This window comes from Streptomyces sp. NPDC037301 (genome assembly GCF_055602785.1).
In genome coordinates, this window is record NZ_JBVJWD010000031.1 from 1 (window position 1) to 56,798 (window position 56,798).

Annotated in this window: 48 protein-coding genes and 3 pseudogenes (1 of these 51 running past the window's edge); 28 read left to right on the forward strand and 23 right to left on the reverse strand. The window is 69.9% G+C overall.

Features of this window, described 5'->3' with window-relative positions; translation table 11 throughout:
- Window positions 1-254 precede the first annotated feature (254 nt).
- Window positions 255-2,030 carry a glyoxylate carboligase gene (gene gcl / locus ACZ7IB_RS34185; protein ID WP_470917926.1) on the reverse strand — a complete coding sequence of 592 codons (1,776 nt, stop codon included), beginning with the start codon at window positions 2,028-2,030 and terminating at the stop codon, window positions 255-257.
- Between the two features lie 330 nt (window positions 2,031-2,360).
- Here gcl and ACZ7IB_RS34190 point away from each other — a divergent pair, with 330 nt between their 5' ends.
- The 3 genes from ACZ7IB_RS34190 to ACZ7IB_RS34200 all read left to right on the forward strand — a co-directional run bounded on the left by ACZ7IB_RS34190 (window position 2,361) and on the right by ACZ7IB_RS34200 (window position 3,964).
- Window positions 2,361-3,089, forward strand: coding sequence for a hypothetical protein (locus ACZ7IB_RS34190; RefSeq protein WP_470918041.1), 729 nt, complete (start codon window positions 2,361-2,363; stop codon window positions 3,087-3,089).
- A gap of 22 nt (window positions 3,090-3,111) precedes the next feature.
- Window positions 3,112-3,666, forward strand: a complete 555-nt coding sequence (locus ACZ7IB_RS34195) for a GNAT family N-acetyltransferase (RefSeq protein ID WP_470917928.1) — start codon at window positions 3,112-3,114, stop codon at window positions 3,664-3,666.
- 76 nt (window positions 3,667-3,742) lie between these two features.
- Window positions 3,743-3,964, forward strand: coding sequence for a hypothetical protein (locus ACZ7IB_RS34200; RefSeq protein WP_266356623.1), 222 nt, complete (start codon window positions 3,743-3,745; stop codon window positions 3,962-3,964).
- Window positions 3,965-3,986: 22 nt separating this feature from the next.
- Here the strand turns inward: ACZ7IB_RS34200 and ACZ7IB_RS34205 are convergent, their stop codons facing one another.
- The gene (locus ACZ7IB_RS34205; protein WP_470917930.1) at window positions 3,987-5,594 is read right to left on the reverse strand and encodes an AMP-binding protein; all 1,608 of its coding nucleotides are present in this window, start codon (window positions 5,592-5,594) and stop codon (window positions 3,987-3,989) included.
- Entirely contained in the window at window positions 5,591-7,267 is a 1,677-nt protein-coding gene (locus ACZ7IB_RS34210) for an AMP-binding protein (RefSeq protein WP_470917932.1), read from the reverse strand. Before ACZ7IB_RS34210 ends, ACZ7IB_RS34205 begins: the two co-directional genes overlap by 4 nt.
- A 294-nt stretch (window positions 7,268-7,561) precedes the next feature.
- Here ACZ7IB_RS34210 and ACZ7IB_RS34215 point away from each other — a divergent pair, with 294 nt between their 5' ends.
- Complete coding sequence (locus tag ACZ7IB_RS34215; protein ID WP_470917934.1) at window positions 7,562-8,404, forward strand: response regulator transcription factor; 843 nt, start codon at window positions 7,562-7,564, stop codon at window positions 8,402-8,404.
- A 15-nt stretch (window positions 8,405-8,419) separates the two neighbouring features.
- Here ACZ7IB_RS34215 and ACZ7IB_RS34220 read toward each other — a convergent pair whose 3' ends face one another.
- Window positions 8,420-9,580, reverse strand: a complete 1,161-nt coding sequence (locus ACZ7IB_RS34220) for a winged helix DNA-binding domain-containing protein (protein WP_470917936.1) — start codon at window positions 9,578-9,580, stop codon at window positions 8,420-8,422.
- 131 nt (window positions 9,581-9,711) lie between these two features.
- On the opposite strand from ACZ7IB_RS34220, the gene ACZ7IB_RS34225 reads away from it, so the two are divergent.
- Both ACZ7IB_RS34225 and ACZ7IB_RS34230 read left to right on the forward strand, forming a co-directional pair.
- Window positions 9,712-10,587, forward strand: a complete 876-nt coding sequence (locus ACZ7IB_RS34225) for a DMT family transporter (RefSeq protein ID WP_470917937.1) — start codon at window positions 9,712-9,714, stop codon at window positions 10,585-10,587.
- A 147-nt stretch (window positions 10,588-10,734) separates the two neighbouring features.
- The gene (locus ACZ7IB_RS34230; RefSeq protein WP_470917938.1) at window positions 10,735-11,160 is read left to right on the forward strand and encodes a cold-shock protein; all 426 of its coding nucleotides are present in this window, start codon (window positions 10,735-10,737) and stop codon (window positions 11,158-11,160) included.
- 82 nt (window positions 11,161-11,242) lie between these two features.
- Here ACZ7IB_RS34230 and ACZ7IB_RS34235 read toward each other — a convergent pair whose 3' ends face one another.
- A complete protein-coding gene (locus ACZ7IB_RS34235; RefSeq protein ID WP_470917940.1) occupies window positions 11,243-11,473 on the reverse strand; it encodes a DUF6296 family protein in 231 nt (76 codons plus the stop codon).
- Between the two features lie 245 nt (window positions 11,474-11,718).
- On the opposite strand from ACZ7IB_RS34235, the gene ACZ7IB_RS34240 reads away from it, so the two are divergent.
- Window positions 11,719-12,171 carry a DUF5709 domain-containing protein gene (locus ACZ7IB_RS34240; RefSeq protein ID WP_383976333.1) on the forward strand — a complete coding sequence of 151 codons (453 nt, stop codon included), beginning with the start codon at window positions 11,719-11,721 and terminating at the stop codon, window positions 12,169-12,171.
- 226 nt (window positions 12,172-12,397) lie between these two features.
- Entirely contained in the window at window positions 12,398-12,766 is a 369-nt protein-coding gene (locus tag ACZ7IB_RS34245) for a nuclear transport factor 2 family protein (RefSeq protein ID WP_470917942.1), read from the forward strand.
- A gap of 21 nt (window positions 12,767-12,787) precedes the next feature.
- On the opposite strand, the gene ACZ7IB_RS34250 is transcribed toward ACZ7IB_RS34245, so the two are convergent.
- Entirely contained in the window at window positions 12,788-12,964 is a 177-nt protein-coding gene (locus ACZ7IB_RS34250) for a hypothetical protein (RefSeq protein WP_470917944.1), read from the reverse strand.
- A gap of 103 nt (window positions 12,965-13,067) precedes the next feature.
- A complete protein-coding gene (locus ACZ7IB_RS34255; RefSeq protein WP_470918043.1) occupies window positions 13,068-13,877 on the reverse strand; it encodes an ArsR/SmtB family transcription factor in 810 nt (269 codons plus the stop codon).
- 237 nt (window positions 13,878-14,114) lie between these two features.
- Between ACZ7IB_RS34255 and ACZ7IB_RS34260 the strand changes: the two are divergent.
- Window positions 14,115-16,482: pseudogene (locus ACZ7IB_RS34260) on the forward strand (endonuclease/exonuclease/phosphatase family protein).
- A 46-nt stretch (window positions 16,483-16,528) separates the two neighbouring features.
- On the opposite strand, the pseudogene ACZ7IB_RS34265 reads toward ACZ7IB_RS34260, so the two are convergent.
- Window positions 16,529-16,687, reverse strand: a pseudogene (locus ACZ7IB_RS34265) (alpha/beta fold hydrolase); the annotation flags it as partial.
- 16 nt (window positions 16,688-16,703) lie between these two features.
- Here ACZ7IB_RS34265 and ACZ7IB_RS34270 point away from each other — a divergent pair.
- The 9 genes from ACZ7IB_RS34270 (at window position 16,704) to ACZ7IB_RS34310 (ending at window position 27,735) form a co-directional block, all read left to right on the forward strand.
- Entirely contained in the window at window positions 16,704-16,856 is a 153-nt protein-coding gene (locus ACZ7IB_RS34270) for a hypothetical protein (RefSeq protein ID WP_470917946.1), read from the forward strand.
- 216 nt (window positions 16,857-17,072) lie between these two features.
- A complete protein-coding gene (locus tag ACZ7IB_RS34275; protein WP_470917948.1) occupies window positions 17,073-18,626 on the forward strand; it encodes a peptidoglycan-binding protein in 1,554 nt (517 codons plus the stop codon).
- A 538-nt stretch (window positions 18,627-19,164) separates the two neighbouring features.
- Window positions 19,165-20,619 carry an MFS transporter gene (locus tag ACZ7IB_RS34280; RefSeq protein WP_470917949.1) on the forward strand — a complete coding sequence of 485 codons (1,455 nt, stop codon included), beginning with the start codon at window positions 19,165-19,167 and terminating at the stop codon, window positions 20,617-20,619.
- 90 nt (window positions 20,620-20,709) lie between these two features.
- On the forward strand, window positions 20,710-22,287 hold the full coding sequence (locus tag ACZ7IB_RS34285) for an FGGY family carbohydrate kinase (protein WP_470917951.1): 1,578 nt from the start codon (window positions 20,710-20,712) through the stop codon (window positions 22,285-22,287).
- A gap of 75 nt (window positions 22,288-22,362) precedes the next feature.
- Window positions 22,363-24,036, forward strand: a complete 1,674-nt coding sequence (locus tag ACZ7IB_RS34290; protein WP_470917953.1) for a glycerol-3-phosphate dehydrogenase/oxidase — start codon at window positions 22,363-22,365, stop codon at window positions 24,034-24,036.
- Window positions 24,033-25,586: an FAD-binding oxidoreductase gene (locus ACZ7IB_RS34295; RefSeq protein WP_470917955.1), complete on the forward strand. Its 1,554-nt coding sequence runs from the start codon at window positions 24,033-24,035 to the stop codon at window positions 25,584-25,586. The genes ACZ7IB_RS34290 and ACZ7IB_RS34295 overlap by 4 nt, the downstream gene beginning before the upstream one ends.
- Window positions 25,587-25,629: 43 nt before the next feature.
- Entirely contained in the window at window positions 25,630-26,289 is a 660-nt protein-coding gene (locus ACZ7IB_RS34300; RefSeq protein ID WP_470917956.1) for a glycerol-3-phosphate responsive antiterminator, read from the forward strand.
- A 7-nt stretch (window positions 26,290-26,296) separates the two neighbouring features.
- Window positions 26,297-26,599, forward strand: a complete 303-nt coding sequence (locus ACZ7IB_RS34305) for a putative quinol monooxygenase (protein WP_470917958.1) — start codon at window positions 26,297-26,299, stop codon at window positions 26,597-26,599.
- Entirely contained in the window at window positions 26,596-27,735 is a 1,140-nt protein-coding gene (locus ACZ7IB_RS34310; protein ID WP_470917960.1) for a zinc-binding dehydrogenase, read from the forward strand. Before ACZ7IB_RS34305 ends, ACZ7IB_RS34310 begins: the two co-directional genes overlap by 4 nt.
- A gap of 89 nt (window positions 27,736-27,824) precedes the next feature.
- On the opposite strand, the gene ACZ7IB_RS34315 is transcribed toward ACZ7IB_RS34310, so the two are convergent.
- On the reverse strand, window positions 27,825-28,250 hold the full coding sequence (locus ACZ7IB_RS34315; RefSeq protein ID WP_470917961.1) for a nuclear transport factor 2 family protein: 426 nt from the start codon (window positions 28,248-28,250) through the stop codon (window positions 27,825-27,827).
- A gap of 145 nt (window positions 28,251-28,395) precedes the next feature.
- Entirely contained in the window at window positions 28,396-29,073 is a 678-nt protein-coding gene (locus ACZ7IB_RS34320) for a class I SAM-dependent methyltransferase (RefSeq protein ID WP_470917963.1), read from the reverse strand.
- Between the two features lie 196 nt (window positions 29,074-29,269).
- Between ACZ7IB_RS34320 and ACZ7IB_RS34325 the strand changes: the two genes are divergently transcribed.
- Window positions 29,270-30,163 carry a hypothetical protein gene (locus ACZ7IB_RS34325; RefSeq protein ID WP_470917964.1) on the forward strand — a complete coding sequence of 298 codons (894 nt, stop codon included), beginning with the start codon at window positions 29,270-29,272 and terminating at the stop codon, window positions 30,161-30,163.
- On the opposite strand, the pseudogene ACZ7IB_RS34330 reads toward ACZ7IB_RS34325, so the two are convergent.
- Window positions 30,082-30,507, reverse strand: a pseudogene (locus ACZ7IB_RS34330) (GNAT family N-acetyltransferase); the annotation flags it as partial. The gene ACZ7IB_RS34325 and the pseudogene ACZ7IB_RS34330 overlap by 82 nt on opposite strands.
- Window positions 30,508-30,785: 278 nt before the next feature.
- Window positions 30,786-31,874, reverse strand: coding sequence for a serine hydrolase domain-containing protein (locus tag ACZ7IB_RS34335; RefSeq protein WP_470917966.1), 1,089 nt, complete (start codon window positions 31,872-31,874; stop codon window positions 30,786-30,788).
- A gap of 204 nt (window positions 31,875-32,078) precedes the next feature.
- On the opposite strand from ACZ7IB_RS34335, the gene ACZ7IB_RS34340 reads away from it, so the two are divergent.
- Window positions 32,079-32,225 (forward strand): hypothetical protein, encoded by a 147-nt coding sequence (locus tag ACZ7IB_RS34340; RefSeq protein WP_470917968.1) that lies wholly within the window; start codon window positions 32,079-32,081, stop codon window positions 32,223-32,225.
- A 25-nt stretch (window positions 32,226-32,250) separates the two neighbouring features.
- Here the strand turns inward: ACZ7IB_RS34340 and ACZ7IB_RS34345 are convergent, their stop codons facing one another.
- Window positions 32,251-32,766, reverse strand: a complete 516-nt coding sequence (locus tag ACZ7IB_RS34345; protein ID WP_470917969.1) for a DinB family protein — start codon at window positions 32,764-32,766, stop codon at window positions 32,251-32,253.
- 232 nt (window positions 32,767-32,998) lie between these two features.
- On the opposite strand from ACZ7IB_RS34345, the gene ACZ7IB_RS34350 reads away from it, so the two are divergent.
- Window positions 32,999-34,231 (forward strand): MFS transporter, encoded by a 1,233-nt coding sequence (locus tag ACZ7IB_RS34350; RefSeq protein ID WP_470917970.1) that lies wholly within the window; start codon window positions 32,999-33,001, stop codon window positions 34,229-34,231.
- Here ACZ7IB_RS34350 and ACZ7IB_RS34355 read toward each other — a convergent pair.
- The 7 genes from ACZ7IB_RS34355 to ACZ7IB_RS34385 form a co-directional block, all read right to left on the reverse strand.
- Window positions 34,218-34,946 (reverse strand): DUF4097 family beta strand repeat-containing protein, encoded by a 729-nt coding sequence (locus ACZ7IB_RS34355; protein WP_470917971.1) that lies wholly within the window; start codon window positions 34,944-34,946, stop codon window positions 34,218-34,220. The two genes, ACZ7IB_RS34350 and ACZ7IB_RS34355, sit on opposite strands and share 14 nt — an antisense overlap.
- Before the next feature lie 251 nt (window positions 34,947-35,197).
- The gene (locus ACZ7IB_RS34360) at window positions 35,198-38,953 is read right to left on the reverse strand and encodes a S8 family serine peptidase (protein ID WP_470917972.1); all 3,756 of its coding nucleotides are present in this window, start codon (window positions 38,951-38,953) and stop codon (window positions 35,198-35,200) included.
- 105 nt (window positions 38,954-39,058) lie between these two features.
- A complete protein-coding gene (locus ACZ7IB_RS34365; RefSeq protein ID WP_470917973.1) occupies window positions 39,059-40,210 on the reverse strand; it encodes an XdhC family protein in 1,152 nt (383 codons plus the stop codon).
- Window positions 40,211-40,267: 57 nt separating this feature from the next.
- The gene (locus ACZ7IB_RS34370; protein ID WP_470917974.1) at window positions 40,268-41,719 is read right to left on the reverse strand and encodes an NCS2 family permease; all 1,452 of its coding nucleotides are present in this window, start codon (window positions 41,717-41,719) and stop codon (window positions 40,268-40,270) included.
- Window positions 41,720-42,077: 358 nt separating this feature from the next.
- Window positions 42,078-44,462, reverse strand: a complete 2,385-nt coding sequence (locus ACZ7IB_RS34375) for a xanthine dehydrogenase family protein molybdopterin-binding subunit (RefSeq protein ID WP_470917975.1) — start codon at window positions 44,460-44,462, stop codon at window positions 42,078-42,080.
- A 2-nt stretch (window positions 44,463-44,464) separates the two neighbouring features.
- The gene (locus ACZ7IB_RS34380; RefSeq protein ID WP_470917976.1) at window positions 44,465-45,058 is read right to left on the reverse strand and encodes a (2Fe-2S)-binding protein; all 594 of its coding nucleotides are present in this window, start codon (window positions 45,056-45,058) and stop codon (window positions 44,465-44,467) included.
- Window positions 45,059-45,060: 2 nt separating this feature from the next.
- Window positions 45,061-45,951, reverse strand: a complete 891-nt coding sequence (locus tag ACZ7IB_RS34385) for an FAD binding domain-containing protein (RefSeq protein ID WP_470917977.1) — start codon at window positions 45,949-45,951, stop codon at window positions 45,061-45,063.
- Window positions 45,952-46,210: 259 nt separating this feature from the next.
- Between ACZ7IB_RS34385 and ACZ7IB_RS34390 the strand changes: the two genes are divergently transcribed.
- Entirely contained in the window at window positions 46,211-47,971 is a 1,761-nt protein-coding gene (locus ACZ7IB_RS34390; protein WP_470917978.1) for a PucR family transcriptional regulator, read from the forward strand.
- A 163-nt stretch (window positions 47,972-48,134) separates the two neighbouring features.
- Complete coding sequence (locus ACZ7IB_RS34395; protein ID WP_470917979.1) at window positions 48,135-48,920, forward strand: hypothetical protein; 786 nt, start codon at window positions 48,135-48,137, stop codon at window positions 48,918-48,920.
- Window positions 48,921-48,942: 22 nt separating this feature from the next.
- On the opposite strand, the gene ACZ7IB_RS34400 is transcribed toward ACZ7IB_RS34395, so the two are convergent.
- Entirely contained in the window at window positions 48,943-49,695 is a 753-nt protein-coding gene (locus tag ACZ7IB_RS34400; protein ID WP_470917981.1) for a GntR family transcriptional regulator, read from the reverse strand.
- A 145-nt stretch (window positions 49,696-49,840) separates the two neighbouring features.
- Here ACZ7IB_RS34400 and ACZ7IB_RS34405 point away from each other — a divergent pair, with 145 nt between their 5' ends.
- Window positions 49,841-50,689 carry a (2Fe-2S)-binding protein gene (locus ACZ7IB_RS34405; protein WP_470917982.1) on the forward strand — a complete coding sequence of 283 codons (849 nt, stop codon included), beginning with the start codon at window positions 49,841-49,843 and terminating at the stop codon, window positions 50,687-50,689.
- 191 nt (window positions 50,690-50,880) lie between these two features.
- Window positions 50,881-51,957 carry a DUF2637 domain-containing protein gene (locus tag ACZ7IB_RS34410; RefSeq protein WP_470917983.1) on the forward strand — a complete coding sequence of 359 codons (1,077 nt, stop codon included), beginning with the start codon at window positions 50,881-50,883 and terminating at the stop codon, window positions 51,955-51,957.
- Window positions 51,958-51,999: 42 nt separating this feature from the next.
- Here the strand turns inward: ACZ7IB_RS34410 and ACZ7IB_RS34415 are convergent, their stop codons facing one another.
- Entirely contained in the window at window positions 52,000-52,362 is a 363-nt protein-coding gene (locus ACZ7IB_RS34415; RefSeq protein WP_470918045.1) for an ATP-binding protein, read from the reverse strand.
- A gap of 341 nt (window positions 52,363-52,703) precedes the next feature.
- Here ACZ7IB_RS34415 and ACZ7IB_RS34420 point away from each other — a divergent pair, with 341 nt between their 5' ends.
- Complete coding sequence (locus ACZ7IB_RS34420) at window positions 52,704-53,096, forward strand: guanyl-specific ribonuclease (RefSeq protein WP_470917985.1); 393 nt, start codon at window positions 52,704-52,706, stop codon at window positions 53,094-53,096.
- Between the two features lie 93 nt (window positions 53,097-53,189).
- Window positions 53,190-53,579 (forward strand): barstar family protein, encoded by a 390-nt coding sequence (locus ACZ7IB_RS34425; RefSeq protein ID WP_470917987.1) that lies wholly within the window; start codon window positions 53,190-53,192, stop codon window positions 53,577-53,579.
- 98 nt (window positions 53,580-53,677) lie between these two features.
- Here the strand turns inward: ACZ7IB_RS34425 and ACZ7IB_RS34430 are convergent, their stop codons facing one another.
- Complete coding sequence (locus ACZ7IB_RS34430; protein WP_470917989.1) at window positions 53,678-56,062, reverse strand: M9 family metallopeptidase; 2,385 nt, start codon at window positions 56,060-56,062, stop codon at window positions 53,678-53,680.
- Between the two features lie 336 nt (window positions 56,063-56,398).
- Here ACZ7IB_RS34430 and ACZ7IB_RS34435 point away from each other — a divergent pair, with 336 nt between their 5' ends.
- Window positions 56,399-56,798, forward strand: partial view of an aminopeptidase P family protein gene (locus tag ACZ7IB_RS34435; protein ID WP_470917990.1) — the 5' portion only. The gene runs 1,073 nt beyond the window's last position; 400 of the gene's 1,473 nt are visible here — the first part of the coding sequence; its start codon is at window positions 56,399-56,401; the stop codon falls past the right edge of the window.

Genomic DNA, 56,798 nt, shown 5'->3' on the forward strand with positions numbered 1-56,798 from the left:
AGTGATCGCGGGCCTCTACCCGGCGATCCGCGCCTCCCGCCTCCACCCGACCGTGGCACTGAACGCGACATGAGGCAGCGGCGTACGGGGTGCCCGGTCCGTGCTCCGCGCCCTTCTCGGCATTCCAGGTCGCGCCCAGGATGCCGGACCCGCCGCAAGGGTTCCGTCCTCGAACGCCGGACAGGCCGGAGAACGCCCGTGGCCCCCGCCCCCGAACTCTCGGGGGCGGGGGCCACGGGCGGGCCGGCAGACCGTCAGGACGTTGTGAGCGGGCGGATCGCGGTCGGTGCGTGGGACGGGTCCGTCGCGATGTCCTCGAACTCGTTGACGGACGCGATATCCGTACCGCTCATCGCAATGTTCGTCACGCGCTCCAGGAGCGCCTCGACCACCACCGGGACCCGGAACTCCGCAGCCAACTTCTTCGCCTCCTCGAAGGCCGGCAGCAGCTGTTCCGGCTCGGTGACGCGGATCGCCTTGCAGCCCAGGCCCTCGACGACCTTGACGTGATCGACGCCGTAGACGCCGATCTCCGGCGAGTTGAGGTTCTCGAACTCCAGGTTGACCTGGAAGTCGATGTCGAAGTTGCGCTGCGCCTGGCGGATCAGTCCCAGGTAGGAGTTGTTCACCAGGACATGAACGTATGGGATGCGGTGCTGCGCACCGACCGCCAGCTCCTCCAGCATGAACTGGAAGTCGTAGTCGCCGGAGAGCGCGACGACGGAGCCGTCCGGGTCGGCCGTGGCGACGCCCAGCGCGGCCGGGATGGTCCAGCCGAGCGGGCCCGCCTGGCCGCAGTTGATCCAGTGGCGTGGCCGGTAGACGTGCAGCATCTGCGCACCGGCGATCTGGGAGAGGCCGATCGTGGTGACGTACCGGGTCTCGGGGCCGAAGGCCCGGTTCATCTCCTCGTACACCCGCTGCGGCTTCAGCGGCACGTTGTCGAAGTGTGTACGGCGCTGCAGCTCGGCCCGGCGTTCCTGGGTGGACGCGGCCCACTCCGAGCGGTCCTTGAGCTTTCCGGCCGCCTTCAGCTCGCGCGCCACCTCGACGAACAGTTCCAGCGCGGCCTTGGCGTCGGAGGCGATGCCGAGGTCGGGGGCGAAGATCTTGCCGAGCTGGGTGGGCTCGATGTCCACGTGGACGAAGGTGCGGCCCCGGGTGTAGACGTCCAGCTTGCCGGTGTGGCGATTGGCCCAGCGGTTGCCGATGCCGAGGACGAAGTCGGACTCCAGGAAGTTCGCGTTGCCGTAGCGGTGCGAGGTCTGCAGACCGACCATGCCCGCGTTCAGCGCGTGGTCGTCGGCGATGATGCCCCAGCCCATCAGGGTCGGGACGACCGGGACGCCTGTCAACTCGGCGAATTCCACCAGGAGTTCGGACGCGTCGGCGTTGATGACGCCGCCGCCCGCGACGAGCAGCGGGCGCTCGGAGGCGTTCAGCATCTCCAGGGCTCGCTCGATCTGCTTGCGGGTCGCGGCGGGCTTGTGCACCGGCAGCGGCTCGTACAGGTCCGGGTCGAACTCGATCTCGGTGAGCTGGACATCGATGGGCAGATCGATGAGGACCGGACCGGGGCGGCCGGTGCGCATCAGGTGGAAGGCCTGCTGGAAGACACCCGGGACCTGGGCGGCCTCGAGGACGGTCGTCGCGGCCTTGGTGACGGGCGCCGCGATCGAGGCGATGTCGACCGCCTGGAAGTCCTCCTTGTGGAGCACGGCCGTCGGGGCCTGCCCGGTGATGCAGAGGATCGGGATGGAGTCGGCGATGGCGGAGTAGAGGCCGGTGATCATGTCGGTGCCGGCCGGCCCCGACGTACCGATGCAGACGCCGATGTTGCCCGGGCGCGCCCGGGTGTAGCCCTCCGCCATGTGGGAGGCGCCCTCGACATGGCGGGCGAGCGTGTGATGAACCCCGCCGGAGGCCTTGAGGGCCGCGTAGAAGGGGTTGATCGCCGCGCCCGGCACACCGAACGCGTTGCTGACGCCTTCGCGCTTGAGGATCTCAACTGCCGCTCGGGCAGCGGTCATTCGAGGCATTGAGTGCTCCTGCTCGGACCTGGTGGAGTCGGGCTCTGTCGCGCCACCTGAGAGCACCAATTCCGCATTAATTCCGCATTGCGGAAATTTGATTCTGTTATACGGAAGTCAATCTAAAGCGCGGCCGGGCGACCGTCAAGAGAGCGGGCGTGGGGCGACCGATGCGCGCACCGGTCCACGAAATGCGCCAAGTCACTCCCCAGGACCTCGCTCTTGGTGGACGATGGGATACGGAGCGGAGTCGGCCCGCATCGGTCGGCGCCGGCGCGCTTCGGTGCGCCGAGGTGACCCGTCGCAAGGGCGCGCAAGAGGGAGTTCATGGTGGAGTCGGTGCCGGTACGCTGCCCGGCCTGCCGCCGCGACCACACGTACAGCCCGCCGGTCTATCCCTGCCCGTGCGGTGCGCCGACCGCCCCGCCCGTGCTGCGCGGCGCCCCGGTCGCACCGATCACGCACCGCACCTGGAACGACGACTGGGTGACGGTGCACTGTCGCATCTGCGGGCGCCACGACCAGTGGCCGCAGCCGGAGCTGTGCTGCCCGTGCGGGACGGTGCTGCGGATACCGGTCCGGCCGGTGACGGAAACCGATGGCACCCCCGGTCCCGCCGACGGGACCCGGCCCGACCGGCCGTCCCACATTCCGCTGCCGCGTACGGCGCCGCCGCCCCGGCCGGCGTTCCAGCCCCTGCCGATCCGTACCGCACACGATGCGGTCGCGAGCGCCGCCCTGTATCTGAAGTGGCTGGGCTACCAGGATGTCGTACAGTCGGCGGAGCGCTCCCCCGCGCGGATCGATCTGCGGGCCACCGGGCTGATCGCACAGGTCGACGCGGTCTCCCGGCCGACCGTCCTGCGCGACGTCGAGTGCCTCTGGCTGAACGCGCTGAGCGCATCGGTCACGAGCGTGTTCTTCTCGCTCGCGGGGTACGCGCAGGACGCCGAAGCGCGCGCGGACGGCCTCGGCATCCCGCTGTTCGTCATGGACCGCACGGGAACACCGCAGCCGGTCAACGGCCCCGCGGACGAGCTGATCAGCACCGGCGCCTGAGCCCGGGCGCCATACTGGCCGTATGCGTATCCGTACCGCCCGCCGCTCCGACCTTCCGCTGCTTCAGGACATCGAGCGCGCCGCCGGCGAACCGTTCCGCGCGCTCGGTATGTCCGCCATCGCGGACGACGATCCCCCGCCGCTCGGACTGCTGGACGACTACCGCCGGGCCGGCCGCGCCTGGGTGGCCGCCGACCCCGCCGACCGCCCGGTCGGCTACTTGATCGCCGACCCGGTCGACGGCGCGGCCCACATCGAACAGGTCTCCGTCCATCCGTCCGCCGCACGACGCGGTCTGGGCAGCACGCTCATCGACCACCTCACCGGGTGGGCGCACGAGCGGCAGCTCGGCGCACTGACGCTGACGACCTTCTCCCACGTCCCGTGGAACGCGCCGTACTACGCCCGCCTCGGCTTCCGCACGCTGAGCGAGGCCGAACTCACCGACGGGCTGAGGAAGATCAGGGCGGAGGAGGCGGAACACGGCCTGGACCGCTGGCCGAGGGTCTGCATGCGGCGCGAGATCCCGCGCGCCGGGCACGACCCGCGCCTCAGCGGAACCAACCGACAACAGTGAGTGCAATCGGTCACGTTCGGGCCGAGGGCCACAAATGTTCGGCCGGTTGTCAGTGTTGGGCCTTAAGGTAGGGAACATGGCTTTAACTCCACGGCACACACCACTTGTCGACCCGTTGCGCACGACCCGACCGACGTCCCCGTCCGCCGCCGAGGCGAACGAGGCGATACGGGCCCTGGTCGACGCGCGCGCCGGACAGGACTGGTCCTCCGTGGAGTCCGCCGCCTACGAAGTGCTGCTGATCGAATGGGCGGCCGCGACCCGGGGCGTTGCCGGCGACATCATCGAGGCCGCCTGACAACGCCCGGGGCGATCCGGTCCTACTGCCCGTAGCCCTCCCGCAGTTCGATCTTCCGGACCTTCCCGCTGACCGTCATCGGGAAGGTCTCCAGGATCTGCAGCCGCCGCGGGATCTTGTAGTGCGCCAGCTGTCCACGGCAGTAGCCCGTCACCTCTTCCAGGGTCGGCGGGCTCGCCGGGTTTCTCGGGATGACGCAGGCGAGGACCTCTTCGCCGTAGGTGTCGTCCGGTATGCCCACCACCTGCACATCCGCGATCTTCGGGTGGCCGTAGAGGAACTCCTCGATCTCCCGCGGATATACGTTCTCCCCACCGCGGATGATCATGTCCTTGATCCGGCCGACGATCTGTACGTAGCCGTCCTCCCGCATCACCGCGAGGTCCCCGGTGTGCATCCAGCGGCCCGCGTCGATCGCCTCCGCGGTGCGCTCGGGCTGTTCCCAGTAGCCGAGCATCACGCTGTAGCCGCGGGTGCGGAGTTCGCCCGCCGCACCGCGCTCCAGGGTCACGCCGGTCACCGGGTCGACGACCTTGACCTCGATGTGCGGCATGACGCGGCCGACGGTGCCGGTGCGGCGCTCCAGGTCGTCGTCGCGGCGGGTCTGGGTGGAGACCGGAGAGGTCTCCGTCATGCCGTAGCAGATGGACACCTCGTCCATGTGCATCTCGGCGACGACCCGCTTCATCACCTCGACCGGGCAGGGCGATCCGGCCATGATGCCGGTACGCAGCGAGGAGAGGTCGTACGAGGCGAAGTCGGGGAGGTTCAGCTCCGCGATGAACATGGTGGGGACGCCGTAGAGCGAGGTGCAGCGCTCCTGTTGAACGGCGGCGAGCACGGCGGCCGCCTCGAAGGCGGGGGCCGGGATCACGATGCAGGCACCGTGCGAGGTGATGCCGAGGTTGCCCATGACCATGCCGAAGCAGTGCGAGAAGGGGACGGGCAGACAGACCCGGTCCTGTTCGGTGTAGGCGACCAGCTCCCCCACGAAGTAGCCGTTGTTGAGGATGTTGTGGTGGGAGAGGGTGGCGCCCTTGGGGAAGCCGGTGGTGCCGGAGGTGTACTGGATGTTGATCGGATCGTCGCAGGACAACTCGGCTTCCCGGGCCTCGAGTTGCCCGGCGGCCACAGATCCGCACAAAGCCAGCAGCCTGTCCCAGGACGGGTCACCGATGTAGTGCACGGCGCGCAGGTCGGGGCAGCCCGCGCGGACCTGGTCGACCAGGGCGCGGAAGTCGCTGGTGCGGTGCGAGAGCGAGGAGACCAGCAGCGAGATCCCGGCCTGCTTCAGCACGTACTCCAGCTCGTGCGCCCGGTAGGCCGGGTTGATGTTGACCATGACGGCGCCGATGCGGGCTGTGGCGTACTGCACGAGCACCCACTCGGGGCAGTTGATCGCCCAGATCCCGACCCGGTCCCCCTTGGCCACCCCCGACGCCATCAGCGCACGCGCCAGCTCGTCGACCGCCACGCCGAATTCGGCGTACGTCCAGCGTCGCCCCGATACGACGTCGACGAGCGCCTCGCGCTCACCGAACGCCTCGATGGCGCGGTCGAGATTGCTTCCGATGGTGTCGCCGAGCAGCGCCGTGGTGCCGGTGCCGTGCGCGTAGGACAGCTCGCTCATCGCAGATCCCCCTCGTCGTACTCGGTGCCGGTGCCCTGGGCCGTGCGCTCGCGCAGCTCGATGCGACGGATCTTGCCGGAGACGGTCTTGGGCAGCTCGGCGAACTCCAGCCGCCGGACCCGCTTGTACGGGGCAAGGACCGCCCGGGAGTGCTCGAACAGCACCTTCGCCGTGTCCGGACCGGGCTCCCAGCCCTCCGCGAGCACGATGTACGCCTTCGGCACCGCGAGCCGTACCGGATCGGGGGCCGGGACGACGGCGGCCTCGGCGACCGCCTCGTGCTCCAGCAGGGCGCTCTCCAGCTCGAACGGCGAGATCTTGTAGTCGGATGCCTTGAAGACGTCGTCGGCGCGGCCTACATAGGTGATGTAGCCGTCCTCGTCGCGGGAGCCGATGTCACCGGTGCGGTAGTAACCGCCCGCCATGGCCTCGGCGGTCCGGTCCGGGTCGCCGTGGTAGCCGGTCATCAGACCCACCGGACGGTCCGACAGATCGAGGGAGATCTCGCCCTCGGCCGCGCCGGGCTCACCGGTGACCGGGTCGAGGAGCTCGACCTTGAATCCGGGGCTGGGCCGGCCCATCGACCCGGCCTTCAGCAACTGGCCGGGGGTGTTGGCGACCTGGACGGCGGTCTCTGTCTGGCCGAAGCCGTCCCGGATGGTGACGCCCCAGGTGCGCCGCACCGTCTCGATGACCTCCGGGTTGAGTGGCTCACCGGCCGCGACGACCTCTCGCGGCGGGGTCTTCAGCTGGGAGAGGTCGGCCTGGATCAGCATCCGCCAGACGGTGGGCGGGGCGCAGAAGCTGGTGACGCCCGAGCGGTCCATCTCGGCCATCAGCCGGCCCGCGTCGAAGCGGGTGTAGTTGAAGATGAAGACGGTCGCCTCGGCGCTCCAGGGCGCGAAGAGATTCGACCAGGCGTGCTTGGCCCAGCCGGGCGAGGAGATGTTGAGGTGGACGTCCCCGGGCTTGAGGCCGATCCAGTACATCGTCGACAAGTGGCCCACGGGGTAGGAGACATGGGTGTGCTCGACCAGCTTGGGGCTGGCGGTCGTGCCGGAGGTGAAGTAGAGCATCAGCGGCTCGTCGGCGTCGGTCTCCCGGTCCGCCCCGAAGGTCTCCGGCCGATCGTCGGCGCCGGTGTACGACCGCCAGCCGGGCACGTCGGCGCCGACCGAGATCCGGGTGTAGTCGCCGGGCACCTCGTCGAACTTGGCGGTGTCGGTGTCCCGTACCAGGACGTGCCGGACCCGGCCGCGCTCCACCCGGTCGCGCAGATCGACCGGGCCGAGGAGCGGGGTGGCGGGGATGACCACGGCGCGCAGCTTCATCGCGGCCAGCGCCGTCTCCCACAGCTCGACCTGGTTGCCGAGCATCACGAGGATGCGGTCCCCGGCGCGTACCCCTTGGGCGCGAAGCCAGTTCGCGGCCTGGTTGGAGCGGGCGGACATCCGGGCGAAGGACACCTCGGTGCGGCCGCCGTCCTCCTCCACGATGTGCAGGGCGGTGCGGTCGTTGTTCTCGGCGATGGCATCGAACCAGTCGAGCGCCCAGTTGAAATGGTCGGTCCGGGGCCAGCGGAAGCCCTCGTAGGCCGCGTGATAGTCCTCGCGGTGCTGCAGCAGAAAGTCCCGGGCGGCCCGGAACGTCTCCGTTGCGCTGATTGCCGACATGTGCCCTCCTCATTGCGGACCGGACCGGTCACTTGGACCGACCGGCAAATGGGGGGCGGCGTCACGGGGCCGGGCACGCATATCTGCGGCGTTGTCGTCACTCACCATGGCTCCGCCATGCATCGATCCTCCGCCTTGCAGCTGCACGCGCCCAGCCCCGCTCCTTCTCCCACACCCCATTTGCCGGTCGGTCTTAACATCATGTAAACAGTGACCCAGGTCTCACCACCCCCGAACGGGGGTGCAGCAGGCGGAGGCTGCCGAGCCTCCGGAGCCGGGCAGAGGGGCGTCAACGTGCCGGAATCCGTCGATGCGGTCGAGATGCAGGCAGCGCTGCTGCGGCTGCGCCGGACCAGTGGGCTGCCCGTGGCCTTCGGCGGGCTGCTCTCGGATGCCCGGCACGCCCGGATCGCCGAGCTGAACGGGGCGCAGACCGCCGCCCTGCGCGGTCTGGTCATCTCGGCGGGCAGCGGGCTCGGCGGCAAGTCGATCGCCCTGGCCCGGCCGTGCGCGGTGACCGACTACCGCTCCTCGCGCCACATCAGCCACGAGTACGACGTGGCGGTGGCGGCGGAGGGCCTGCGCTCGGTGGTCGCGGTGCCCGTCGTCGTACGGCGCAAGGTGCGCGGTGTGCTGTACGGGGCGCTGCGCGAGCCGGTCTCGCTCGGGGACCGTACGTTCGACGCGGCGGTCGCCGCTGCCCGCGATGTGGAACAGGCCCTGGTCGTACGGGACGAGGTGCAGCAGCTCCTGGCCGTGACCCGGGAACAGCTCACGGACCCGAGGGCCGCGCCGGAGGCGTGGGAGGACGTCCGCGAGGCCCATCGTGAACTGCGCGCCCTGGTGCCGAAGGTCGTAAACCCGGCGCTGCGCGACGAGTTGCTCTCGGTGTGCAGACGGCTCGCCTCTGCGGCCGGTGCCCGCGCGCCGCAGCCCTGCGGGGTGCACCTGGCGCCGCGCGAGGTGGACGTGCTGGCCTGTGTGGCAGCGGGGACGACGAACGCCGTGGCGGCGCAGCGGCTGGGGCTGCGGTCGGAGACGGTGAAGGGGTATCTGCGTTCGGCGATGCGCAAGCTGGGTGCGCACACACGTCTGGAGGCGGTGGTGGCGGCGCGGCGGGCGGGGCTGCTGCCGTAGCGCGACGGCGGGAGCTCACCGTTCGAAGTCGACGAACGTCGTGAACCGGATGTCATATCCGTTCGCGTCGGTGCCCGCTGTCGCCATGGTGCGGAGCATCCGCACGGCCTCTTCCGTGACGGCGTCTCGATCGGCCCCGCTCAGCCTGCCGAGCGGTTGCACGGTGAGGGTCGTCGCCCCGTATCCGGCGGCGTTACCGGTACCGCCGCCGAGCCGCCAGATCGCCGCGAGGAATCCGTCGACCAGCACCGTGCCGTACGCCTGATTGCCGTTCCCGTTGCGCCCCCGGTACTGCGGCGGGATGACGCGCGTACGGTCCGCATGGCCGAGCAGCACATTGTCGAACTCGGGCAGGAAACGCGGCGGGGCGGGGGTGTCCTCGTCGGGGCGTGGAGCGTCCGGCAGGTCGAAGAGTTCGACGCCGTTCTCGTCCCGGAAGGTGATGAGCTGCGGCCGCAGCCGTTCGAAGACCTCTCGCAGGCGGGTCAGTCCGGCCCACGTCTGCATGTCCTGCACGGAGGCGGGCCCGAAGGCCCCGAGATAGCGCAGCACGGTGGCGTCCGGTGCGGGGACCGGCTCCGACGGGCTGCCGAGCCAGTGTTCGGCGGTGGTCAGCGCGACCCGGCCGCTCTTTCCCCACACCCCCCGCGGGGTGACCTGGACCAGCGGCAGCAGACAGCGGGCGGCCACACCCAGTGCCTGCGGGTCGGCGTGGGGCCACTCGGTGAGCAGCGCCTCGCGGATCTCCTTGGGGGTGCGGGGCCGCTCCTCGACGAGTTGCCTGCCGACCGCCCCGAGCCGGTTCAGGTCCACCCCGGCGAGCCCCTTGCTGAACGTCCTGAGCTCCCGGTCGCGCGCCGCCTGGACGAGCGGGCGCAGGGTGAGCGCGTCGGCGGCCGTGTGCAGGTGGATGGTGGAGCGCATGGTGACGATACGGACCACCTCGCGGGACTCCATCAGCCCGGCGAGCTCGGCCGGGTCGAACCCGTCGAGGCGCGCGAAGAGCTGGTGGTACGGCGGCTTGGTGTTCTGCGCCTGGAGGCCTACCAGATGCCCGACGGCCTCCTTCGCGGACATCGCGGTCCGGCGCAGCAACAACTGACGCTCCAGCGTGGCGCGGCCCAGCGTGCGCGGGGAGAGCACGGCGGGTGCTGTGGGGTTCTTCGTCGCGGCCATGGACGGCACGCTACGCGGGCTTGCGGACATCTTCGGTCCTCATCGGGTGATGTGCTCAGATCCGCACGCCCGCCATGCCGCCGCCCCCGCAGGACCCCGGATCGTGGGCCCGCCACCCGCATCATGGGTTGGTGATCAGTGTCCTGTTCGCCATCCTGACCGCGATCAGCAACGGCGCAGCCTCCGTTCTCCAGCGCCGCGCAGCCCGCACCGTGCCCGACAGCGAGGCGATGCGGCTGGCGCTGATCGGACATCTGCTGCGCCGGAGGGTGTGGCTCGCCGGGATCGGCCTGGTGATCGTCGCGGCCGTCTGCCAGGCCGTGGCGCTGGCCACCGGGCCGATCGCCCTGGTCCAGCCGATCTTTGTGATCGAGCTGCCGGCCACACTGCTGATGGCCGGGTTCGTTCTGCGGGTCCGTATCCCCCGGCAGATCTGGTACGCGGTGGCGGCCGTGACGCTGGGGCTGGCCCTCGGCATGGCCTCCGCGGCCCCGGGGGGCGGCAGCACGTCCGTGCGGGGAGCTACCTGGATCACGGCGCTGATCGTGACCGGAATCTTCGAGGCCGCACTGATCGGCACGGCCCTGAGCACGCGAGGCAACCCCCGGGGCGCACTGCTCGGCCTCGCCGCCGCATGCGGGTATGCCCTGACGGCCGCACTCATGAAGGACGCCATGGCACGGCTCGAAGGGGGCGGTGGAGCGGTGGCGCTCTTGACGTCCTGGCAGCTGTACGCCACCGCCGCGGCCGGAGTGGGCGCGCTGTTCCTCCTCCAGAACGCCCTCCAGGCGGGCATGCTGGTCGCCGTCCAGCCGCCGCTGACCCTCGGTGACGCGCTGATCAGCGTCCTGTACGGGGTGACATTGTTCGGCGAGGAACTGCGCACCGGGTGGTGGGTGCTGCCCGAACTGGTCGCGCTCACCCTGATCACGGTGGGCTGCATCGAGCTGGCCCGCTCCCCGCTGGCGTCCGGAACCGCGCCCCCGCCCGCACGCAAGCTCAGGTGAGCCTGCCGCCGCCCCGCCAAAGGCCCTCGCCCCGGTCCGGGCGATTCCCCGCCACAGGGTCGCGCCGCCCGGCCGTGCAGGGCTATTCTCCGGTCGAGCCATGTGTGGCAAACGGGCAAGGGGCCCGGTTCTTTCTTGGGGGTTGGTGTGGTTTCTGGTCGCGTGGTGCGGTTCGACGGCGCACGGGGATATGGCTTCATCTCACCCGATCACGGCGGTGAGGATGTGTTTCTCCATGTGAACGACATGTTGATCCCCGAGTCCTATGTGCACACGGGTACGGCGGTCGAGTTCGAGATCGAGGACGGTGACCGCGGGCTGAAGGCCTCGTCCGTCCGGCTCGCCGAGGGTCCCGACGGGAAGCCGCTGACTCCTCCGAGGCCCGCCTCGGTCAGCGTTTCCGGGTCGGCGGACGACGACACCTTGTGTGATGTGCTCAGTGCGGCCGAGTACACCAAGGAGGTGACCGACGTACTGCTCGAGTCGGCACCGTCACTGACCGGGGCTCAGATCCTGCAGGTCCGGGGCGGGTTGCTGCAGTTCGCCAAGAACCACGGCTGGACCGAGGGCTGACGGGGCGGCGCCGGCGCCGGCCCGCCTTCCTGTAGTGCCGGGGCCCGTCCGGTCATGATCCGCCGGACGGGCCCCAGCCCTTTCAGGCGCTCGGTTCCCGCACGACCAGCGGGGTGCCGAGCACCTGGTGTCCACCGCTGGCCAGCATGCGCACCTCTCCCCGGTCGCTGATCTCCGCGCGTATGATTCCGGTCTCGTCCTCGTAGATCGGGTATCCACCCGCCCCCGACTGCGCCGTCCGCCGGACGATCACCGTGTCGTCCTCCACGGCGGACGCCTGAAATACCAACTGGTAGCTCTCCGGGTAATCCATGGCGCTTCTCCCGATACGGAATGGGGCGGGGCATGCTCCGCCTGCACCTTCCATCGTCCCTCGGACCGGCCTGCCGCGCCCGGGCAGCGGCTCACGGCTGCGGGCTCACGCCCGGGCCACTTATCCTGAACCCATACGGGCGGTTCGACGGCACTCGGGCGCTTACCGAATACATGCCCCCCTTTCTCCCGAGTCGCGTGCGCGGCAGGCACAACCGGGACCCCGAAACCGGGAAGGGACACACCATGAAGGATGCCGACATGGGAGACGATGTCTACCAGCCCCAACAGCCTGAGGCCTCCGACCCCGCCGAGCAGCTCGACATCGAGGACACCCTGGACAACCGGGGGCTGACCGACCTTCTCGATGAGGGCTACTCCCCGCCCGAGCGACCGTGGGCGGTGGAGGATCTGGGCACCACGGCCGCCGAACAGCACAGTGGCGAGCCGCTGGAGGGACGCCTGGCACGGGAGCTGCCCGATGTCACCGAAGCCGACGGCGACGACCTGGGAGACCTGTCCGACGGTGACGGCGAACTCTGGGACGCGGAGGTCGGTACGGTACGGGCCGGCCGACTGACCCGGCAGCTGGACATCAACGAGCCGGACACCTTGGCGGCCGAGGACGTCGGGATCGACGGAGCGGCAGCATCGGCCGAGGAAGCCGCCATGCATGTCGTCCCGGACAGCCTGGGGTGAGGAGGCGCTTCTTCCCTCTTGCACCGACGCAAGGAATGCATCGGCGGAAATACATTGACGCCAGGAATTCCTCACTTCCGCTTTACTGCGATGTGACAGCTCACCGGCGACGCTCCGACCATGACCTCGGAGGTAATCGACGCCTTCCACGCCATCGGACATCGTGTTCCTCACGAGCACACGGGAGCCCGGCCCCAGGGGCCGGGACGCGAGAGAGGACAGCACGATGACCGCATACGAGGACGCCGTTCAGCGCTACTTCGTCGCCTGGAACGCGGCCACCCCCGAGGACCTGGAGAAGGCCGTGGCGGCCGCCTTCACCGAGAGCGCCACCTATACCGACCCGGTGGCCGACGTGCGTGGCCACGAAGAGCTCACGGCCACGATCAACGGGGCCCATCAGCAGTTCCCCGGTTTCGAGTTCCGGCCGATCGGCACCCCGGACGGACACCACGACATCGTGCGCTTCAGCTGGGAACTGGTCTCCACCGCCGACGGCTCGGCGCCTGTCGCCGGGTCGGACGTGCTCGCACTCGCCGACGACGGACGCATCACTTCGGTCAGCGGCTTCCTCGACCGGGTTCCCGGAGCCTGAGAGCCTGCCGGGAGACAGCCGTCACGTGCGCTCCGCCAGTCCGATGCCGAGATGGCCGTCGCCGCGGTCGACTTTCCCGGACAGCCGGTTGGCGGGGCGCGGGGCCGCGGAACGTTCCGCCGTACCGGCGAAAGGTGCGGTGACCGCGGCCGCCGACGAGCCGGCCGATCGATTGACGCACAGTATCGATTGACGCACAGTCAGGTGCTCGCGCCTGCGCCTGCCGCGTGTTGCCCGCGCATTGCGCTGCCGCGGCGGGCGTCCGGCGCCGCCCCGGAGCCGGCGCCGGACCGCCTCGTCGTCATGCCGGCTCGTCGAGGAACTTCCCGCCCTCCAGAAGGGTCTTGAGCGACGAGAGGATCACGACCCAGCCGCCGCTGACGCCCTCCAGCATCTTGCTGTCCGGGCTGTCGAACCCGTCGTGGGTGATCGTCAGCTTGATGCCCATCTCGGGCTCCTCGGCCGGCTCGATGTCGAAGGTGACCTCGGACCGCTCCTGGACGGCCCTGTCCCACTCCTCGTCCGAGGCGAAGTCGAACATCTGGCGGTGCATGGGCTGCAGGGTGTGCCAGGTGTACGAGAGCCGCTTGCCGGGCTCCGCCTCCAGGACCCGTTGGCCGACCTCCTCGAACTCGCCGTCCGGGTCCATCTTCCAGCGGACCGGCGCGCCGACCTCCCAGGTCGACTCGGGACCGTAACCGCCCATGTAGATCTTGATGAACTCGGGGTCGGTCAGCGCCTGGTAGAGCTTCTCGGCTGTGGTCTGGATGTAGATGACGTAGACGAACTCAGGCTGGTCCATGGCCGTTCCTTCCAGGGTCTGTTCGAGTTGGGACAGCGCGGTCGGGCGGTGGCGTTCGTACCGGCCGATCCAGCGGTCGGCGAGCTCCTGGATCGGCACCGGGTTGAGGTAGTGCAGCTTCTCCCGGCCGTGGCGTACGGCGGTGATCAGCAGCGCCGATTCCAGCACCGCCAGGTGCTTGCTCACCGCCTGCCGGGTCATGTCCAGGCCCTCGCCCAGCTCGCGCAGGGTCTGGCCGCCCCGCGCGTTGAGCCGGTCGAGGAGCTCCCGGCGGCTCGGATCGGCGAGTGCCTTGAATATCGGGTCCATCGCCGCCGTCACGGTCACCATCGCCTGTTCGTGTTCTCAGCCCCTTCGCAGCGTAGGCAACCTTTTGGCTGCATGTCGAGCCGGGGCCGGCCCGACGACACCCCCACACCTCCACACTCCTCGCCCCATCGCTTCCGGGCCGCCGGAACGATTTCTGGAATTAACTTCTGATGTCTTGTCAGGGCTGGTTCTACGCGCATAGCTTTTGCCCTCACCACACTTCGGGAGCAGCCCACCGTGCACATATCCAGACCCCGTTCCGTCCTGCTGGCCGGCGCCGTCGCCGTGACGCTGTTTCTCCGAGGTGTACGGCGGCGGGGGCAACTCGGGCGCGACACTCGCCCGCGACTTCATCGAACTGGCCAATGCCGGTTCCGCCTCGTACGACCTGTCCGGTTTCAGCGTGCAGTATCTGCCGGCCTCTCCTTCCGCCGGTTCGCTGTGGCAGGTCTCCGCACTGAGCGGGTCCGTCGCACCCGGCGGCCGCTACCTCGTCGCCGAGGCCGCGGGCACCGGCGGCACCGTCGCCCTGCCGACGCCGGACACCACCGGCACGGTCGCGATGGCGGCCGGCGGCGGAACCGTCGCGCTGGTCTCCGGCACGACTCCGCTGACCTGCAAGACGGCCGCCGACTGCGCGGCCGACACGCGGATCGTGGATCTCGTCGGCTACGGCTCCGCAGTCGTACGGGAGGGCAGCGGCCCGGCGACGGGGGCATCGAACACCTCCTCGGTGGCGCGCGGTGCGTCCCTCGTCGACACCGACGACAACGCCGCCGACCTCGCCGCGGGCACCCCGACGCCGGTCAACTCGGCCGGTGAGACGTCCGGCGGCTCCGGTCCGGAAGACCCCGGCGGCCCGACCGAACCCGGCACCGTCCGGATCCACGACATCCAGGGCACCACCCGTGTGTCGCCGCTGGAGGGCCGGCCGGTGACCGGTGTCCCCGGCATCGTCACCGGCGTACGGACCACCGGTTCACGCGGCTTCTGGATCCAGGACATCGCGCCGGACACGGACGCCCGTACCGGTGAGGGTGTGTTCGTCCACACCGGCTCCACCGCGCCGGATGTCGCCGTGGGCGACTCGGTGCTGGTCAGCGGCAAGGTGGACGAGTACTACCCGTCGTCGACCACCCAGTCGATCACCGAAATCACCGCCCCGAAGACGACGGTCCTGTCCTCGGGCAACGCGCTGCCGGCCCCGGTCGTGCTCGACGCGGCCTCGGTGCCGGACGCTTACGTCCCCTCGGCGGACGGCGGTTCGATCGACTCGCTGGCCCTCGACCCGTCCGCGTACGCCCTCGACCTCTACGAGTCGCTCGAAGGCACTCGCGTCGAGATCTCCGACACCCGGGTCACAGGTGCGACGACCGCGTACGACGAGGTCTGGGTGAGCGTCAAGCCGGACGAGAACCGGACCCGGCGGGGCGGCACGCTGTACTCCTCCTACGACGACCAGAACACCGGCCGTATCAAGGTGATGTCGCTCGACCCGGCCCGGCCCGTCCCTGTCGCCGACGTGGGCGATGTGCTGTCCGGGGCCACCACCGGTGTCATGGACTACGCGTCGTTCGGCGGCTACAACCTCCAGGCCACCGGGCTCGGCACGCTCACCGACAACCACCTGAGGCGCGAAGCCACCCGGAAGCAGAAGGGCAAAGAGCTCGCCGTCGCCACGTACAACGTGGAGAACCTGGACGCCCTCGACGAGCAGGCCAAGTTCGACACCCTCGCCGGGGGCGTCGCGGTCAGCCTCTCCTCCCCGGACATCGTGTCGCTGGAGGAGATCCAGGACGACAACGGTGCGGTGAACGACGGCACGGTCGGCTCCGAGGCGACGCTGAAGCGGTTCACCGACGCGATCGTCGCCGCGGGCGGTCCGCAGTACGCATGGCGGTACGTCGCCCCCGAGAACGGCAAGGACGGCGGCGAACCCGGCGGCAACATCCGCAACGTCTTCCTCTTCAATCCCAAGAGGGTCGACTTCGTGGACCGCGCGGGCGGCGACGCGACCACCGCCGTGACCGCGGTGAAGACGAAGAAGGGGGTGACGCTCTCGGTGTCGCCCGGCCGGATCGCCCCGACCAGTGACGCGTGGGCCGACAGCCGCAAGCCTCTCGTCGGCGAGTTCCGCTTCCACGGGAAGCCGGTCTTCGTCATCGGCAACCATTTCACGTCCAAGGGCGGCGACCAGCCCCTGCACGGCCGGTACCAGGAGCCGCGGCGCAGCTCGGAGACCAAACGGGTGAAGCAGGCGGCAGAGGTGAACACCTTCGTCAAGTCGCTGCTGGCCGCGGACGATTCGGCCCGGATCATCACGCTCGGCGACCTCAACGACTTCGCCTTCTCCCCGACAATGGACGCGCTGACCAGCGGCGAGGTACTCAAGCCACTGATCACCACGCTGCCTGCGAGCGAGCAGTACAGCTATGTGTACGAGGGCAACTCGCAGACGCTGGACCACATCCTGACCAGCCCCGGCGTCCGCCGCTTCGACTACGACGTGGTGCACATCAACGCGGAGTTCGCCGACCAGGCGAGCGACCACGACCCGCAGATCGTGCGGGTGGACGTCAACGCCCCGGGCCACGGCGGGCACTGACCTCGGGAGCCTGCGCGAACGCGAGAGCCGCGGGTGGGGCCGACCGGTCGCCGGGCGGCCCCAGGTGGTCGTCCATCTGGGGCCGGTCGTACATCCCCTGGAGCGCGCCGCCGAGGACGATGACCGGCTTGGTGTGCGGCGAGGGCTGAAGCAGGACTCGGCAGCCGTGACGCAGCCCGTGCACCGACAGGGCCCGGAGGGACACCGGCGCGGGCGGCGCAGTGCTCGGTTCGCCGCTGAACGCCCTGGTCCGGCCGGCCAGCACACTCGGCCCGCTCGGCGTGACGCTTCAGGCCGGCGAGGTCGTCCTGCCGGGCTCGCTGACCGCCGCACCGCCCGTCGTCCCCGGCGACACGGGTGCGGCGCGCGTCTGATGTCCGCCTCTCGGCCCTGCCAGGTGACGGCCGAACAGGTCACCTGGAAGGGTTCCGACCTGCACCTCAACTGCGTTGGAGTGAAAGGGAGTTCGACACGCGGTCAAGTGAATGTCATGCCCTGTACACGCCGATACCTTGAGCGGGCTTCGGCCCCTCGGCCCACCCCACTCGGGCCCGGGGGCCGTTCTTCTCCCCCACAGAGCAGGAGCAGGTATGCCCAGACGAGCCGCCGCCCACACAAAGCGCCGCGCATCCGTCCTAGCGGCCCTCATCGCCACGGCTCTGGCCGCGAACGGAAGCCCGGCATTCGCCGCTCCGGCCGACGGCCACTCCATGAACCAGGCATTCGCACGGGCGGCCGCGAAGTTCGACGTACCACGTGATCTGCTCGCAGCCGTCGGGTACGGCGAGACGCATCTCGACGGCCACTTGGGGCACCCCAGCCAGGCGAACGGGTACGGCGTGATGCACCTGGTGAGCAACCCCACGAACCGGACGCTGGAGCGCGCGGCCGCCCTCACCGGCGAACCCCTCGCCGACCTCCGCACCGACACCGAGGCCAACATCCTCGGCGGCGCGGCGGTGCTGCGCAGTTACGCGGACAAGCTCGGCCTCGACGACCGGGAGCGCGACGACGTCAACGCCTGGTACCCGGCAGTCGCCCGGTACAGCGGCTCGACGGGACCCGCCGCCACCCTCTACGCCGAAGCCGTGTACACCTTCCTGGCCCACGGGCTCTATGCCACCGTCCCCGGCGGTGAGCACATCTCGGTGACGGCCCGTCCGGTCTCACCGCAGAAGGGCTCGCTCGACACCACCGACGTACGCACGCAGAGCACCGACTACCCGTCCGCATTGTGGGTTCCGGCCAATGCGAACAACTTCACCGTGGGCCGGACGGCCAAGATCGACAAGGTGATCATCCATGTCACGCAGGGCTCGTACGCGGGCTCGATCAGCTGGTTCCAGAACCCGACGGCCGAGGTGAGCGCCCACTATGTGGTGCGTTCCTCCGACGGCCAGATCACCCAGATGGTGCGCGACAGCGACACCGCGTACCACGCACGGGGCCAGAACGCCTCGGCGCTCGGCATCGAGCACGAGGGGTTCATCGACGACCCCTCCTGGTTCACGGACACGATGTACCGCTCCTCGGCGGCCCTGACCCGCCACCTGTGCGACCGGTACGGCATCCCGAAGGACCGGGCGCACATCATCGGGCACAGCGAGGCACCGGGCAACGACCACACGGACCCGGGCCCGTACTGGGACTGGAATCGCTATATGCAGTTGGTGGGCGGGGGCACCGGCGGCGGCAACAGCGGTGACGGGCTGAGCTTCACCGCGTACGCGACCCAGCGGAGCGGCTCGACGGGCCCCCAGGTCAAAGCGGTTCAGCAGCTGCTGAGCGAGCAGGGCTACATGGTGGGCGCGGTGGACGGCAGCTTCGGCCCGGGCACAAAGAACGCGGTGATGGCATATCAGGCGAACCACGGACTGACGGCCGACGGCGTCGTGGCAGACAGGACCTGGACCGCGCTGCTGTCGGCCGGTCCGGCGACGCCCCTCAAGCAGGGCGCCTCGGGCGACGGAGTGAAGCGGCTCCAGCGCTCGCTGACCGCGGCGCTCGGCTCGAATGTCGGCATCGACGGGAGCTTCGGCCAGGCGACGGCGACGGCGGTGCGCAGCTACCAGGCCAGCCGGAGCCTGACGGCCGACGGCGTCGTAGGGGCGAACACCTGGGCGGCGCTGCAGGCGGGGCACTGACGAAAACCTCACGGGCGCGGGGCGGGGTGGTGCGGATCACGCACCACCCCGCCTTTCGCATGCCGCTCGCGCTTCCCTGTCTCGTGCCATGCATCGCCCTCCCGCCCTCACAAGCGCGGGTGCGCTGTCGACGAGGAAGTGCCGGCTGCACGGGTTGTCGTAGACGCGGGTGACACCGCCGCGGATCCGGCCCCTGCGACGGGCTCGGCTCAGGAGGCCGGTTCAGCCGAGCGGGCGGCCGCTGCGGCCCGACCGGGCACGGGTGGTGCTTCGGGGCTGTCGCAGGCCGCCGGAACACCACCCCTCCAGCACCGTCAAGACCCGTGTCACGTTTGAGTAACCTGCCGGAAACCCTTGACGTTTCTGCTGACTCGTTCTTAACCTCACTGCGTAGTTCGTACTTCTTGCAGTTCACGTGCTGCGGCGCTTTCCGCAGTGTTTTGACAGGCACAGACATAGACCACCTGTCGGTGGTTTCGTCATGCCTGTTTTTTTGTGCTCCCCGTGCCGCCGATGGGTCTTCCTCGAAGGCGGATTCATGGCACAACGTCCGAGCGTCAAAGGCGTCGCCGACGTCGTTGCGCTCATCGATGGGCTGGGAAAGATCACCGGCCGGGCGCAAGTCATCTGGTTTCTCGTGTTCGGCGGGCTGTTTCTCGACGCCTACTCGAATGCCGCGCTGAGCGCCGGTCTGGGACCGATGACGTCCCAGATGGAGCTGACCAGCACCCAGGTCTCGATCCTCACGGCCACCGCTCCGGCCCTGGCGATCATCTTCAACCCGGTCGGCGGCTGGCTCGCCACCCGGATCGGCCGCGTCCCCCCGCTGCTCATCGCCAAGGTGTTCGCCATCGCGGGCGCCCTGCTCGCCGCCTTCGCCGGTGACTTCACCGTCGTCTGGCTCGGCCGGGTCCTGGTGGGGGTCGCGTACGGCATCGACTTCGCTGTCGCCATGGCGCTGCTCGCCGAGTACACCCCCGCGAAACTGGGCGGCCGGCTGAACCTGTGGCAGGCGGTCTGGTACGTCGCCACCACCAGCAACCTCGCGCTCGCCCTGCTCTTCTTCAACCTGGACGTCGGCGCGGACATCTGGCGCTGGTCGGTCGGCTCGGCCGCGGTCGTCGCCGCCGCGCTGCTCGTGGGCCAGTGGCTGATGCTCAAGGAGAGCCCCACCTGGCTGGCGAGCAAGGGCCGTCTGGACGAGGCGGTCGTCAATCTGGACAGGATCTACAAGATCAAGGCCGTCGCCGGCAATCCCGACGAGGCGACCCGCGCCGCCACGGAGGCTCCCGCCATCGGGTTCCGCCAGGCCGGACTGCTCTTCAAGGGCGAGTACCTGCCGCGCACGGTCCTCTCCTCAGTAATATCGCTCGGGCAGTCGATGCAGTACTTCGCGGTCGGCTGGTACCTCCCGCTGATCAGCCTGACGATCTTCGGTGAGAGCTTCGAGAAGGCCACCATCGGCTCGATGGTCTTCAACGCCTTCGGAATCGCGGGCGGGCTCCTGTCCGCGTACTTCGGCCGCCGGCTCGGACTGCGGCTCAGCTCCGCCGCCGGATTCGCCGGAGTCTTCGTCGCCCTGCTCGCGATGGGGCTGACCTTCGAGAAGGTGCCCACCGCCGTGGCCTTCCTGCTGCCGGTCCTGTTCATCCTCTGCCACTCCTCGGGCCCCGGCGCCAACGGCAAGTCCATCGCCGCGCTCTCGTACAGCAGCGATGTCCGTGCCCTCGGCACCGGTGTCACCGGGATGGTCGGCAGCTTCGGCAGTGTCGTCGGGCTGTATGTCTTCCCGCAGATCAAGGACTCGCTCGGGCTCGCCGACACGTTCCTGGTGCTCTCCGTCGTACCGCTGCTCGGCCTGATCACCTGCCTGGCGATCAAGTGGGACCCGACGAAGGCCGCTTCGCCCGACGAGGTCGCCGGACAGGACCGAGCCGCGGCCGGCGCCCGAGCCGGCTCGACGCAATCCGCGGAGTCCGTGACCGCGCGCTGACCGGCCGCCGGACCTGCCGCATCACACGATGGTCCTCTCCCCTCCGTATCCCTCCGCACAGGTCGCGATGCTCGCAATGAAAGGGCTGCAATGACGCAGACGTTCCCCGACGCCGCCCCACGGCGCGGTGTGCTGTCCATCGACGAGGGCACCACGGGCACCAGGGCCGGAGTCGTCCTCGACTCGGGCGCCGCCCACGAGGTGTTCTACCGGTCGATCAAGGTCAGCCATCCGGACGACCTCTCGGTCGAGCAGGACCCGATGGAGATCTGGACGGCCACCGTCGAGGTGGCGCGCCGGGCCGTCGGCCGGGCCCGCGAGGAGGGCATCGGAATCACCGCGGTCGCGCTCTCCACCCAGCGGGCCACCGCGATGCTGTGGGACCGGGTCAGCGGGCGGCCGTTGCTGCCCGCGGTGGTGTGGCAGGACCGGCGGTACGCGACCGGGCTCACCGCGTACGAAGCCGAGTGGGACGCCGCCCTGCTGGCCCGTCAGGGCCGGCCGGTCGGCGCCCGCGCCCCGTTCCTCTGGGCCGCCCGGCAGATCGCCGCACACCCGGAGGTGGCCGCCGCCCACCGCGAGGGCCGGCTGCTCTTCGGAACCGTCGACACATGGCTGATCTGGCGCCTCACCGGCGGCGCCGTGCACGCCACCACACCGACCAACGCCGCATCCACCGGCGGCTATCTGCTGGAGCGGCATGCCTGGGACGAGGAGTGGATCAGCCACCTCGGCTTCCCCCTCGACCTGCTGCCGGAACTCCGCTCCGACGACGCCGGATTCGGTACGACCGACCCTGCCGCCCTCGGAATCTCCGTCCCGCTGGCCGCCTCCATGGGCGACCAGCACGCCGCACTCGTCGCGCTCGGCGGTCTCGCCGCCGGGCAGGGCATGTGCGTGTACGGAACCGGCGCCTTCGTTGACGCGGCGACCGGCACCACGCCCGCCCTGCCCCGGCCGGACATCTCCGGGGTGCTCGCCCAGCCGGGCCGGCGGCAGGGCGACATCAGCCACTACAGCCTGGAGGCCTACACCTCCACGGCGGGTTCGGCGCTGCGCTGGCTCTGCGACGACCTGGGCCTGTTCGCATCGCCGAAGGAGCTCGGTGAGGAGGCGGGCCGGGTCCCCACCCGGCCGGGCCGCACCCCGCGTTTCGTCCCGGCACTCGCCGGGGTCCGTACGCCGGTCTGGCACCCGGAGGCCACCGCATCCCTCACCGGGCTCACCCTCGCCACCACCCGCGCCGATCTCGCGCGCGCCGTGCTGGACGGGATCGCGCACTCGGTGTGCGACCTGATCGACGGGGTCGCCGACACCATGGGCACACCGTTCACCCGGCTCCGGGTCGGCGGCGGCGTCTCCGGCAGCGACCCGCTCATGCAGATCCAGGCCGACCTGACCGGCCTGCCGCTGGAGCGGGTCTCCGACTCCGCGACCGCCAGCCTGCGCGGCACCGCCTATCTGGCCGGTGTCGCCCAGGGCCTGTGGTCCTCGCTGGAAGAGGTCGTCGAGGCGCAGCCGCACGGCCGGACCTTCGAGCCCGCGATCACCGGGGCCGAGCGCACCGCACAGCGGTCCGCCTGGCGCGACGTGCTGATCGCCCACCTCGGCGACCCCGCGCTGCTCCCTCTGAAGGATCCCGCACCCAAGCCTCACACCCCCCATTGACGGCCCCTCACCGTCGCACTGGCGCCCCGTACCCGACCACGTGGCCGCCGCACCGAAACACCAGGAGTTGATGTTGTGATCACCATGCCCGCCCGGAAACCGCGGCGCAGCGCCGCGGCGACCCGCCGAACGCCGCTGCTGCTCGACCGGGCAGCCCTCAAGCGCCGGCTGGCCGACGACACGTACGACGTGCTTGTCATCGGCGGCGGCATCACCGGGGCGTACGCCGTGCTCGACGCGGCCTCGCGCGGGCTGCGCGCGGCGCTGATCGAGAAGGACGACTTCGCATCCGGCACGTCGTCGAAGTCCTCGAAGATGGTGCACGGCGGCCTGCGCTACATCGAGCAGGGCAACGTCAACCTGGTCCGCCACTCGCTCCTGGAGCGTCACCGCTTCCGCAAGAACGCCCCTCATCTGGTGCACCGGCTGCCGTTCCTCTTCCCGATCCTGGAGAAGGAGGGCATCTTCGACGCCCGCCTCGCCAAGGGCTTCGAGGGTCTGCTGTGGACGTACGACCTGGTCGGCGGCTGGCGGATCGGCAAGCTCCATCAGCGGCTCACCGTCCCCGAGGTCCTCGCGCAGGCGCCGACGCTGCGCGCCGAGAACCTCAAGGGCGGGCTGATGTACTTCGACGCCCGTACCGATGACGCCCGGCTCGTCCTCACCATCATCCGCACCGCCGCCGCGCTCGGCGCGACGGTCCTCAACGGTGCCAGGGCCGAGGGTCTGCTGATGCAGATGGGCAGGGTGGCCGGTGCCCGGGTCTCGGCGGACGGCGACACCATCGACATCCGCTCGCGGGCCGTCGTCAACGCCACCGGGGTGTGGACCGACGAGCTCGACGCGAAGGCGGACGACGGTCACAAGCCGCAGGTGCGGCCCGCCAAGGGCGTCCACATCGTGGTGCCGTGGGACAAGGTGCGGATCAACTGCACGGTCACCGTGCCGATCCCCGGCCGGGCCCGCCGCGCGACCTGCACCCGCTGGGGCAACAGTGTCGTGCTGGGCACGACGGACGAGGACTACCGGGGCTCCCCGGACGATGTGCACTGCACCCGTGAGGAGATGGACTTCCTGCTGGAGGGCGCCAACACCGCTTTCGAGGGGAAGCTCACCCCGGACGACGTGGTCGGTTCCATCGGCGGTCTTCGTCCGCTGGTCGGCGGCAAGGAGGGCGCGACGCTCGACATGCGCCGCGACCACCACATCACCGTCGGCCGCACCGGCATGGTGACGGTGACCGGCGGCAAGCTCACCACCAGCCGGCACATGGGCGAGCTCGTCATCGACAAGGTGATGACGGTCCTCGGCCGCAAGGGGAAGAGCCGCACCACCGATCTCCCGCTGCTCGGCGGCGCCGGTTACGACGCCGAGGCCGTCGCCGCATCCGGTGGCATCGCCGCGCACCTCGGCGAACGCTTCGGCACCGAGGCCCGGTTCGTCGGCGACCTGATCCAGGACGACCCTGCACTGGCCGAGCCGATCGTCGCGGGACTCCCGTACACCAAGGCGGAGGTCGTGTACGCGGCCCGTGCCGAACTGGCCCGCTCGGTCGACGACGTGCTCTCCCGCCGGATGCGCGCCCGTCTGTTCGCCCGGGACGCCTCCGCCGACGCAGCCGAGGCCGTCGGCGCGATCCTCGGCCAGGAACTGAACCTCTCCCAGGCCGAGGCCGACCGCTCGGTCGCCGAGTACCTCGCAGCCGTCCGTCACGAAAAGTCCGTACTCCTCGAAGGGGCAGCAGCATGATCAGCCGTCAGACCATCACCCACCCGTTCAACCGGGGCAACTACACGATCGGCGCCCCCAGCTTCGCCAAGTGGGCGCAGAACACCCCGATCGGGGACGGCGAAGCCGCCCTCCAGACCGACCCGGTCGAGGTCCCCGAGGCCGTGGTCGAGGCGCTGCGCGAGGCCGCGCACGCGGTGCACACCTCCCGCGACGAGGTCGTCACCCGGACCCGTGACTGGTGGGCCGGCTCGATGATCGGCGAGACCGAGGGCCGTCCGGCGACGCCGAACGCCGTGATCGTCGAGGCGGCCGACGCCGGCCAGGTCGCGGCCGTGCTGCGGATCTGCCACGAGGCCGGCGTCCCGGTCACCCCGTCCGCGGGCCGCTCCAACGTGACGGGCGCGGCGCTCCCCGTCTTCGGCGGCGTCGTCCTGGATGTCTGCGGGCTGAACCGGATCACCGGCTTCGACGCCGAGTCGAACATCGTGGACGTCCAGGCCGGCATGTTCGGCGACCTCTTCGAGAAGCAGCTCCAGGAGGAGTACGGCGTCACCACCGGCCACTGGCCGTCCGCGTTCGCCGTCTCCACGGTCGGCGGCTGGATCGCCTGCCGCGGCGCCGGTCAGCTCTCCACCCGTTACGGCAAGATCGAGGACATGGTCGTCGGCGTGGACGTCGTGCACGCCGACGGTACGCGTGCCACGTACGGCGACTACGCCCGTGCCGCGGTCGGCCCGGACCTGCGCCAGCTGTTCGTCGGCTCCGAAGGCACCCTCGGTGTCATCGTCTCGGCGCGTCTGCGGGTCCATCCGCTGCCGGAGTACGCCAATGCCGTCGCGTTCGGCTTCAAGACCTTCGCACAGGGCCTGGACGCCTGCCGCAGGATCATGCAGCGCGGTGCGACCCCGGCCGTCCTGCGGCTGTACGACACCCTTGAGTCGGGCACCCACTTCGGCCACCCGGAGACCAACCTCCTGCTCATCGCCGACGAGGGCGACCCGGCCATCGTCGACGCCTCGATCGAGGTGGCGAGGGAGGTCTGCGGGGCGTACGGCCCCGAGCTGGACAGCAAGGCGGTCTTCGAGCGCTGGCTGGACGAACGGATGCTGGTCGGCAAGTCCGCCGACGGCTTCAAGCCGGGTCCGGGCTTCGTCGCCGACACCCTGGAGATGGCCGCGTCCTGGACCGACCTCCCGGTCATCTACGACGAGGTGGTCGCCGCGATCCAGTCGGTGCCCGGCACCCTGGCCGCCTCGGCCCACCAGTCCCACGCGTACACCGACGGCGCCTGCGTCTACTTCTCGCTGCGCGGCGATGTGGCGCCCGAGTCGCGCCGCGACTGGTACCGCTCGGTGTGGGACGCGGCCAACGCCGTACTCATCGAGCACGCGGCGGCGCTCAGCCACCACCACGGCTGCGGTCTGCTGCGCGGCCCTTACCTGGAGGAGTCCCTCGGGGCGGGCTTCGCGACGTTCGTCGCGGTGAAGAAGGCCCTGGACCCGGCCGGCATTCTCAACCCTGGCAAACTGGGCCTTCCCAGCCGATTCGGTACGTCCCCGCTGAACTGACGTCAGCAGCCACGAACCCTTCTTCTCCAGGCAGGCCCTTGCCATGACCCCCTCCCCGTCCCGGTCCGGTGCCGCACTCGACCCCCGGCTCGCCTCGGCCTTCGCCGAGGTGCCGGTCGTCGCGTCGGTCGTCGGCACCCAGCCGCTGCGGCAGTTCCTGACCGCACCGGCGAAGGTGTGCATCCTCGCGTCGCTCGCGGTGGGGCAGCTGCCCCAGGTCGTGCCGGCACTGGGCCGGGCGGGGAAGACCGTGTTCGTGAACGTGGACAGCAGCCCCGGTCTGGCTCAGGACCGGGGCGCGCTGGAGTTCATCAAGAACATGGGCGCGCACGGCGTGGTCAGCACCCGGCTCTCCCTCATAGAGAAGGGCCGCCCGCTCGGCCTGCTGACGATGATGAAGGTGTTCGTCACCGACCGGTCCAACCTTCGCCGCTCCACGGACGCCATCTCGCGCGGGGCACCGGACCTGGTCGAGATCATGCCCGCCCCGATCGTCGCCCGGATGAGCGCGCAGGCACAGCGCGCGATGTCCCCGTCGGTCGCCGCCGGCTTCGTGGAAACCGCCGCGGACGTGGCGCTCGCGCTGGCCCTCGGGTCGGCCGCGGCCGCCACGTCCGACCCCCGCCTCTGGCACCTGCGCCGGGACCAGTTGCCACCGGTCCCGCCCGCCGCCCTGAAGAGGCCTGCCGCACCCCAGGAGTAATCCCCCCATGACATATGTGGTCGTAGCCCGCTACCGCACCGAGGCCGGCGAGGAGAACACCGTCCTCCCCCTGCTCGACACGATGGCCGCCGCCTCCCGCAAGGAGCCGGGCAATCTCGCCTACCGGGTCCACCAGGGCATCGAGGACCCGCAGGAGATCGTGCTGTACGAGGAGTACGCCTCCGAGGCCGACTTCACCGCGCACTGCGCAGCCCCGCACTTCCAGGAGATCGTGCTCGGCAAGGTCGTCCCGCTGCTGGAGAGCCGCGACGTGCTGCGCTGCGCTCCGCGTGCACAGGTGCAGTCGTGAAAACCCGTGCCGTGGTCCTGCGCGGGATATCGACGGCCCGCCCCTACTCCGGGACCCGCCCGGTCGAGGTGGAGGAGCTGGAGCTGGGCGCCCCGCGCGAGGGCGAGGTGCTGGTCCGTATCGCGGCCGCATCGCTCTGCCACTCGGACCTCTCGGTGGTCAACGGCGACCGGGTCCGCCCGCTGCCGATGGCCCTGGGCCACGAGGCGGTGGGCGTCGTCCAGGAGACCGGACCGGGCGTCGACCGTGTCTCCCCCGGCGACCATGTGGCCCTCGTCTTCGTGCCCAGTTGCGGTTTCTGCGGCGACTGCGCGGCGGGCCGCCCGGCCCTGTGCGCGCAGGCAGCGGCGGCGAACGGCTCGGGCGCGCTGCTGCACGGCCCGTCGCTGCTGACCGACGCCTCCGGCAACCCGGTCCACCACCAGTTGGGTGTCTCCGCGTTCTCCGAACACGCGGTGCTGGCCCAGGAGTCGGTGGTGACGATCCCCAAGGACATCCCGTTCACCGTCGCGTCGATGTTCGGCTGCGCGGTCCTGACGGGCGCCGGTGCCGTCATCAACACGGCGGCCCTGCGCCCCGGTCAGTCGACGGTCGTCTACGGCCTGGGCGGCGTGGGCCTCTCCGCGGTCCTGGGCGCCCGCGCGGCGGGGGCGTATCCGATCATCGCGGTCGACCCGGTCCAGGAGAAACGCGAGCTGGCTGTCCGGCTGGGTGCGACGCATGCGTACGCCCCCGGCGACGCGATCGAGGCGGTCCGCGAACTCACCTCCGGCGGAGCCGAGCTGGCAGTGGAGGCGGTGGGCAGCCCCAAGGTCATGGCCGAGTGCCTGACGGTCGTGGCCCGGGGCGGCAGGGTCGTCTCGGTGGGCCTTCCCGCCCCTGACCGGGTGCTGGAGGTGCCGGCCCTGGCGTTCGCGGGCGAGGGCAAGTCCCTGCTGGGCTCGTACATGGGCGACGCGGTCCCGCGCCGTGACATTCCCAGGTTTCTGGACCTGTGGCGGGCGGGCCTGATGCCGGTGGAGCAGATGCACACGGGCACGCTTGAGCTGGCCGGCATCAACGCGGCGATGGAGGAGCTGGCTTCGGGCCGGGCGATCCGCCAGGTCATCGACACGTCGGGGATGCTGAACGCCTGACGCGTCGCCCGGAATCCGCCGGCGGCGCCCCTGCGGGCTGCAGGGGCGCCGTCAGTAGCCGCCTGCGGTGTCCGGGGACATGTGACATGTCATTCGGGCCGCTCGTTCGCGTCATTCGCACCGGTAGGCGCGCGCCGCACGGCGACCTTGCGACGGTTGATGCGCCACCCCTTCTCACCACGCACGATCACGTCCTCGTACGTCACACTTCCGCTCGTACCGTCCGCCTTGATTCCGATCCCCTTGGACCGGGCGCGCACCTGATCGTCACCGACCTCGGTGAGGACGACGTTGGTGACGTGGTGACTGACGGTGCCGCGTTGCCCCATCGCCCTGGCCGCGTCCCGGAAGGCCTCCAGCCCGTGCATCGATCCGTGGCCCAGGTCGGAGGCGTCGTAGACGACGTCGGCGGTGAACAGCTCGTCCAGTCGGTCGAGTTCACCGTCATCGACCAGGTGCCATTGCAGGGCGATCAGTTCATTGATGGCCAGGCGATCCTCGGCTCCGAGTGTCATTCGCCGGTCCTTTCGTGAGATCTCGCGATGGTTCGGCAGTTATACGGGGAGAGCTCCCCGTATGGCCCGGCAATGCAGCGGTCCTGCCACCGTGGGCTCGGGGAGTTCATCCCGGTGGAGCAGTGGAGCAGTCCTCTCTCATTTCTCATCGCAGTCCTCTCTCGCCGGAGCCGTCGCACCAGACGAGTGTGTAGCGCCAGAACAGTCGACGCCTGAGCCGCACGCCTGGCAACACCTGACGCGCCTCGCGAACGATGTCGGAGAAGGTCATCTCCGCCGGCTGGGTCCTGGCAGTCATCGAGTCGGGGCGGAGCGCCCTGCGCCCCTTGTTCTTGATCAAGGCCATGGCAACATTCAGCGGAATGGAGGCGAGACTCAGCAGATGATCTCCGAGGGTCGCCTCGCAGGAGAGGCCGACCACTACCAGGGTCCCGCCGGGCGCCAAATGCTTGCGGAAGTGGGTGAGAGCGTCGGTGAACGGCAGATGGTGGACGGTGGCGACGCAGGTGATGACGTCGTACGGGCCGGGCGGTATCCCCGCGGGCGCGTCCGCGACGGTGAAGGTCACCGGAGCGGCCGGGACGGTCAGTTCACCGGCCCGGGCCACGATGTCCGGGTCCGAGTCGATTCCGTGCACCGTCTTCGCCCGTGTCGCCAGGAGCCGGGCGAGTTCTCCGCTGCCGGAGCCGACGTCCAGGGCGCTGTCGCATCTGCTGGGGAGCTGACGCAGAATCCACCGGTGGTAGTGGGCGTTGTGGTCCCAGGGATGGGCGGCGTGGAAGCGTTCGAGTGCGTGGAAGACTCGGTGCAGCAGCTTCGTCATGCCTTGATTCCATCAGACCGGTTGGTGTCCGGGGCCCACTCAGGGAGACTTGGTGTGAGAGTCGGTACAGCCCGAGCAGCCGCGGTGCAGTGGGTCAAAGAGCACGCCCGGCCCCGATTCCGGCTTCCGCGGCGCCTACTTCAGCGGCTCGACGGTCGGTCTGCCGGACGACGCCGAGCTGTCCCCCTTCTCCGACGTGGACATCGTCGTCGTCACCACCGAGCCTGACCCGCCCGCCAAGCCGGGCAAGCTCCGCTTCCGCGATGCACTGCTGGAAGTCACGTATCTGTCGTGGGCCGACCCCTCCTCGGCGGACGGTGTGCTCTCCTCCTACCACCTGGCAGGGAGCTTCCGCTGCGACACGGTCATCGACGACCCGACGGGTCACCTGCACGGGCTGCGGGCTGACGTGTCGCGCCGGTTCGCCGAGCGGTCCTGGGTGCGCCGCAGATGCCTGGACGCGGAGCGCCGGATCGAGACCCCCGTCGCCGCGTTCGACGCCTCGGCGCCGTTCCACGAACAGGTGACGGCCTGGCTGTTCCCGACCGGGGTGACCACCCATGTCCTGCTGGTCGCCGCCCTGCGCAACCCCACCGTGCGACTGCGGCACCCGGCGGCGCGCCAAGTCCTCACCGACTACGGACAGGCGCACCTGTACCCGGAGCTGCTGGAACTCCTGGGGTGCGCGCGGCTGTCCGCCGAAAGGACCGGGCATCATCTGGACGAGCCGGCCCGCACCTTCGACGTCGCCGCGCAGGTCGCCCGCACCCCGTTCTTCTTCAGCAGTGACATCACCGCCGAGGCACGGCCGATCGCCATCGACAAAAGCCGGCACCTCATCGAGCGGGGCGACCACCGCGAAGCCGTCTTCTGGATCACCGCGACGTTCGCCCGATGTCACACCGTCCTGGCCGCGGACGCCCCCGACCTGCACCTCGCACGCCTCCCGGCGTTCCGGGAGGCCGTGGGCCTGTGCAGCGACCGTCGCCGCATGACCTCGCGCGGTGGTCAGGCCGCGATGTCGGCCGGTTCCGGGTCGGCGGCCAGACGGGCGTGCAGGTGCTCGTCGTGGTACGCCCCGTCGCCGTAGCGGTGGGAGTCGCGCAGTGTGCCCTCGGGAAGGTAGCCGCAGCGGTCAGCCACCCGGCAGGAGGCCTCGTTGCCGGTGGCATGGGCGATCTCGATCCGGCGGGCATCGGCCGTCCCGAAGGCCCAGCTGGTCACCGCTCCGACAGCTCTGGTGGCCACGCCCCGCCCACGGGCGGCCGGGAGTGTCCAGTAGTCGATCATCGCGAGGCCGTCCGCACGGTCGACCCAGCGAAGGCCGACGGCGCCCAGCAGTGCGCCGTCGGCCGCACCCAGTACGGCGAAGGTGGCGGCGGCACCGCGGTCCCAGCCTCCCTCGCGCTTCTCCAGCCACGCCATGGCCTCGGTGCGATCAGCTGCCGGAAAGGGCGAGCCAGTCGTCGACGGTGACGACGTCCGCCCACTGCGGGAACAGCTTCTCGGTGAGGAACCGGTGAACCTCGGGGTCGTCGCTTCAACCTCCCCCGTCGGCCCGGCGCCGCTGACCGAGGAAATGCAGCTACCGCTGAGACTGGCCTTGGCTGACGAGGTTGTGCAGCGACGAGACAACCCAGGTCAGAGCGTCGGCATATGCAGCGAGCCGCGAGACCCTGCATCAGCTCAGCGCCGTCGCGGGACGCGGCTGTTCAGTTGCCGACGAGGGCGTCGTGGATGGCCCACCCCATGTCGCCGGCGCACCAGCTGATGTTGCCGAGGACGGCGACGTCCAGGCCCTGCTGCGGGTAGTGATAGAGGCGGGCACTGACCCCGTCCTCCTCGCCCGTGTGGCCCCAGCGGACGATGGTTCCTTCGTCGTCGAGGATGTGGGTAAGGCCGAAGCCGTACATCCACCGGTAGCCGCGGACCTTCTCCTCACGCTCGTCGACCTGCGGGGTCAGCGCCAGGCGTGTGGTCTCCTCGTTCAGCAGCCGCCCGTGGCGCAGTGCGTGGGCGAAGGCCGTCAGATCGGCGGCGCTACAGGTAGCCCCTCCGTCGGCGGCGGCCCCAGGGGTGGTCGCGTAGTGATTGGTCCGGTACGGGGTGGGGCTGCCGGCGGTGGTGAGGTATCCCTCGGCGATGTCCGGCCCCAGGTCGTCCAGGGCCGGGAATCCTGCCGCGCTCATGCCGGCACGGGCGAATACGTCGTCGGCGATGACCTCCTCGAAGGAGCGGCCGGTCACCGATTCGATGAGCAGGCCGAGCAGGATGTAGCCGGCGCCGTTGTACAGATGACGCTCCCCGGGAGGGAAGTGGGGCTGCTTGCCGGCGAACAGTGACAGGTAGTCCTTGTTGCTCCGCAGCAGGTAGAGCGGGTGGGAGGAGGTCAGTGCGGCCCATTCGGCCTCCCAGTCGGCGCTGCCCTCCTCGAACCAGTCGCCGATGCCCGCCGTCATCGTCAGGGCGTGATGGACCGTGACACGCGGATCGAGCTGGGGCATGTGCTCTTTCACGAAGCCCACCAGCGCGTCGTCGAGGCGGACCTGCTTCCGCTCGACGAGCTGCAGGACGGCCACCGCTGTGAACATCTTGGACACCGACGCCACCCGGAATCGCGTGTCGCACGTGTTCGGTATGGACCACCGCCGTGACGCCATCCCGAACGCGCGGGTGAATACCGGCTCCCCGTGACGCGTGACACGGACCGTGCCGGAGAACCCCCTCCCCTGCGCCACTGCGGAGATGGCCTCCTCCAGGCAAGCCGGATCGAGTCCGTCAGCCCTCGTCACGATCGTCACCGCATACCCCTCACAGAAGAAAGCTCACCCGTCATCGGTGATGATGATCGTCACCAATCCGCCTGCGAACAACCGATTTACCCTGACCACACGAGCCGCGGCGAGAGCGTCGCCCAACTGTCGTTGGCCGCCGGTACGTTGACCGCGACGTACATTCCGTCACCTCGCGGATCGCGTGTCGTCGGTATCCCCTCCGGCCCCGCGGTGGAGCAAGCCAACGCCGTCGCCGACCTCGGCGTCACCTCCACCGGTGACCTTCTCCACCGTGCCAAGGAGGTCATCGGCTTCCTCCCGCGGCTCCGGCAGACCGCCGAGGAAATCCTGGCAGCCAATGCCAACATCATCGGATGAGGCGGATGAGGCGACGGGAGCCGGGTCAGTAGTAGCCCGTCTCGCCGTCCAGGATCTCCCTGATGGCGTCAAGATGGCCCGCGTGCCGGGCAGTCTCCTCGATCATGTGGAACATGATCCAGCGCACGCTCGCGGCCGAGGCGTCGAAGTCCGGGTGTCGGCCCACGTCGTCGAGCGACTTCGCCGCAACAATCTCGTTCGACACCGCGATCTGCCGGTCGTAGTCGTCGAGGAGCTCTGCGAGCGGGGCACCTTCGACCATCATGTCGGCATCCTCGGGCCCGTCGAACATGGGCCCCACGGCCGGGCGGCCCAGCAGAACGACCTCGTACCAGAGGTGCTCGGCCCATCGAAGGTGTGACATGACACCCGCCACCGTCATATGGGGCGAGGACGGCAGGACGGACCGATGGGCGTCCGCCTCGGAAAGCCCGTCGCACTTCCAGCGGGCGACCGCCCGCTGCATGTCGAGCCAGCCGACGAGCTGAGTCCGCTCGTCCGCGTCGTAGGGAGGGCGATTACGGGAAGGGGAGGGCGACATGGGCGCCGAGGCTACTCGATGCGCTGTCACACCTCACAGCAATTTTCGGCCGATGCGGCCCTGAAGCGACCCTCCACAACACGCTTCTCACCCTGATAAGTTGGCCGGCATGTTCCTCTCTCGTGCGTAGGACCCCGTACTGACCGCGCCCCGTCCCACCGGGTGCGGCACTTCGGTGTCCCCGCATGCCCGCAGCGCCGCATGCCGCGCTGCCCTCACGAGGAACGTCCTCATGCTCTCGCCTTCACCCGCGCCCTCGCGCGCCCCTTCGTATGCCACCGTCCTGCGTACTCCTCACGCCTCCCGCACCTTCGGTGCCGCTCTGTTGGGGCGGCTTTCGTACGGGATGGTCTCCCTCTCCCTGATGCTGGCGGTGAAGGACGCCACCGGCTCGTACTCCGCCGCGGGCACCGTCATGGCACTGTTCGGGGCAACCAGTGTCTTCCTCTCCCCCGCCCGTGCCGCGCTGATCGACCGGTACGGGCCGCGGCGGGCACTGCCACCGATGGCCGGCGTCTACGCCGCACTGCTCGCCGCCCTGGCCTACGTCACCTGGCGGCCGGGGGCTTCCTCGCTCCTGCTGGGGGTGCTTGCCGTGACGGCAGGCGCCTGCACCCCGCCGCTGGGACCGGTGATGCGGACCCTGTGGGGCAGTCTCGTTCCCGACCGCGAGCTGTTGCAGCGCGCGTACAGCCTGGACGGTGTCGCCGAGGAACTGCTGTTCGTCACCGGGCCGTTGCTCGTAGGTCTGGTCATGAGGTTCACCGTCCCCGCGGCAGGTGTCGCGATCAGTGCCGGGCTCGTGCTGGTGGGCGCGCCGGCACTGGTGTCCTCACCCGCGGTGCGCCGTATCGGCGCGCCACCGCCGGCGGAGAAGGCCGCTGCGTCACAGGACACGCCCCGCAGGCAGCGGTTGCTCGGCATCGTCGGATTGCGGCATGCCGCGATCGTGGCAGCCGTCGTGGGGCTGTGTCTGGGGGCGCTGGATCTGCTGGTGGTGGCGTTCGCCGAGCAGCACCACCGGGGCGCGGCGGTGGCGTGGGTGCTGGCCGCCCTCTCCGCCGGAAGCGCGGTCGGTGGGCTCGCCTACGGTGCCGTCTCATGGCGTGCGGCGAACCGGGTGCGGCTGCCGGTGCCGGCCGCCGGTCTCGGTGTGGCGATGGTCGCGGCCGGGATGTCGCCCAATGTGTACGTGCTGGTCGCGGTGGTCACGGCCGCCGGGGTCTTCGTCGCCCCGGCCTTGACCACCGCGTATCTCGTCGCGGACGAGTCCGTGGGCGCGGACAGCCGCACACAGGCGGGTGCGTGGGTCAACACCGCGGTCAATGCCGGGTCCTCGGCGGGCACCGCGGCAGTGGGTCTGCTGGTGGACCGTCTGCCGCCGGCCGTCTGCTTCGCGGTCGCGGCGGTCCCTGCGCTGCTGTGTGCGGCTGCGGTGGCGCGCGGCGCGATCAGCCGTTCCTGACCGTGATGGAACCGTTGGCGGTGGCCAGATCGATCTTGTGGTCGCCCGCCGGGTCATTGGCGATGCCGATGTCCTTGCGACCGTGGTGGGTGCTGGCGGCGACCACGTACCGGCCCGTCGGCGCAGTGACGACGATGGCCCCGTTGGATGTCCTGGCCCGGACATCCTGCGGGTTCACCGGGGTCAGTTCGATCCGGCCGTTGGAAGTCCTGGCCCGGACGGGACCAGCCAGTCCACGCCCCTCGATCCGACCGTTGGAGGTGTACACATCGGCCGGGCCGGTCACTCCGTCCAGCTCGATCCGTCCGGAGTGTGTGGTCACGTTCACCGGCCCCACTCGGGCCAGGACCACGGATCCGGACGAGGTCCGGCCGGAGACCGGGAGGCCCTCGGGCACCTCGACGGTGTAGGACACCGAGCATCGGCTGCCGCAGCCGCTCAGCACCAGGACGCCGTTCTCGACCCGGTGCGACGCGCCTTCGGGCTTGTCCCCCCGGTAGCGGACCGAGCGGTGCAGGGACACGTCCGCGGTTTTCGCCACGCCCCGCAGATTCACCCGGCCGGAGCCGAGATCCAGTCGGACGGAGGTGATCTTCTGCGGCACATGGGCGTCGTCCTCGAAGGTGTTCCAGTCGATGAGACCGCATGCGCCGAGCCCGATCAGACCGCTTCCCGCCATCGTTGCCGCCATGAAGGCCCTGAGCCGGTGACGCATGAATCTCCCCCTGGATCCCGATCAGCCTGGTCTCCGGCCCGCTCGGGGCCGGTGCTCAGCGCAGGCTATCCAGGCGTGTCCGGGGGCGACCATGGGGCAGACCCCCGGCTCAGGCGGGGGAAACCCCGCCGTTCCACGACATGGTGATGGACCGTCACTTTCATTTCCAGGAGCCGCGCCAGTCGACAGAAGAGGCGTCCGTACACCCCACTCAAGGGTGTACGGACGCCTCAAGTGCGAGCCTCGGAAGGTCACTTCAGGCCGAACGCCCGGATGATCTCCTGATCGATTCCGAGCCCGTCCTCGGCCTCGGAGTGCGCCTTGATCGAGACGAAGCCGCCGGCCTTCTCGGGGGTCTTGAACCGGGCGGTCCAGTTGCCCTCGGAGGTCTTGCGCAGCTCCACCGCGTCCCAGGTCTCGCCGTCGTCGTAGCTGACCGACAGCGACGCCTTCTTCGCCTTCACCGCACCGTCCAGCCACTCCTGCGTACCGGAGCCGATACCGATCTCGGTCCACTGACCGGCCTTGACGTCACCGGCGAGGTCGGCGTGGACCTTGTAGTCCAGCTGCAGCAGCGGAAGGTCGGCCTGGTACGGGCCGTTCTCGTCCATGGCTCCCGAGACGAAGTTCCACTCGGTGTGCGTGCGGGTGGAGGTCTTCCACAGGTCGCCGTCACGATTGGAGTCGAGCACGAAGCGGTAGGGCAGCTTCTCCGGCGACAGGCCTCCGAAGTAGCCGGCCCGGCCCGCGACCTTCTTGATCAGGGTGTCGCCCTGGTAGATCGCGGTAGTGGTGGTGTCGTACTCGTCCTCAGGCATGGAGCCCGAGTGGCCCGCGCCCGAGTCGGTCCACGCGGTCAGGTTGAACTGCATGTCGTTGCGGACGGTACGGAACGGACCCCAGTAGCCGGTGCCCAGACGCGGGCGGGCGATCGGTGCGAACCACTCGGCGGCGTAGGTGCGGCCCGCCTTGTAGTCCAGGTCGCCGCTGCGCATCTCGTGCGCGAATCCCGTCTCGGCGGAGTTGAAGACCGAGTGGTTCTCGTACCAGAAGGAGGCACCCGGAAGCGGGTTGACCCACTCCTCGCGGGTGCCGGGGAACTTCTCGTACTCCTCGAAGCCGAGACCCGGGCCGTAGTCCGGGATGTCGTAGCGGAAGCCACCGCCGAGCACGTCCTTGTGACCGTAGAAGGTGTTCTCCACCTTCGCCAGCTGACGGGTCGACGGAGCGAACGCCAGCGAGCGGTCCGGGATGACACTGTCGTGGCGGTCCACCAGGTCGTACATGTAGCGGGCGTAATTGCGCTGATCGATCGTCAGCTTCGCGCCACGCTGGACGGACTTGATCAGGTTCTCGCCCGCCAGGCGCTGGACCGAGGCGACCGGGATGGTGCCCTTGGTCCCGTAGGCGGTGTAGCTCTCCATCAGGACGCCGTCGCCGTCGTTGACGACGAACAGTGCCCCGGCGCCCGCGGCCACCGCGTTGGCGAGCCGGTCGGCGGGAGCGACCGCATCACTGCTGCGGATGACGACGGCCTTGCCCTTGACGTTCAGACCCTCGTAGTCGGCCACGGCGCCGTTGCCCGCGAAGACGCCGGCCAGCTTCTTCTCGCCGTCCTCGGCGATGGCCGCACCACCCTGCGGGAAGACCGGCACATCACGGCCCTCGGCAGACACATCCAGCCGCTTCTCGCCCTGCCGCCAGCGGGTCAGGAAGGAGAAGCTGCCCTGCGTGACCTTCTTGGTGGGGCCGGCCCACAGCTGATCGTAGGTCAACGGGATCTGGTACGCGTCGCGCTGGACTGTGCCGTCCGGTGCAGTACGTGCCATGTCATATCGCAGCTGTCGGTTCTCGGTCTCCTTCGGCGTGCGCACACTGACCTTGCGGGCCTTGGACGCGTCGAGGGTGACCGTGGTCGCCTTGTCGAGAATCGTCTCGGGAGCCGCGAGGAAGGCCACGGCCTTCGAGTCGGCGCGGTCACCGGCGATGTCGACGGAACTCCAGGCGGTGTAGTTGCCCGGCGGCAGCCGCAGTGTGGTCTCGCCCGACACCTGGACGATGCCCAGGTTCGGGTCGCCGAGCGCGCCGAGGACGACCAGGCCGTCCATCGCCTTGCCGTCGCGGTCACGGAGCCTGAGCGTCAGGTCGTACAGCTCCTGCTCCTTGTTCAGGGCGAAGCCGGTGTGCGCGACGACGGTGCCCTCCGCGTCCTTGGCGATGACCTGACCGGAGAACTGGGTGTCGTTCGCGACCTTCGACGGGTCCAGCGAGAGAACAGCCTCGGCGGTGGAACCGGCCGGGACGGTCAGCTGCTTCGTCGACAGGGTGTACGCGTCGGCGTCCGTGTCGGTGGCCAGGTCGAGGGTGACGTCCTTCGTACCGGTGTTGCGGTACGTGATGGTCCGCTGGGCGACCGGGTCGGAGGCGGAGTGCGGCCAGTCGTAGGAGGCGACCGCGACGGAGCCGGTGGCCTCGATGGTGGTGTCGACCGCGGCCTTCACATCGAGCCGGCCGGTGCCCTGCTCGTACGGGGTGTACGCGGCGAGCTTCTTCGACGAGCTCATCAGCGCGTCCTTGATCCGCTGGCCGGACCAGTCGGGATGACGCTGCTTCAGGATGGCTGCGGCGCCCGCGACATGCGGGGTCGCCATCGACGTACCCGACATCGTCCGGTACATCCCGCTGCCGCCCGGGACCGCCTGCGAGGCGGCAGCGTTGATGTCCACACCCGGTGCGGACAGATCGGGCTTCAGGCCGTAGGACCTGGTGAGCGGGCCCATCGAGGAGAAGTCCGCGCGATCGTCCTGCTTGTCGACGGCGGCGACGGTGAGTGCCTTCTCCGCCGAGCCGGGCGAGCCGATGGTGCCCGCGCCGTACGCGTTGCCCGCGGCGATCACGAACAGCGGCCCGCCGTCGGCGGAGAGCGCGTCGACGGCCTGGGACATCGGGTCCGAGCCGTCGTCCGGGATGCTGGAGCCGAGACTCATGGAGACGACATCGGCACCTTCGGCCTTCGCCCACTCCATGGCTTCGATGATGCCGGAGTCCGCCCCGGACCCACCGTCGCTGAGCACCTTGCCGACGATCAGGTCGGCGCCCGGGGCGACGCCCTTGTTGAGGCCCTCCGAAGCGGCGCCGGAGCCCGCGATCGTGGAGGCGACGTGCGTGCCGTGGCCGTGCTTGTCGAGGACCTCCTCGCCCGGCACGAAGCTCTTGGTTTCGAGAATGCGGTCCTTGACGTCCGGGTGGGACGCGTCGATTCCGGTGTCCAGGACTGCGACCTTGGAGCCCTTGCCGTCGTAGCCCTCGGCCCACGCCTGCGGGGCGTTGACCTGCGGCACGGAGTCCTTGAGGGCGGCCTCCACCCGGCCGTCGAGCCAGAGCTTGGCGATGCCGTTGTCCAGCGAACGGGCCGTGGAGGTACGGGCGATGTCGTTCCAGAAGGCCCGGGTGGTGTCCTTCTCGGCCTTCAGCGCGGCGCCGTGGATGCTCTGCAGAGTGCGGGTCTTCTTCGCACCACGAGGGGCGACAGGCAGTGAACGGCCCTGGCTCGCCGAGTAGGTGGCGATCAGCGGAATGCCGGCCGGCCTCTTGTCGTCGTACCCCATCTTGGCCAGAGCCGAGACGTTGAACAGCCGACGGTCCAACTTGCCTGCCGCAAGGAGGGAGTTGGCCTCGTCGGGCAGGACGTACAGATCGTCTCCGGCCTGCTGGACATGCACGCCGCCGACCGCTCCGTCGGGGCGTTCCACGGTGACGGTGTCCTGCTTGCCGACCCCGTCCGAGTAGTGCACGACATCACCCGTGAGCAGGGTGATGTCGTACTCCTTGACGGCGGCGGCCTGGCGGTCGACGGGCCCGGACTGACCTGCGGCGGCGGAAGCGGAGCCCGCTGCGGGCAACAGTGCGCCACTCACCAGGGCGACCGAAGTCGCTATGAGCAGAGCCCTGCGTCCCGCACGAGCGGATCTCGCCCGGCCGGAAGCGGAGGAAGGTGTGAATGTCATGCAGCAGGTCTAAAGGCAAAACCGAAGCTACGGTTGGGTTCACACCTGGCGTGAAGCCGCCGTGGCGGCAACCCGCCCACGGACAATCATGGTTCACAGATCGGTTCAGGCCACGGATGTGATCAATCCGGTCGACGGCCGGCCGCCCTCGTGGTGGATCGGGGTGTGTGCGCCCTTGAGCGGTACGCCGCTGCCGCCGCGCCGGTCGGCGACGATCTCGGCGGCGATCGACAGCGCGGTCTCCTCAGGGGTACGGGCTCCGAGGTCGAGGCCGATCGGCGAGTGCAGCCTGGCCAGTTCCAGCTCCGTGACACCGACGTCACGCAGCCGGTCGTTGCGCTCCAGATGGGTACGGCGCGAGCCCATCGCTCCGACGTACGCCACCGGCAGCCGCAACGCCAGTTCCAGCAGCGGAACATCGAACTTGGCGTCGTGGGTGAGGACGCACAGGACAGTGCGCGCGTCGACGTCGGTCGTCGCGAGATAGCGGTGCGGCCAGTCGACGACCAGTTCGTCGGCCTGCGGGAAGCGGGCCTTCGTGGCGAAGACGGGGCGAGCGTCACACAATGTGACGTGGTACCCGAGGAACTTTCCCGCGCGGACCAGCGCCGAGGCGAAGTCGATGGCCCCGAAGACGATCATCCGGGGCGGCGGGACGCTGGATTCGACGAGCAGGGTGAGCGGTTGCCCGCAGCGCGAGCCCTCGGCGCCGATGGTGACGGAGCCGGTGCGGCCCGCGTCCAGCATCGCGCGAGCGTCGGCCGCAGCGGTGCGGTCCAGCTCCGGATGTCCGCCGAACCCGCCCTCGTACGAGCCGTCGGGGTGGACGAGCAGGGGGCGGCCCAGGAGTTCCGCGGGCCCGTCGGTGATCCTGGCGACCGCCGCCGCCCGACCTCGTGCGGCGGCGGCGAGCGCGGCGGCGAACACCGCCCGTGCGGGGTCGTCCGCAGGGACCGGTGTCACCAGGATGTCGATGACGCCGCCACAGGTCAGTCCGATCGCGAAGGCGTCCTCGTCGCTGTAGCCGAACTGTTCGCGCACGGTGGTGCCGTCGTCCAGCGCCTGACCGCACAGTTCGTACACCGCGCCCTCCACACACCCGCCGGAGACCGATCCGATCGCCGTACCGTCGCGGTCGACGGCGAGGGCGGCTCCCGGCTGCCGGGGCGCGCTGCCGCCGACCGCCACAACAGTGGCCACGGCGAAGTCACGTCCCTGCTCGACCCACCGGTTGAGCTCTTCGGCGATGTCCAGCATGGCGTTTCTCCTTCTACGGGTGTGCGGAGGGGCGGAGGGGCCTTGTGCGGGCCGGTCCTACTTGGCGCCGATCCAGCTCTCGATCGGGCTGATCGCGAAGTAAACGACGAACACGCCGGTCAGCACCCACATGAAGGCACCGACCTCACGGAACTTGACCTGCGCCGCCTTGATCGCGGCGAAGGAGATCACTCCGGCGCCGACTCCGGCGGTGATGGAGTACGTGAACGGCATCAGGGCCACGGTCAGGAAGACCGGCACCGCGACGGAGCGGTCGTTCCAGTCGACATGGCGGGCATTCTGCATCATCATCGCGCCGATGACGACCAGTGCGGCGGCGGCGATCGGCCCCGGCACGATCTGGGCGAGCGGGGTGAAGAACAGTCCAGCGGCGAAGAACACACCGGTGACGACGGAGGACAGACCCGTGCGGGCCCCCTCGCCGACGCCGGTCGCCGACTCGATGAAGACGGTCTGGCCGGAGGCTCCGGAGACGCCACCGATCGCCCCGCCCGCGCCGTCGATGAACAGCGCCTTGGACAGGCCCGGCATCCGGCCCTTGCTGTCGGCGAGCCCGGCCTCCGTACCGACGCCGATGATGGTCGCCATCGCATCGAAGAAGCCGGCCAGCACCAGGGTGAAGACGATCATGCCGACGGTCATGACGCCGATGTCGCCCCAGCCGCCGAACTCGACATGGCCGAAGAGCCCGAAGTCCGGCATCGAGACGGCGCTGCCCTGCAGTTCGGGTGCGCTGCCGCCCCATGCCTCGGGGCTGATGTCACCGACCGCGTTGACGACGACGGCGAGGATCGTGCCGACCACAATCCCGATCAGGATCGCGCCGGGCACATTGCGGGCCTGGAGCATGAAGATGAGCAGCAGGGTGACGCAGAAGAGCAGTACGGGCCAGCCGGAGAGCTGTCCGTCCACGCCGAGCGTGACCGGGGCGCCCTTGCCGACGAAGCCGGCGTTGACCAGGCCGATCAGCGCGATGAACATGCCGATGCCCATGGTGATGCCGTGCTTCAGTGCCAGGGGTATCGCGTTCATGATGATCTCGCGCAGCCCGGTGACGACCAGCAGCACGATCACCGCGCCGTACATCACACACATGCCCATGGCCTGCGGCCAGGTCATATGGGGTGCCACCTGAGTGGCGAGCACGCCGGAGACGGAGAGCCCCGCGGCGAGAGCGAGCGGCACCTTGCCTATGAAACCCATCAGCAGGGTGGAGACGGCTGCGGCGAGCGCGGTCGCCGTGATCAGCCCGGCGTGGCTGAGGCGGTGGCCCGCCGCGTCCGGGCCGGACAGCAGGAGCGGGTTGAGCAGAAGGATGTAACACATCGCCATGAAGGTGGTGATGCCGCCGCGCACTTCACGTGCGACGGTGGAGCCACGGTCGGAGATGTGGAAGTACCGGTCGAGCCAGGATCTTCCGGCGGGGACGCGCGAGCCCGGGCCCGCATCCTCCGCACTGGTCCTGGGCTCCACTGACTGCTGGGTCATGATGCCTGACTCCCAAGGTTCACAGGGGCACCCGCGATGAAGAATCGATATGCGGGATTTGGGATGACTGCGCCGGCGGCACGACCCGGGGGACGGCCCGAGACGAACTGTTGATGCAGAGCGGAATGTGACGTGTGACGTGTGACGTGTGACGTGTGACGTGTTCATGCGGTGTCACCCGCACTGCTGGTGCTGCGGTGCTGCGACTACGGGGACTGCGTAGTACTGCCCTTTCGGTGCGTGGTGGACTCAATGGCCGTGAGCGGTACGGCACTTGGGTACTCCGGGCGGCGCGGGCGGCGGAAGTGTGACGTTCCTGGAGGCACGCACCGCCCGGAGAGTTCGGCGGGAGCCGCTCTCAGGTGCCGGTGAGGTGCTCGGGGCGCACCGGCGTCCTGTTCAGCTCCAGGCCCGTCGCGTTCCGGATCGCCGCGAGGACGGCCGGTGTCGACGAGAGGGTGGGGGCCTCACCGATGCCACGGAGCCCGTACGGGGCGTGGTCGTCGGCGAGTTCGAGCACATCGACCGGGATCGTCGGGGTGTCGAGGATGGTGGGGATCAGATAGTCCGTGAAGGACGGGTTGCGCACCTTCGCGGTCTTCGGGTCGACGATGATCTCCTCCATGACGGCGACGCCCAGGCCCTGGGTGGTACCGCCCTGGATCTGTCCTTCGACGGACAGCGGATTGAGGGCCTTGCCGACGTCCTGGGCGCAGGCCAGTTCGATGACCTTGACCAGGCCGAGTTCGGTGTCGACCTCGACGACCGCGCGGTGGGCGGCGAAGGAGTACTGGACATGGCCGTTGCCCTGACCGGTACGGAGGTCGAACGCCTCGGTGGGCCGGTGACGCCACTCCAGTTCGATGTCGACCGCGTCGTCCTCCAGTACGTCGACCAGATCGGCCAGCACCTCGCCGCCGTCGGTGACGACCTTGCCGCCTTCCAGGAGCAGTTCGGCGGTGGCCCAGGCGGGGTGGTACGTACCGAACTTGCGGCGGCCCATCTCCAGGACCTTCTCGCGGACGGCCTCACAGGAGTGCTTCACCGCGCCACCGGTGACATATGTCTGCCGGGAGGCGGAGGTGGAGCCGGCCGAGCCGACCTGGGTGTCGGCCGGGTGGATCGTGACCTGGGCGACGCCGAGTTCGGTACGGGCGATCTGGGCGTGGACGGTTACGCCGCCCTGCCCGACCTCGGCCATCGCGGTGTGCACGGTCGCGACAGGTTCGCCGCCGATGACCTCCATGCGCACCCGGGCGGTGGAGTAGTCGTCGAAGCCCTCGGAGAAGCCGACGTTCTTGAGGCCGACCGCGTAGCCGATGCCGCGTACGACACCTTCGCCGTGGGTGGTGTTGGACAGTCCGCCGGGCAGGGCCCGTACATCGGCCTGCTCGCCGGCCACCTCCCACTGGCGCTCGGGCGGCAGCGGCCTGGCCTTGACCCGGCGCAGCAGCTCGGCGACCGGGGCGGGCGAGTCGACGACCTGTCCGGTCGGCAGGAGGGAGCCCTGCTCCATGGCGTTGAGCTGCCTGAACTCGACCGGGTCCATGGAGAGTTCGGCGGCGAGCTTGTCCATCTGGGCCTCGTAGGCGAAGCATGCCTGGACCGCGCCGAAGCCGCGCATGGCGCCGCACGGCGGATTGTTGGTGTAGAGCGCGATGGCCTCGATGTCGACGTCGTCGATGACGTATGGGCCGACGCTGAGCGAGGAGGCGTTGCCGACGACGGCCGGAGAAGCGGAGGCATAAGCTCCGCCGTCCAGTACGATGCGACATTTCATATGGGTCAGCTTGCCGTCGCGGGTGGCGCCGTGCTCGTACCAGAGCTTGGCGGGGTGACGGTGCACATGCCCGAAGAAGGACTCGAACCGGTTGTAGACGATCTTGACCGGCTTGCCGGTGCGCAGGGCGAGCAGGCAGGCGTGGATCTGCATCGACAGGTCCTCGCGGCCGCCGAAGGCGCCGCCGACACCGGAGAGCGTCATGCGGACCTTGTCCTCGGGCAGGCCGAGGACGGGGGCGATCTGGCGCAGGTCGGAGTGCAGCCACTGGGTGGCGACGTACAGGTCGACGCCGCCGTCCTCGGCGGGCACGGCCAGACCGGACTCGGGGCCGAGGAAGGCCTGGTCCTGCATGCCGAAGACGTACTCCCCGCTCACGATGACATCGGCGCGGGCCGCCGCCGCGTCCGCGTCGCCGCGGACGATGGGCTGGCGGTGGACGATGTTCGGGTGCGGGACGTGCCCGGCGTGGTGGTCGCCCCGTCCCTCGTGGACGAGGATCGCGTCGGGGGCGGTGGCGGACGCCTCGTCGGTGATGACGGGCAGCTCGCGGTAGTCGATCTTGATCTTCGCGGCGGCGCGGCGGGCCGTCTCCGGGTGGTCGGCGGCGACGAGCGCCACCGGTTCACCGTGGTGACGGACCTTGCCGTGAGCGAGGACCGGGGTGTCCTGGATCTCGAGCCCGTAGTTCTTCACCGAGGTCGGCAGGTCGTCGTAGGTGAGTACGGCGTAGACGCCGGACGTGGCGAGCGCTTCCGAAGTGTCGATGGAGACGATCTCGGCGTGCGAGACCGTGGAGCGCAACGTGTGGCCCCAGAGCATGTCCTCGTGCCACATGTCGGAGGAGTACGCGAACTCGCCGGTGACCTTCAGGATGCCGTCGGGACGCAGCGTGGACTCACCGATGCCGCCCTTGGCGCGGGTGCCCTGGTTGATGCTGGTGGGGTTGCCGGTAACGCCCATCGTCAGACCGTTTCTTCCGCGCGGGCGGCCGCGAGACGGACCGCGTCGAGGATCTTCTCGTAGCCGGTGCAGCGGCAGAGGTTGCCGGAGAGCGCCTCGCGGATGTCCGCGTCGGACGGTTCCGGGTTGCGCTCCAGCAGCTCGTCGGCGGCGACCAGCAGACCGGGGGTGCAGAAGCCGCACTGGACGGCGCCCGCATCGATGAACGCCTGCTGGATCGGGGAGAGTTCACCGGTGTCCCGGGTCTCCTCGCCGGCCGGCTTCGCCTCCCACTGCCGGGCCTTGTCGAGTGCGGTGCCACAGGCGCCGGAGGCACAGCCCCTGCCGGGGTGTGCCTGGGAGCGGTGGGCGGCGAAGTCGGCGAGACCCTCTACGGTGACGACCTCGCGGCCCTCCACCTGGCCCGCGGCGACCAGACAGGAGCAGACCGGGACACCGTCCAGACGGACCGTGCAGGAACCGCACTCGCCCTGCTCGCAGGCGTTCTTCGAGCCGGGCAGGCCCATCCGCTCACGCAGCACATAGAGGAGGGACTCGCCCTCCCAGACGTCGTCCGCCTCGTGCCTGCGGCCGTTGACCGTGAAATTGACGCGCATGATCAGGCAGCTCCTTCGGTGCTGCGGCCGTTGCCGCGGTACGACTCCCAGGTCCAGCCGAGGGTGCGGCGGGCCATGATCCCGACCGCGTGCCTGCGATAGCTCGCGGTGCCGCGTACATCGTCGATCGGGTTGCAGGCACCGGCGGCGAGCGTGGCGAACTGCGCGGCGATGGACGGCGTGATGACCGTGCGGCTGTCCCAGAACCCGCCCTCCTCGAGCGCGGCGTTCAGGAATTCCTCGGCCTCCTTCGCCCGTACGGGTGTGGGGGCGGCCGAGCCGATGCCGGTGCGGACCGTGCGGGTCTCGGGGTGCAGGGCCAGGCCGAAGGCACAGACCGCGATGACCATCGCGTTGCGGGTGCCGACCTTGGAGTACTGCTGGGGCCCGTCGGCCTTCTTGATGTGCACGGCCCGGATCAGCTCGTCCGGCTCGAGGGCGTTGCGCTTGACGCCGGTGTAGAAGGCGTCGATCGGGATCATCCTGGTCCCGCGTACGGATTCGGCCTCGACTTCGGCGCCCGCGGCGAGCAGCGCCGGGTGGGCGTCTCCGGCGGGCGACGCGGTGCCCAGGTTGCCGCCGACGCCGCCGCGGTTGCGGATCTGCGGCGAGGCGACGGTGTGCGAGGCGAGCGCCAGTCCGGGCAGCTCGGCGCGCAGATGCTCCATGATGTGGCTGTACGGGACACAGGCGCCGAGCCGTACGTTCTCCTGGCCCACCTCCCATTCGGACAGCTCTCCGATGCGGTTCAGGTCCAGGAGGTACTCGGGCCGCCGGTGGTCGAAGTTGATCTCGACCATCACATCGGTGCCACCTGCAATGGGCACAGCCGTCGGGTGCTCGGCCTTGGCGGCGAGCGCCTCCTCCCAGCTGGCGGGGCGAAGGAAGTCCATGAGTGGCTCTCTTCTTCTCAATCGGGTCATTCGCTGGGGCTGGGGACGGCCGGCCCTCGACTGGTCGTTCATGTGTTGTTGACGCGGTGTGGGGCCAAGTACACAAGCCGTGCTCCACCCGGTGCAGTCACCGAAACCATGAAGGAGTTGGCTGGTCGATCTCCTCGTCTTGTAGATTCGAACGAATGGCGGGGGTCAGTAACCTCACCGCAATACCCAGTTTTCACCCGCACCAACGAAAGAGATCGGCGGCGACGAGATGCGGCTGCGCGCACTGCTGGAGACCGACGCGCTGGGCCTGCGGCTGCTCGGCGGCGAGGACGAGCTGGACCGGTCCGTCCGCGGCGTGATGACCACCGACCTGCGGGATCCCAGCCGCTATCTGTCGGGCGGCGAGCTGGTCCTGACGGGCCTGGCCTGGCGCCGGGACGCGACGGACTCCGAGCCGTTCGTACGGATCCTGGCGGGCGCCGGGGTCGCCGGGCTCGCGGCGGGCGAGGCGGAGCTCGGCGACATCCCCGGCGATCTGGTGGAGGCATGTGCGCGGCACCGGCTGCCGCTCTTCGCCGTCCATGAGACCGTCGCGTTCGCAACGATCACCGAGCATGTGGTGCGCCAGGTGTCCGGCGAGCGTGCGGGCGATCTGGCCGCGGTCGTGGACAGGCACCGCAGGCTCATGACCTCGGGCCCGGCGGGCGGTGGGCCCGAGGTGGTCCTCGATCTGCTCGGCTCCGACCTCGACCTGCACGCCTGGGTGCTCTCCCCCACCGGCCGGCAGATCGCGGGCGCCGGTGACGCACCGCTGGCCGGACCGGTCGGCGCGGCGCTCGCCGGCCACCATCTGGCCGCCACCCGCACCGGCCGCCGGGCCCCGCACCGGGCCACGGTCGGCGGCACCACGTATTCGCTCTTCCCGATCCAAAACGCCGGGCGGGGCCCGGTCCCCGCCTCCCGCGATGTGCGCGAGTCGGTGCTCTCCGACTGGCTGCTCGCGGTCGAGGCGGACGCCGGCGACTGGCCGCCCGCCCGGCTGGATCTGCTCCAGGGCGTCACCCAGCTGATCGCGGTCGAACGGGACCGGCGCGACGCGGCCCGTACGGTACGCCGCAGGCTCGCCCAGGAAGTCCTTGAACTGGTCCAGGCGGGCGCCCCGCCGGCCGAGATCGCCGCCAGGCTGCGGGTCGCCGCCCCGGTGCTGCTCCCGGGTCTCGGAACCGCGCCGCACTGGCAGGTCGTGGTGGCGCGGGTCGAATGGGGCGTCGCGGAGGGCTCCGCCACGACGGGCGCCCCGGCCGGCAGCTCCGGCTCCGCCGTCGCGGGTGGCCCGGTCGCCCAGGCGCTGCTGGAGGAGATCCTGGTCGACCCCGCGGTCACCGGCCCCGACTCCGCGGACCGGATCGCGGTCGCCCACACGGGCGACGAGGCCGTCGCCCTCGTACCCCTGCCCGCCGTCACCGCGCCCGCACCGGCCCACGACTCCGGCCCGGACACGGCGCCCGCCGAGGCCTCCGCCGACGAGGATCCCGCGCTGCACGCCGATGTGCTGCTCGCCGCCGTCCGCGAACCGCTCTCCGCCGGCCTCGCCGACGACGGCCGGCTGACACTGGGTGTCAGCGCAGCCGTGCACTCCTCCGAGGGTCTGCGCGGCGCCCTGGAGGAGGCCCGGCACGCCCGCCGGGTGGCGGCGGCCCGCCCCGGCAGGGTCTGCGCGGCCGGGCACCACGAGCTGGCCTCGCACGTACTGCTGCTGCCATTCGTCCCCGACGACGTGCGCCGCGCGTTCACCGCACGGCTGCTCGACCCGCTGCGCGACTACGACCGGCGCCACCGCGCGGAGCTGATCCCGACGCTGGAGGCGTTCCTGGACTGCGACGGTTCCTGGACCCGCTGCGCGTCCCGGCTCCATCTGCACGTCAACACGTTGCGCTACCGGGTCGGGCGAATCGAGCAGTTGACGGGGCGTGACCTTTCGCGCCTGGAGGACAAGCTCGATTTCTTCCTCGCCCTGCGTATGAGCTGACTTCCGGGCCCTGCCACGGCTCTCGGCGGGTCCCGGCGTTTGTGAAATCTTTCACCTGACATTGACCCGACCCCTTGGCCCGGCGTGCCATTCCGTGCTGAGATGCGGCCAGACTCAACAGCTCAATGGCGCGCTCGGGGAGGGCAATGTGGCGCATACCGCCATGTCTGGTTCCGGAACGACAGCAGATGACGATCCGCCGCTCCAGACAGCGGTATGGCGGCTGCGGTCACGCGCCTGCTGGACGGACGCCGCCGCGCTGCTGGAACACGACGCCGCCACCGATCCGGCAGCGGCACTCCAGCGCACCGCCCTGCTGACCGAGCGGTGCCTGTACACCGGGCAGGGCTGGACCGCCGCCGAGGACGCCCTGCGCACCGCCGAGGCGCTGGCCCACGACGACGCCGAACGCGGCGCAGCCGCCTGTGAGCGTGGCCATCTGGCCTACGCGTCGACGCTTCTCGGCGTACGGGACCGGGCCGACGAAGCCAGCGTCGCCCTGAGCCGGGCCGCCGCACTGCTCGCCCCGTCAGCGCCGGGACGCCCGCTGCTGGACTTCCGCCGGGGCCTGATCGCGCAGAACATCGCCGACTCGCCTCAGGCCGCGCGTGCCGCGTACCGCAGGGCCCACGCCGGCGCCACCGCCCAGGGCGACGCGCTGCTGCTCTCCTCGACCTGGCGCCATCTCGCCCTGCTCGCCCTGCGCGAGGGCGAACTGGCGGAGGCGCGGCACGGTTTCGCCGAGTCCCTGCGGCTAAGGGAGGAGCTGGGCTATCTGATCGGTACGGCTCCGGCCCTCATCGCGCTGGCGGATTCCGAGCCGGAGCCGGAGGCGGCGACCCGGCTGCGCGCCGAGGCCGGCCGGCTCTTCCGGCTGCTCGGGGGCGTTCCGACATGGCTGGCTCCGCACCTGGACCCGCCGCCCCCTCAGACGGCCGAGGCGAACTGAGCCCCGGAGGGCCGGTGTGACGTCAGCGCTCGGCGCCGGTGAAGTGTTCCCGTACGAGCGACTGCACGACGTTCAGGTCCTGGGCGATGAGCGCGTCGAGCAGGGCGGTGTGCTCGGCGGCGTCGGCGAGCAGGTCGGCGCGGCGGGTGGCGGGGGTGTTTCCCAGGGGCCATTGGGAGCGGCGGTGCAGGTCGTCGGCGACCATCACCAACTGCTCGTTGCCGCAGAGCGCGAGGACCGCACTGTGGAAGGCCCGGTCGGACTCGGCGTAACTCGCCCGGTCGCCCACGGCAGCCGCCGCAGCCGTGGCTTCGGCCAGCGGGCGCAGTGCGCACCAGCGGGCCGGTGGGACGGTGCGGGCCAGCCGCAGCATGACGGGGACCTCGATCAGGGCCCGTACCTCGGCCAGCTCGGCCAGCTCGCGCGGGCCCCGCTGGGACACCCGGAAACCGCGGTTCGGTACGACCTCGACGGTGCCCTCGACGGCCAGTTGCTGCATCGCCTCGCGCACGGGAGTCGCGGAGACCCCGAAGCGGGCGCCGAGAGCCGGGGCGGAGTAGACCTGCCCCGGAACCAGCTGACCGTCGACCAGCGCGGCGCGCAGGGCGTCGAGGATCTGGCCGCGCACGGAGTGCCGCTGCACCGCCGGCCGCGGGGCGGGCGGCTCGCTGTGGGTGTGCTCGCCACGTGCCTGCTCGGGCACGCGTGCGGACGCCGGGGTCGTCGCGGACGCGTACGGCGGCCGCGCCTGCTCACGCGCTCTGCCCTGCTCCACTCGGACCTCCTCGGCCTGCCGTGGGCGCGGCTCGCGTGTGCCATGCCCCTCTGCACGATAGGCGGCACAGGCCGCAGTTCAAACATCGATCCATTCGGGTAAGGTAAGGCTTACCTGCAAACGATCGCGATTCGGTGGGCCCTGCATGACACTCGCCACTCTGCTTCCCGGCACCACCGCGTCCGCCGTGACGGGCGCGTACGCACGCCTGGCAGAGGTCTTCCCGGGGCTCCGCGCAGAGGTGCTGGAGGACGGCAAGACCGCCCCTCGAGGTGCCGGCTGGGTGGGTGCGGACGAGCTCGCGGCGGGGGGCGCCTCACTCGACGCCTTCCTCGCCTGGGACCACGCGCAGGTGCTGCGGGACTACGGGCAGCAGCCCCGGCCCGATGTGGTCGCCAGCTTCGGGCTGCACCGGTACGCCTGGCCCGCCTGTCTGCTGGTGACGGTGCCGTGGTTCCTGCACCGGCGAGTGCCCCGGATCCCCGTCGGGGCTGTGGCGTTCCAGCGGGCGCTGGGCCATCTGACCGTCCGCATAAGGGAATTCGCCTGCCTTCCGGGCGATCCGGCGGCCGGACTGCCGGGCGCCCGGGTGGTCCCGGACGAGGCGGCGCTGCGGGCCGAGGTACTCGCCGCCGTGGCCGACCACATCGGTCCGGTGCTGGACGGCTTCGGACCGCGGATGCGGCGCGGCAGGCGGGCGTTGTGGGGCATGGCGACGGACGAGGTCATCGAGGGCCTCTGGTACATCGCCCACCTGCTCGGCGAGGAGCGGCGCGCGATGAGCGAGCTGGAGGCTCTCCTGCCGGGCACCACGAAGCCGTACGTCGGCTCGGCGGGCTTCCGTGAACTGACCGGGCCGAACGGCGAGTCGCTGCCCACCCGCGACCGGGCGAGCTGCTGTCTCTTCTACACGCTGCGCCCCGAGGACACCTGCGTCACCTGCCCGCGCACCTGCGACGCCGAGCGGGTACGGAAACTGACGCCCACTCATTGATCGACACCGCTCGTACGAGTAGTACTATTCGAACGCAGATCACTGGCCGCATACGGATATTCGATCAGATCCCGGCTATCCGTATGCCCTGCCAACCCAATGGCGTTCTCTTGCCCCGAAACCCCCTGAGTGCGACGGGGTTTCGGCAATCATGGCGCCCGAAATGCCCTACGCGACGCAAGGGACCGCGCATGAGACTTACCGACATATCGCTGAATTGGCTGCTTCCGGGCGCCGTGCTGCTCGTGGGGGTCCTGGCGGCGGTGGCGGTGGTCGCACGCGGCAAGCGCGCCGCTGACAATTCCGCGGCCGAAGACAGCTGGGAGCGCAGCGAGGAGCGTCGCAGACGCAAGGAGGCGCTGTATGCCACCGCCTCGTACGTCCTGCTGTTCTGCTGCGCGGCGGTCGCCGCCGCCCTCTCCTTCCATGGGCTCGTCGGCTTCGGCGAGCAGAACCTCGGCCTCTCCGGGGGCTGGGAGTATCTCGTTCCGTTCGGCCTCGACGGGGCCGCGATGTTCTGTTCCGTACTCGCGGTGCGCGAGGCCAGCCACGGTGACGCGGCTCTCGGATCGCGGCTGCTCGTATGGACGTTCGCCGGCGCGGCCGCCTGGTTCAACTGGGTGCACGCGCCGCGCGGTATCGACCACGCGGGCGCCCCGCACTTCTTCGCGGGGATGTCGCTCTCGGCAGCCGTGCTCTTCGACCGGGCGCTGAAGCAGACCCGCCGGGCCGCGCTGCGCGAGCAGGGCCTGGTGCCCCGTCCGCTGCCGCAGATCCGGATCGTACGGTGGCTGCGCGCCCCCCGGGAGACCTTCGGTGCCTGGTCGCTGATGCTGCTGGAGGGCGTACGCACCCTGGACGAAGCGGTCGAAGAGGTACGTGAGGACCGGCGGGAGAAGGAGCAGAACCGTCTCCGCAGGAAGGACCAGGAGAAGCTGGACCGGGCCCACATCAAGGCGCTGAACCGGCAGAACCGGGCCTGGCGCAGGGTCGGCCGGGGGGGCACCCAGGTGGACGTTCAGGCCATCGCCCCCGCGACGGGCTCCGCGCAGTCCGCCATGGAGCCCGCCATATCCGAGCCGGGTCAACTGCCCTTGCGCTCCCGGCCGTCCCTGCAGGCCGTGACGGGTCCGAGCTCCAGCGCCTCGGACCGGAACTCCAATGATCCGGTCACCGTCGACCTCACCGCCGAGGACGACACCCAGGCACTGCCCCGGCTCGATTCGCTGGAGCGGAAACTGAAGGACCTGGAGCAGCAGTTCGGCTGATCCGTCACAAAAGGCCCTGATGGCCCGGTCCCTTCCGGGCTCTCAGGGCTTTTCGCCGTCCAGCTCGAACCAGACGACCTTGCCCAGCGCGTGTGCGCTGACCCCCCAGGCGTCCGCGAGGCTCTGCACCAGGATCAGTCCTCGGCCATGCGTACCGTCGTCGGCGTTCGGTACGTACGACAGGGGCATTCCGGAGACGAAGTCCCGAACCTCCACCCGTAGTTTCGCGGGTGCCACGCTCGCCGTGACGACCGCGCCGTGCCTCGTATGGATCAGCGCATTGGTCACCAGCTCGCTGAGCAGGAGCTCCGCCACCTCGGCCGGCTCGGCCCGCCACCGGTATCGCAGGAACTCCCGCAACGCGCAACGCACTTCGCTCACGGCCGCCAGATCTGTGTGGGCCAGTCTGCGACGCAGCCGGACCGGCTGCTGCCCCTGTGCCCCTGGCTCGTGCGCCGCCCCGTCCGCCATGGAACCGGCATCTCCCTGACGCTCCATCGTTTCCCCCGCCCGCACAGTGAATCGCCCCCTTCTCGACTTCTCGATTTCTCGTCGCCTGGGGATGCATGCCCCACAGGCGGGCCGCCACGCTTGTCGACTCGTCAATAAGTGAACAGAGAACGGGCGGCACGGCCCGGAGCGGCGGACACATCGATGTCACATTTCTTCCTCTCCGGTTAACTTCCAAAAAATTCACACCGGTTGACGTTGACGGGACCATGTCTACGCGCGTCATCATGGTGGCCATGCGAATCCCCCCACGGATCACCACGCTCGGTGGCGCTGCCGCCCTCCTGTCCGTCCTCTTCATCGGCGGCCCGGTCCCCACGACCGCAACGGCCGCCACCACCTCGGTCGGCAGCATCTGTTACTCGGCGCTGCCTGCCCAGGCGCACGACACCCTCGACCTGATCGACGCGGGCGGCCCGTTCCCCTACTCGCAGGACGGTGCCGTCTTCCAGAACCGTGAAGGCGTCCTGCCGAGCCAGAGCACCGGCTACTACCACGAATACACGGTCATCACCCCCGGCTCCCCCACCCGGGGCGCACGTCGGATCGTCACGGGTGAAGAGCTGCAGGAGGACTACTACACCAGCGACCACTACGCCACGTTCGACCTGATCGACCAGGGCTGCTGAAGCCCGGTCCTCCGAGCCGGTCCGCGCCGTAGCCCCCCACCTGCGGCGCGGATCACGGACCGCCGGAGGCGGCCGGACTTGTACCCTCCCCCCATGACCGTGACCTATGTGATCGACGGCTCCCGGGTCACCGGCCTGGAGCAGTTCTGGGAAGTGATCGGCGAGGCCGTGAACGGCCCCGGCGGGTACTTCGGCCGCAACTTCGACGCTCTCGCGGACTGTCTCGGCGGCGGCATGGGCACGCCCGACGACGGCGACTTCGTCTTCGAGTGGCGGGACCACACCTCCTCCGCACAGGCCCTGGGCCATGAGGAGACGGCGCGCTGGCTGCGGCAGAGCCTGAGCCGGGTGCATCCCACAAACCGCGCGGCGGTCCAGCAGCGGCTGGACGAGGCGCTGGTGGGGCGGGGACCGACCCTGTTCGACCTGCTCGTGGAGGCGCTGACGAGCGGAACGGCGCCCGGCGGGCTGCGGCTGTCGTGAGCCCCGGGCCGTGTCCGGCGGACGCGGCCCGGGGGGCGGCACCGACCGGCCGAGCGGGGTCATCACTCGGCCGGCCGATACCTTGGGGGTCGTAGGGATCAGAACTCAGTGGTGACCTTGGCGCCGTCGAACTTCTCAGTGCCGTAGAGGCTGATGAAGTGGTAGCCCGGCGCCGGGTTGTTGACGGTCAGGGTGTGCTCGTTGCCCGCCCCGACGGACTTGTCGGTGTAGACCTCGGTGGTCGCCCACTCCTTCGCGCTGTAGTAGAGGTCGGCGTCACCCGTGCCGCCGGAGGCGGTGATCTTCAACTGGGTGGTGCCGGCCGGAATGACGACGGCCAGGTAGGCGTAGTCGCCCTTGACGGCCTTCAGGTCGCTGCGCATGCAGTTCCGGCCCAGCAGCCTGGTGTCGGTGTCCTTGCACTCAGTGATCTCACCGGGCGGGTTGGTGGACCCGCTGCCGCAGGCGCCAGCCGCACAGGCGGCCAGCCAGGTGTCCCAGTCGGCGTCGTAACGGCTGCCGATGGTCGACGTGAGCAGGGTGCGGGCGCCGTCCCAGTCGCCCTTGCGGTAGAGGCCGAGCAGGGTGTCGACGTCGGAGCGGTGGGATTCGAGCATGTAACGGACGGCCAGGTAGCCCCAGTTGTACACGCGGGTCTGGTCGGCGTTGTCGTAGGTGGTGTCGAACAGGGTGCGCAGGGTGTAGGTGCGGTTCGCGGCCTGGGCGATGGCGGCCTCGTAGTCGAGCTTGCGGTACGAGTAGGAGACGAACTCCGCGAAGCCCTCGACCCACCAGACGGTCGGCGTGGTCATTCCGGCGGCGAAGTCGCCGTACATGTTGAAGCGGCCGTCGAGGTAGTGGGTGTACTCGTGGTTGAGGTTCCAGATCTGGAAGTCGGGGCGGGCCCACTCGGCCTCGTAGGCGATGAACCGGGGCTGGTTGCCCTCGGCCTTGGGGTCGCCCTCCAGGTACATGCCGCCGTTGTTGGTGTCGATGCCGAAGATCACTCCGGCGTAGGTCTGGTAGTCGGCGCTGGAGTTGAAGGCCACGACCTCGATGGTCTTGTTGTTGTCGTCGGCGACCGCGCCGTTGTCCCGGGCCACCTCGTGGAAGTAGGCGTCCTGGTCGCGCAGGCTGGTGCAGCTGGCTTCGAGCTCCTCCGCGGTCATGTCCTGCGCCCGGATGGTGATGCTGTCGCTACAGGTGTGCTTCACCGGCAGGACGGCCTTCTCCAGACGCTCCGCGAGGTCACAGGCGCCGTAGGCCGCGCAGTTGTCCTTGTCGTAGGCGTCGACCATCTTGGCCAGATTGACCCAGAGCGGGGCGGTGGGGCCGTCGATGGAGCTCTTGCCCATCAGGTCGACCGCGAGCGGGCTCGCCTTGGCGCGCAGCGAGTCCTCCTTGAGGAAGCGGCCGAGCTCGAGTCCCGCGTTGGCGGCCAGGAACGAATTCTTGGTGCCCAGCAGGTCGAGGTGGTTCGCGGCGAAGTCGCGCAGGGAGTTCAGCACGCTGGAATCGGCCTCGATGGCGCTGATGAACTCCGGCACCTGGTGACCACGGAACATGACCGTGTACACGCTGTTCACGGCGTTGACCATGTACCAGGAGCTGTCGTACGAGGAGTCGTAGTCGGCCAGCATCCGCTTGACGATGTTCAGGTAACGGGCGTTCTCCCCGGCGCTGTCGACCAGGATGATCGCCTCGGACAGGCTCTCGCCGTTGGCGTCGGTGACGTCGAAGGCGTGCGAGGAGCCGAAGAAGCCGTCGAGCGCGCCCTGGATGGCCGTGCGCAGGCGCGGCCCGTACTCCCCGACGGTGTCGGGGTCGTAGAACTGCACGTAGTAGCCGGCCCGGAGGAAGAGGACCAGCTGGGGCATGCCGGTGCTGCTGTCACCGGGGTAGGAGGCCGATGCGTCGCGCATGGCATCGGCGATGGTGACCATCTGGTCCTCGCGGAAGGCGTTGTAGCCGTCCTGGCCCTTGAGACGGAACAGCGTGTTGACGCAGTCGGTGGTCGCCGCCTTGACCTTCTCGACCAGGGCGCTTCCGGTGTTGTTGGTGAAATCGGTGGTGTTGCACTCGGCCGCGGCCGTGCCGAGCTTCTTGGCGCGGCGCTTCTCGGCCTTCATCGAAGGTGCCTGGTGGCTCGGAAGCGCGGTGGCCTGGTCGTCGTAGTCCCGCTTGAGCGCGTCCTTGGACGCGGACAGCGGCGGCAGGTCGGCGGCCTTGAGCGGCTTTCGTTCGACGTGAGCGGCATCGTCGGCGGGTGCCGTCAGCGCCTCGGCGGTGGGGCCGCCGGCGTCCTCGGTCCGGGGTTCCGCCCGCTTCTGGGCGGCGTCCGAGAAGTGGGGGGTCACGGTCGACACGGCGGGGCGTTGCTCGACGGCCTGGCTCGGTGCCGTGAACAGGCCCACGCCCAGGCATGCTGCCAGGACCGTAGTGGACAATCCGGTTATCTTTTGCCGAACCCTCAGGTTCTTCACGTGCCGCCTCCAGCGGAGTGGTGACCGCGCGACAGGGCGCGGTTGTGGGGGAATGCAAGAGGTCGGAGCGGACCGGGTCTGAAGCGCACTCACGTCGTGACATGAGCACGGCTCCTTTCCCCTTGCGCGCTGTACAATGGCACATGTCACATGTTCTTTGGAACCCCTCTCACGCACATTCATCTGCGCGACAACTTCTCTTCGCAGCACGGGATATGACACGCGGCCCCGAACACACCGGCCGCCACCACCGGTTTCCCGACCACCGCACCACCGTGTCCCCGGAGAGCCGGAATTCCGGCCCCGACCCCGGTCCCACAGAGCCCCCGAGGAGCAATGCCCGTGTCCCGTTCCTTCTCCGCGCCCTGCATCAGCAGCCACGACCTGCCGGTGTCGCCGGCACTGGACGCCTTCATGAGTACGGCGTGGGCGGACACCCCCCTGCCGGCGGACGCCCGCGTCCCCTCCTACGACGTCACCCCGGCCCGCCGGGCCCGGCTGGCCGCCCGCTTCCCCGGCGAGCGCCTGATCATCCCGGCGGGCGCGCTCGCGGTCCGCTCCAACGACACCGACCACCGCTTCCGGCCGCACACCGGCTACGCCTGGCTCACCGGCCTCACCGGCGAGGACCAGGCCGGACACGTCCTCGTCCTGGAACCCGACGGCGACGAGCGACACGAGGCGGTGCTGTATCTGCGGCCTCGATCGCCTCGCACCGGCCGCGAGTTCTACCACG

What these genes read in the sequence shown, in the direction of transcription:
- gcl (WP_470917926.1), bottom strand. Translation starts at nt 2,030, where the DNA reads ATGACCGCTGCCCGAGCGGCAGTTGAGATCCTCAAGCGCGAAGGCGTC.
- ACZ7IB_RS34195 (WP_470917928.1), top strand. Translation starts at nt 3,112, where the DNA reads ATGCGTATCCGTACCGCCCGCCGCTCCGACCTTCCGCTGCTTCAGGAC.
- ACZ7IB_RS34200 (WP_266356623.1), top strand. Translation starts at nt 3,743, where the DNA reads ATGGCTTTAACTCCACGGCACACACCACTTGTCGACCCGTTGCGCACG.
- ACZ7IB_RS34205 (WP_470917930.1), bottom strand. Translation starts at nt 5,594, where the DNA reads ATGAGCGAGCTGTCCTACGCGCACGGCACCGGCACCACGGCGCTGCTC.
- ACZ7IB_RS34210 (WP_470917932.1), bottom strand. Translation starts at nt 7,267, where the DNA reads ATGTCGGCAATCAGCGCAACGGAGACGTTCCGGGCCGCCCGGGACTTT.
- ACZ7IB_RS34220 (WP_470917936.1), bottom strand. Translation starts at nt 9,580, where the DNA reads ATGGCCGCGACGAAGAACCCCACAGCACCCGCCGTGCTCTCCCCGCGC.
- ACZ7IB_RS34235 (WP_470917940.1), bottom strand. Translation starts at nt 11,473, where the DNA reads ATGGATTACCCGGAGAGCTACCAGTTGGTATTTCAGGCGTCCGCCGTG.
- ACZ7IB_RS34240 (WP_383976333.1), top strand. Translation starts at nt 11,719, where the DNA reads ATGAAGGATGCCGACATGGGAGACGATGTCTACCAGCCCCAACAGCCT.
- ACZ7IB_RS34245 (WP_470917942.1), top strand. Translation starts at nt 12,398, where the DNA reads ATGACCGCATACGAGGACGCCGTTCAGCGCTACTTCGTCGCCTGGAAC.
- ACZ7IB_RS34255 (WP_470918043.1), bottom strand. Translation starts at nt 13,877, where the DNA reads ATGGACCCGATATTCAAGGCACTCGCCGATCCGAGCCGCCGGGAGCTC.
- ACZ7IB_RS34275 (WP_470917948.1), top strand. Translation starts at nt 17,073, where the DNA reads ATGCCCAGACGAGCCGCCGCCCACACAAAGCGCCGCGCATCCGTCCTA.
- ACZ7IB_RS34280 (WP_470917949.1), top strand. Translation starts at nt 19,165, where the DNA reads ATGGCACAACGTCCGAGCGTCAAAGGCGTCGCCGACGTCGTTGCGCTC.
- ACZ7IB_RS34285 (WP_470917951.1), top strand. Translation starts at nt 20,710, where the DNA reads ATGACGCAGACGTTCCCCGACGCCGCCCCACGGCGCGGTGTGCTGTCC.
- ACZ7IB_RS34295 (WP_470917955.1), top strand. Translation starts at nt 24,033, where the DNA reads ATGATCAGCCGTCAGACCATCACCCACCCGTTCAACCGGGGCAACTAC.
- ACZ7IB_RS34300 (WP_470917956.1), top strand. Translation starts at nt 25,630, where the DNA reads ATGACCCCCTCCCCGTCCCGGTCCGGTGCCGCACTCGACCCCCGGCTC.
- ACZ7IB_RS34305 (WP_470917958.1), top strand. Translation starts at nt 26,297, where the DNA reads ATGACATATGTGGTCGTAGCCCGCTACCGCACCGAGGCCGGCGAGGAG.
- ACZ7IB_RS34315 (WP_470917961.1), bottom strand. Translation starts at nt 28,250, where the DNA reads ATGACACTCGGAGCCGAGGATCGCCTGGCCATCAATGAACTGATCGCC.
- ACZ7IB_RS34320 (WP_470917963.1), bottom strand. Translation starts at nt 29,073, where the DNA reads ATGACGAAGCTGCTGCACCGAGTCTTCCACGCACTCGAACGCTTCCAC.
- ACZ7IB_RS34345 (WP_470917969.1), bottom strand. Translation starts at nt 32,766, where the DNA reads ATGTCGCCCTCCCCTTCCCGTAATCGCCCTCCCTACGACGCGGACGAG.
- ACZ7IB_RS34350 (WP_470917970.1), top strand. Translation starts at nt 32,999, where the DNA reads ATGCTCTCGCCTTCACCCGCGCCCTCGCGCGCCCCTTCGTATGCCACC.
- ACZ7IB_RS34355 (WP_470917971.1), bottom strand. Translation starts at nt 34,946, where the DNA reads ATGCGTCACCGGCTCAGGGCCTTCATGGCGGCAACGATGGCGGGAAGC.
- ACZ7IB_RS34360 (WP_470917972.1), bottom strand. Translation starts at nt 38,953, where the DNA reads ATGACATTCACACCTTCCTCCGCTTCCGGCCGGGCGAGATCCGCTCGT.
- ACZ7IB_RS34365 (WP_470917973.1), bottom strand. Translation starts at nt 40,210, where the DNA reads ATGCTGGACATCGCCGAAGAGCTCAACCGGTGGGTCGAGCAGGGACGT.
- ACZ7IB_RS34370 (WP_470917974.1), bottom strand. Translation starts at nt 41,719, where the DNA reads ATGACCCAGCAGTCAGTGGAGCCCAGGACCAGTGCGGAGGATGCGGGC.
- ACZ7IB_RS34375 (WP_470917975.1), bottom strand. Translation starts at nt 44,462, where the DNA reads ATGGGCGTTACCGGCAACCCCACCAGCATCAACCAGGGCACCCGCGCC.
- ACZ7IB_RS34380 (WP_470917976.1), bottom strand. Translation starts at nt 45,058, where the DNA reads ATGCGCGTCAATTTCACGGTCAACGGCCGCAGGCACGAGGCGGACGAC.
- ACZ7IB_RS34385 (WP_470917977.1), bottom strand. Translation starts at nt 45,951, where the DNA reads ATGGACTTCCTTCGCCCCGCCAGCTGGGAGGAGGCGCTCGCCGCCAAG.
- ACZ7IB_RS34390 (WP_470917978.1), top strand. Translation starts at nt 46,211, where the DNA reads ATGCGGCTGCGCGCACTGCTGGAGACCGACGCGCTGGGCCTGCGGCTG.
- ACZ7IB_RS34395 (WP_470917979.1), top strand. Translation starts at nt 48,135, where the DNA reads ATGTCTGGTTCCGGAACGACAGCAGATGACGATCCGCCGCTCCAGACA.
- ACZ7IB_RS34405 (WP_470917982.1), top strand. Translation starts at nt 49,841, where the DNA reads ATGACACTCGCCACTCTGCTTCCCGGCACCACCGCGTCCGCCGTGACG.
- ACZ7IB_RS34410 (WP_470917983.1), top strand. Translation starts at nt 50,881, where the DNA reads ATGAGACTTACCGACATATCGCTGAATTGGCTGCTTCCGGGCGCCGTG.
- ACZ7IB_RS34420 (WP_470917985.1), top strand. Translation starts at nt 52,704, where the DNA reads ATGCGAATCCCCCCACGGATCACCACGCTCGGTGGCGCTGCCGCCCTC.
- ACZ7IB_RS34425 (WP_470917987.1), top strand. Translation starts at nt 53,190, where the DNA reads ATGACCGTGACCTATGTGATCGACGGCTCCCGGGTCACCGGCCTGGAG.